Source organism: Pseudomonas sp. 300 (assembly GCF_055803035.1).
In genome coordinates this window covers 1,647,417-1,705,087 of sequence record NZ_JAVLRV010000002.1, presented here as the reverse complement: position 1 = coordinate 1,705,087, position 57,671 = coordinate 1,647,417, and the positions used below count along the sequence as shown (strand labels likewise).

General features: G+C 60.7%; 40 protein-coding genes and 1 pseudogene (1 of these 41 only partly in view). 26 read left to right on the top strand and 15 right to left on the bottom strand.

Going from position 1 to position 57,671, the window contains the following annotated elements:
- Positions 1–767, bottom strand: partial view of an AraC family transcriptional regulator gene (locus tag Q7W83_RS14325; RefSeq protein WP_473656234.1) — the 5' portion only. Its footprint begins 250 nt before the window's first position; the window shows 767 of its 1,017 coding nt (coding positions 1–767); its start codon is at positions 765–767; its stop codon lies beyond the left edge, outside the window.
- A gap of 197 nt (positions 768–964) precedes the next feature.
- Between Q7W83_RS14325 and efeU the strand changes: the two genes are divergently transcribed.
- The 5 genes from efeU (at position 965) to Q7W83_RS14300 (ending at position 6,539) form a co-directional block, all read left to right on the top strand.
- Entirely contained in the window at positions 965–1,804 is an 840-nt protein-coding gene (gene efeU / locus Q7W83_RS14320; protein WP_473656233.1) for an iron uptake transporter permease EfeU, read from the top strand.
- An 8-nt stretch (positions 1,805–1,812) separates the two neighbouring features.
- Positions 1,813–3,012: an iron uptake system protein EfeO gene (gene efeO, locus Q7W83_RS14315; RefSeq protein WP_473656232.1), complete on the top strand. Its 1,200-nt coding sequence runs from the start codon at positions 1,813–1,815 to the stop codon at positions 3,010–3,012.
- An 18-nt stretch (positions 3,013–3,030) separates the two neighbouring features.
- Positions 3,031–4,329 carry an iron uptake transporter deferrochelatase/peroxidase subunit gene (efeB, locus tag Q7W83_RS14310; RefSeq protein WP_473656231.1) on the top strand — a complete coding sequence of 433 codons (1,299 nt, stop codon included), beginning with the start codon at positions 3,031–3,033 and terminating at the stop codon, positions 4,327–4,329.
- Between the two features lie 26 nt (positions 4,330–4,355).
- Positions 4,356–5,180: an iron uptake system protein EfeO gene (gene efeO, locus Q7W83_RS14305; RefSeq protein ID WP_150653334.1), complete on the top strand. Its 825-nt coding sequence runs from the start codon at positions 4,356–4,358 to the stop codon at positions 5,178–5,180.
- 186 nt (positions 5,181–5,366) lie between these two features.
- A complete protein-coding gene (locus tag Q7W83_RS14300) occupies positions 5,367–6,539 on the top strand; it encodes an MFS transporter (RefSeq protein WP_150653333.1) in 1,173 nt (390 codons plus the stop codon).
- Here Q7W83_RS14300 and pssA read toward each other — a convergent pair.
- The gene (gene pssA / locus Q7W83_RS14295; protein WP_473656230.1) at positions 6,534–7,877 is read right to left on the bottom strand and encodes a CDP-diacylglycerol--serine O-phosphatidyltransferase; all 1,344 of its coding nucleotides are present in this window, start codon (positions 7,875–7,877) and stop codon (positions 6,534–6,536) included. The genes Q7W83_RS14300 and pssA overlap by 6 nt on opposite strands.
- 217 nt (positions 7,878–8,094) lie before the next feature.
- Here pssA and Q7W83_RS14290 point away from each other — a divergent pair, with 217 nt between their 5' ends.
- Both Q7W83_RS14290 and Q7W83_RS14285 read left to right on the top strand, forming a co-directional pair.
- The gene (locus Q7W83_RS14290) at positions 8,095–8,658 is read left to right on the top strand and encodes a TetR/AcrR family transcriptional regulator (protein ID WP_150634320.1); all 564 of its coding nucleotides are present in this window, start codon (positions 8,095–8,097) and stop codon (positions 8,656–8,658) included.
- A gap of 56 nt (positions 8,659–8,714) precedes the next feature.
- Positions 8,715–9,191 carry a nuclear transport factor 2 family protein gene (locus tag Q7W83_RS14285; protein ID WP_010460010.1) on the top strand — a complete coding sequence of 159 codons (477 nt, stop codon included), beginning with the start codon at positions 8,715–8,717 and terminating at the stop codon, positions 9,189–9,191.
- 133 nt (positions 9,192–9,324) lie between these two features.
- Here the strand turns inward: Q7W83_RS14285 and sfnG are convergent, their stop codons facing one another.
- On the bottom strand, positions 9,325–10,416 hold the full coding sequence (gene sfnG / locus Q7W83_RS14280; protein WP_473656229.1) for a dimethylsulfone monooxygenase SfnG: 1,092 nt from the start codon (positions 10,414–10,416) through the stop codon (positions 9,325–9,327).
- 344 nt (positions 10,417–10,760) lie between these two features.
- Here sfnG and Q7W83_RS14275 point away from each other — a divergent pair, with 344 nt between their 5' ends.
- Positions 10,761–11,999, top strand: a complete 1,239-nt coding sequence (locus Q7W83_RS14275; RefSeq protein ID WP_473656228.1) for an acyl-CoA dehydrogenase family protein — start codon at positions 10,761–10,763, stop codon at positions 11,997–11,999.
- 205 nt (positions 12,000–12,204) lie between these two features.
- The gene (locus Q7W83_RS14270) at positions 12,205–12,984 is read left to right on the top strand and encodes a TSUP family transporter (RefSeq protein ID WP_150633673.1); all 780 of its coding nucleotides are present in this window, start codon (positions 12,205–12,207) and stop codon (positions 12,982–12,984) included.
- Here the strand turns inward: Q7W83_RS14270 and nudC are convergent.
- Positions 12,952–13,783 (bottom strand): annotated as a pseudogene (gene nudC, locus Q7W83_RS14265) (NAD(+) diphosphatase). The gene Q7W83_RS14270 and the pseudogene nudC sit on opposite strands and share 33 nt — an antisense overlap.
- A gap of 7 nt (positions 13,784–13,790) precedes the next feature.
- On the bottom strand, positions 13,791–14,603 hold the full coding sequence (locus Q7W83_RS14260) for a crotonase/enoyl-CoA hydratase family protein (RefSeq protein ID WP_150633671.1): 813 nt from the start codon (positions 14,601–14,603) through the stop codon (positions 13,791–13,793).
- Positions 14,604–15,158: 555 nt separating this feature from the next.
- On the opposite strand from Q7W83_RS14260, the gene glgA reads away from it, so the two are divergent.
- From glgA to Q7W83_RS14195, 13 genes are all read left to right on the top strand, one after another.
- Positions 15,159–16,745: a glycogen synthase GlgA gene (gene glgA, locus Q7W83_RS14255; protein ID WP_473656227.1), complete on the top strand. Its 1,587-nt coding sequence runs from the start codon at positions 15,159–15,161 to the stop codon at positions 16,743–16,745.
- A 14-nt stretch (positions 16,746–16,759) separates the two neighbouring features.
- Positions 16,760–18,556 carry a malto-oligosyltrehalose trehalohydrolase gene (gene treZ / locus Q7W83_RS14250; RefSeq protein ID WP_473656226.1) on the top strand — a complete coding sequence of 599 codons (1,797 nt, stop codon included), beginning with the start codon at positions 16,760–16,762 and terminating at the stop codon, positions 18,554–18,556.
- Positions 18,553–20,631, top strand: coding sequence for a 4-alpha-glucanotransferase (gene malQ / locus Q7W83_RS14245; RefSeq protein WP_473656225.1), 2,079 nt, complete (start codon positions 18,553–18,555; stop codon positions 20,629–20,631). Before treZ ends, malQ begins: the two co-directional genes overlap by 4 nt.
- Positions 20,628–23,414, top strand: coding sequence for a malto-oligosyltrehalose synthase (locus Q7W83_RS14240; protein ID WP_473656224.1), 2,787 nt, complete (start codon positions 20,628–20,630; stop codon positions 23,412–23,414). The genes malQ and Q7W83_RS14240 overlap by 4 nt, the downstream gene beginning before the upstream one ends.
- A gap of 2 nt (positions 23,415–23,416) precedes the next feature.
- Positions 23,417–23,743, top strand: coding sequence for a DUF2934 domain-containing protein (locus Q7W83_RS14235; RefSeq protein WP_473656223.1), 327 nt, complete (start codon positions 23,417–23,419; stop codon positions 23,741–23,743).
- Between the two features lie 257 nt (positions 23,744–24,000).
- Positions 24,001–26,160, top strand: a complete 2,160-nt coding sequence (glgX, locus tag Q7W83_RS14230) for a glycogen debranching protein GlgX (RefSeq protein ID WP_150633665.1) — start codon at positions 24,001–24,003, stop codon at positions 26,158–26,160.
- Between the two features lies 1 nt (position 26,161).
- Entirely contained in the window at positions 26,162–27,151 is a 990-nt protein-coding gene (locus Q7W83_RS14225; RefSeq protein ID WP_473657626.1) for an acyl-CoA dehydrogenase family protein, read from the top strand.
- On the top strand, positions 27,148–27,906 hold the full coding sequence (locus Q7W83_RS14220; protein ID WP_458377465.1) for a PIG-L deacetylase family protein: 759 nt from the start codon (positions 27,148–27,150) through the stop codon (positions 27,904–27,906). Before Q7W83_RS14225 ends, Q7W83_RS14220 begins: the two co-directional genes overlap by 4 nt.
- Positions 27,903–28,502, top strand: a complete 600-nt coding sequence (locus Q7W83_RS14215) for an SAM-dependent methyltransferase (RefSeq protein ID WP_458377466.1) — start codon at positions 27,903–27,905, stop codon at positions 28,500–28,502. Before Q7W83_RS14220 ends, Q7W83_RS14215 begins: the two co-directional genes overlap by 4 nt.
- On the top strand, positions 28,499–29,158 hold the full coding sequence (locus tag Q7W83_RS14210; RefSeq protein ID WP_150633662.1) for a glycosyltransferase family 2 protein: 660 nt from the start codon (positions 28,499–28,501) through the stop codon (positions 29,156–29,158). The genes Q7W83_RS14215 and Q7W83_RS14210 overlap by 4 nt, the downstream gene beginning before the upstream one ends.
- A 122-nt stretch (positions 29,159–29,280) precedes the next feature.
- The gene (locus Q7W83_RS14205; protein WP_150633661.1) at positions 29,281–30,039 is read left to right on the top strand and encodes a PIG-L deacetylase family protein; all 759 of its coding nucleotides are present in this window, start codon (positions 29,281–29,283) and stop codon (positions 30,037–30,039) included.
- Between the two features lie 203 nt (positions 30,040–30,242).
- Complete coding sequence (locus Q7W83_RS14200; protein WP_150633659.1) at positions 30,243–31,043, top strand: endonuclease/exonuclease/phosphatase family protein; 801 nt, start codon at positions 30,243–30,245, stop codon at positions 31,041–31,043.
- A 417-nt stretch (positions 31,044–31,460) separates the two neighbouring features.
- Positions 31,461–32,528, top strand: coding sequence for an autotransporter domain-containing protein (locus Q7W83_RS14195; protein WP_150653329.1), 1,068 nt, complete (start codon positions 31,461–31,463; stop codon positions 32,526–32,528).
- Positions 32,529–32,655: 127 nt separating this feature from the next.
- On the opposite strand, the gene glgB is transcribed toward Q7W83_RS14195, so the two are convergent.
- The 3 genes from glgB to Q7W83_RS14180 form a co-directional block, all read right to left on the bottom strand.
- Positions 32,656–34,887, bottom strand: a complete 2,232-nt coding sequence (glgB, locus tag Q7W83_RS14190) for a 1,4-alpha-glucan branching protein GlgB (protein ID WP_473656222.1) — start codon at positions 34,885–34,887, stop codon at positions 32,656–32,658.
- Between the two features lie 2 nt (positions 34,888–34,889).
- Positions 34,890–38,231 carry a maltose alpha-D-glucosyltransferase gene (treS, locus tag Q7W83_RS14185; RefSeq protein ID WP_473656221.1) on the bottom strand — a complete coding sequence of 1,114 codons (3,342 nt, stop codon included), beginning with the start codon at positions 38,229–38,231 and terminating at the stop codon, positions 34,890–34,892.
- Positions 38,232–38,378: 147 nt separating this feature from the next.
- Positions 38,379–40,373 (bottom strand): alpha-1,4-glucan--maltose-1-phosphate maltosyltransferase, encoded by a 1,995-nt coding sequence (locus tag Q7W83_RS14180; protein WP_150639161.1) that lies wholly within the window; start codon positions 40,371–40,373, stop codon positions 38,379–38,381.
- Positions 40,374–40,589: 216 nt separating this feature from the next.
- On the opposite strand from Q7W83_RS14180, the gene Q7W83_RS14175 reads away from it, so the two are divergent.
- On the top strand, positions 40,590–40,757 hold the full coding sequence (locus tag Q7W83_RS14175; protein WP_473656220.1) for a hypothetical protein: 168 nt from the start codon (positions 40,590–40,592) through the stop codon (positions 40,755–40,757).
- Between the two features lie 560 nt (positions 40,758–41,317).
- Here the strand turns inward: Q7W83_RS14175 and Q7W83_RS14170 are convergent.
- Positions 41,318–41,827: an MgtC/SapB family protein gene (locus tag Q7W83_RS14170; RefSeq protein WP_150633654.1), complete on the bottom strand. Its 510-nt coding sequence runs from the start codon at positions 41,825–41,827 to the stop codon at positions 41,318–41,320.
- A 122-nt stretch (positions 41,828–41,949) separates the two neighbouring features.
- Between Q7W83_RS14170 and Q7W83_RS14165 the strand changes: the two genes are divergently transcribed.
- The 3 genes from Q7W83_RS14165 to mapR all read left to right on the top strand — a co-directional run bounded on the left by Q7W83_RS14165 (position 41,950) and on the right by mapR (position 45,339).
- The gene (locus Q7W83_RS14165; protein WP_150633653.1) at positions 41,950–42,183 is read left to right on the top strand and encodes a DUF3203 family protein; all 234 of its coding nucleotides are present in this window, start codon (positions 41,950–41,952) and stop codon (positions 42,181–42,183) included.
- Positions 42,184–42,378: 195 nt separating this feature from the next.
- Positions 42,379–43,806 (top strand): cytochrome c oxidase accessory protein CcoG, encoded by a 1,428-nt coding sequence (ccoG, locus tag Q7W83_RS14160; RefSeq protein ID WP_150633652.1) that lies wholly within the window; start codon positions 42,379–42,381, stop codon positions 43,804–43,806.
- 123 nt (positions 43,807–43,929) lie between these two features.
- Entirely contained in the window at positions 43,930–45,339 is a 1,410-nt protein-coding gene (gene mapR, locus Q7W83_RS14155; protein WP_473656219.1) for a GntR family transcriptional regulator MpaR, read from the top strand.
- 116 nt (positions 45,340–45,455) lie between these two features.
- On the opposite strand, the gene Q7W83_RS14150 is transcribed toward mapR, so the two are convergent.
- The 6 genes from Q7W83_RS14150 to Q7W83_RS14125 form a co-directional block, all read right to left on the bottom strand.
- On the bottom strand, positions 45,456–46,202 hold the full coding sequence (locus Q7W83_RS14150; RefSeq protein ID WP_150633650.1) for an SDR family oxidoreductase: 747 nt from the start codon (positions 46,200–46,202) through the stop codon (positions 45,456–45,458).
- Positions 46,203–46,355: 153 nt separating this feature from the next.
- Positions 46,356–48,437 (bottom strand): putative bifunctional diguanylate cyclase/phosphodiesterase, encoded by a 2,082-nt coding sequence (locus Q7W83_RS14145; RefSeq protein ID WP_150653324.1) that lies wholly within the window; start codon positions 48,435–48,437, stop codon positions 46,356–46,358.
- A gap of 147 nt (positions 48,438–48,584) precedes the next feature.
- Positions 48,585–50,060, bottom strand: a complete 1,476-nt coding sequence (locus Q7W83_RS14140; RefSeq protein ID WP_150639165.1) for an efflux transporter outer membrane subunit — start codon at positions 50,058–50,060, stop codon at positions 48,585–48,587.
- Positions 50,057–53,164: an efflux RND transporter permease subunit gene (locus Q7W83_RS14135; protein WP_150633647.1), complete on the bottom strand. Its 3,108-nt coding sequence runs from the start codon at positions 53,162–53,164 to the stop codon at positions 50,057–50,059. Before Q7W83_RS14135 ends, Q7W83_RS14140 begins: the two co-directional genes overlap by 4 nt.
- Entirely contained in the window at positions 53,161–56,265 is a 3,105-nt protein-coding gene (locus Q7W83_RS14130) for an MdtB/MuxB family multidrug efflux RND transporter permease subunit (RefSeq protein WP_150639166.1), read from the bottom strand. Before Q7W83_RS14130 ends, Q7W83_RS14135 begins: the two co-directional genes overlap by 4 nt.
- Complete coding sequence (locus Q7W83_RS14125; RefSeq protein WP_150633645.1) at positions 56,262–57,578, bottom strand: MdtA/MuxA family multidrug efflux RND transporter periplasmic adaptor subunit; 1,317 nt, start codon at positions 57,576–57,578, stop codon at positions 56,262–56,264. Before Q7W83_RS14125 ends, Q7W83_RS14130 begins: the two co-directional genes overlap by 4 nt.
- Positions 57,579–57,671 lie beyond the last annotated feature (93 nt).

The window sequence follows — 57,671 nt, the reverse complement described above, 5'->3', positions numbered from 1 at the left end:
TGTGCCAAGGGCTCGGTTTCCGGCCATTGCTCTGCGGGCAATTGCCGCAAATCCTGCTTGATCCGACTGGCCAGGCTTTCCGGGTCGCGATATTTCACCAGAATGTTTGCCGGCGCGTGGGCCAGGAACCGCTTGAGTTCTTCAGCACTACGCTTGATCGGCAGATCCAGGCACTCAGCCGAAAAAATCATCCGCGTGCGTGGTCGGTCAAAACGCAGGTTCTCGGAAAACATCACCTGGTAGTCGTCACAGAAATCCGGTTCCGGGCAGCGCAACTCGATGGCCAGAATCGGAATCCGCCGCCCCGCGAGCCAACAGGCAACGCCGTGAACGATCATCCAGTAAGTGAAATAAGTGAAGGCACGGCGCGGGTCCTGTTCGTCTTCCAGCAGGACGATTTCCGCGAGACTTTGCTGACGAACCAGTTGCGCAGGCAGGTGTTCTAGCATCAACGAAAGAAACCCCAGCCCCGACGTCAGGCCCGCGGCAAGGCTCTGCTGGACCATCGAGCTGCGACACAGAAACTCCAGGCTGCCGGATTTGAGTTTGCGCGGGTCCATGCCAAAAAACTCATCGTCGCGACGCCGGGCCAGTAAACGCCACAGCCTGGCGTAGGCGGTGGCCGGGACGCGGGCATCGGCAGACTCCAGCAGCGTCGGATCGATGCCAACCTTGTGCAACACCTCGTCGGTGGCGGCGCCCGGAGCGCAACTTTGCAACAGCGCTTCACGCACCAGTTGAATGGAGATGGTGTCTTTTTCCGACATTGAGCGAGGTGTGCCGTGTTGTTGTTTGAGTGGTGGGCATATTAGCGCAGCCCGCCAGAGCAAAGGAGATCCTGTGGGAGCGGGTGATGCTGAGGGTTGTTCAGCTTAGGTTCAGGTAAATGTCAATGATTGCTACTTGGGAATGAGTGTCATTATGTTACAAATTAGCACCCTATCTAATCCCGCGACGGTGCTGAATGCTTGTTCCTTTTTTGATCATGCTGCGCGAAGGCATCGAGGCCGCATTGATCGTTGGCATCATCGCCAGCTACCTCAAGCAAACCGGGCGCGGCCAGTGGATGCCTGCCGTGTGGATCGGCGTGTTTCTCGCTGCTGCGCTGGCGTTGCTGGTGGGCGGTGGCCTGGAATTGGTCAGCGCCGAATTCCCGCAAAAACAGCAAGAACTGTTTGAAGGTGTGGTCGGTCTGGTCGCGGTCGGCATCCTCAGTTCCATGGTGTTCTGGATGCGCAAGGTCGCGCAATCGATCAAACATTCGCTGCACGTCTCCCTCGATCAGGCGCTGACTGGCTCTAAACATCAGGTCACGGCACTGATCGCCATGGTGTTTTTCGCTGTCGCCCGGGAAGGCCTGGAAACGGTGTTCTTCCTGCTCGCGGTGTTCCAGCAAAGCGAAGGCCCGGCGGCTCCGATTGGCGCCCTGCTCGGCCTGATCCTCGCGATCATCGTCGGCTTCCTGATCTACACCGGCAGCATGCGCTTGAACCTTGGCGCGTTTTTCCGCTGGACCGGCCTGTTCATCCTGGTGGTGGCCGCCGGCATTCTCGCCAATTCGGTGCAGGCACTGCATGAAGCCGGGCTGTGGAATCACCTGCAGACCGTGTTGTTCGACTTCAGCGCCACGCTGCCGATGGATGGCCCGCTGGGTTCAGTACTGGCGGGGATGTTCGGCTACCAGGACGCGCCCACTGTCAGCACCCTCGGCGCTTATCTGATTTACCTGGTGGTGGCGCTGGTGCTGTTTTTTCTCCCCGCGCCTGCTCCCGCTAAACAAGCTTCTTCCGTTTCCAGTCAGTAAGGGCCTTCATGTCAACGCCTACTCCTCCCGTGGCCTCCCCTCCCCGCGCCTTGCGCTGGGCGGTGGCCGGTTCGGTGATCGTGATGATCGCCGCCGGTGGCCTGTTCTACTACGCGTCGAAAATGGCCGCAGCCAAGCGTCAGACCAACCACGACGAAGTGCTGGTAACCATTCACCCGCACAGCTGCGAGCCGAATGCGCTGACGGTTCCGGCCGGTCGCGCCAGTTTCCGCATCGTCAACCGCTCGGACCGCGCCGTTGAATGGGAAATCCTCGACGGCGTGCTGGTGGTCGAAGAGCGGGAAAACATCGCCCCCGGCCTGAGTCAGGTGATCAACGCCAACCTGTTGCCCGGCGACTACGCGATCACCTGCGGCCTGCTGAGCAACCCGCGCGGCACGCTGCATGTGACGTCTACCGCGGCGTCCGATGCCGCGGCCAAGGCCAAGCCGTCGATGGTCGCTTTCATCGGGCCGTTGTCGGAGTTTCGCGTTTACCTGAGCAGCCAGAGCACCGCACTGATCAAAGCCGTCACCGCGCTTGAGCAAGCCATCGAAGCCCGTGACCTGAGCCAGGCACAAGCCTTGTACGTCCCCGCGCGCAGCGCCTATCAACGCATTGCCCCGGCCGCACAGCGTCTCGCCGAACTGGACAACGCCATTAATGCCCAGGCCGATTACTTCGAGAAACGCGAGCAGGACCCAGGCTTCAGCGGTTTCCATCGCCTCGAATATGCGCTGTTCCAGCAACGCAACCTCGACGGACTGGCACCGCTGGCCCAGCGGCTGCTGACCGACGTCACCACGCTCAAGCAACAACTGCTCGCGCAATCGCTGCCGCCGGAACAACTGGTCGGCATCGTGGTGCGCAACCTCAACAACCTCGGTGATGTGCGCGCCAGCAGTGGTGAAGAAGAACGCTACAGTCATACCGACTTGAACGGTTTCGCCGGCAACCTCTTTGCTGCCCGCAAAGTCGTCGACTTGCTGCGTCCGCTGCTGACCAAATCCGCCGCCGAACGGCTGCCGGCCATTGACAGCGCCATCGCCAGCCTGGATGCCGAACTCAACGGCTTCAAGGTCAAGGACGGCTACGCGAGCTACGACAGGGTCAACGCCGAGCAGCGCAAACAGATCTCCGACAAGGCCAAGGCCCTGGCCGACGCACTCGACGGAATCGACCCCGCCCTTGGCCTTTCAGGCCTGTAAACAGAAGACGACTTTCAGATGAACGACTCAGAGCAATTCAACCTCCAGCGTCGCCGGGTATTGATGGGCATGGGCGCTGCCGGTGTGGCACTGGCCGGTTCGGCATTGAGCTGCCCGGCCATGGCCGCCAGCCCCGCGCAAGTCACCGAAGCGCCAAGCAGCGACAAGACCGAAGACCGCCACGCCTTCCACGGCCAGCACCAGAGCGGCATCGTCACCCCACGCCCGGCGTCGGGCATGCTGGTGTCGTTTGATGTGTTGGCCAGCGATCGCGAAGACCTCGAGCGACTGTTCCGCACCCTCAGTGAGCGCATCGCGTTCCTGATGAAGGGCGGCCCGGTGGCGCAGGTCGATCCGAAACTGCCGCCGTTGGATTCAGGGATTCTCGGCCCGCTGGTCACGCCGGACAACCTGACCATTACCGTATCGGTGGGTGAATCCTTGTTCGACGAACGCTTTGGCCTGGCCCACGCCAAACCGAAACGGCTGAGCCGCATGGTCGGTTTTCCCAACGATGCGCTGGAAGCCGATTGCTGCCACGGCGACCTGAGTGTGCAGTTCTGCGCCAACACCACCGACACCAATATCCACGCCCTGCGCGACATCGTGAAAAACCTGCCGGACTTGCTGTTGGTACGTTGGAAACAGGAAGGCAGCGTGCCGCCCCAAGCCCCGGTGAAACCCGGTATGCCGGCGCAGAGTGCGCGCAACTTTCTGGGCTTTCGCGACGGTTCGGCCAACCCCGACTCCAACGACGCCAAGGCCATGGATCGCATCGTCTGGGTCCAGCCCGGCAGCGACGAGCCGGCGTGGGCCGTCACTGGCAGTTATCAAGCGGTGCGGATCATCCGCAACTTCGTGGAGCGCTGGGACCGCACGCCGCTGCAGGAGCAGGAAAGCATTCTCGGCCGGGTCAAAAGCACCGGCGCCCCCCTGGGCGGCACCCATGAAACCGAAGTGCCGGACTATGCCAAAGACCCGGAAGGCAAGCTGACCAAGCTCGACGCCCACATCCGCCTGGCCAACCCGCGCACCGCCGCGAGCCAGGCCAACCTGATCCTGCGCCGGCCGTTCAACTACTCCAACGGCGTCAACAAAAACGGTCAGCTGGACATGGGATTGCTGTTCATCTGCTACCAGGCCGACCTGGAAAAAGGCTTCATCGCCGTGCAAACCCGCCTCAACGGCGAACCACTCGAGGAATACCTCAAGCCGGTCGGTGGAGGGTACTACTTCACCCTGCCAGGTATTACGGACGACCAGGACTTCATCGGTCGCTCACTGCTCAACGCGGCCCAAACAAAAGCCACCGCCTAACCAACCTCCCACCACGGAACCGTCTCATGAAAAAGTCGCCTCTCGCGTTACTGCTGACCCTCGGTTTGCTCAACTCCCCGCTTTCGGCTTTCGCGGCGACGGCGCCGTTGGAATTGGTGGGGCCGGTTTCGGACTACAAGATCTACGTCACCGAGCAGCTGGACGAGCTGGCCAGCCACACTCAGCAATTCACCGACGCGGTGAAAAAAGGCGACCTCGCCACCGCGCAGAAACTCTACGCGCCGACCCGGGTTTACTACGAATCAATCGAACCGATTGCCGAGTTGTTCAGTGACCTCGACGCGTCCATCGACTCCCGTGTGGACGACCACGAAAAAGGCGTGAAAGCCGAAGACTTCACCGGGTTCCACCGCATCGAGTACTCGTTGTTTTCCGAGAAGAGCACCGAGGGCCTGGGCGAGCTGGCCGATGGTTTGAACAAAGACGTCCAGGACCTGCAATCGCGCGTGGCCGGGCTGACCTTCCCGCCTGAAAAAGTGGTCGGTGGCGCGGCTTCGCTGCTCGAAGAAGTCGCCGCGACCAAGATCTCCGGTGAAGAGGATCGTTACAGCCACACCGACCTGTATGACTTCCAGGGCAACATCGACGGCGCGAAGAAAATCGTCGACCTGTTCCGTCCGCAGATCGAGAAACAAGACCCGGCGTTCATTGCCAAGGTCGACAAGAACTTTGCGACGGTGAACAAGACGCTGGCGAAATACAAAACCAGGGACGGTGGTTTCGAGACTTATGACAAGGTGAAAGAGAACGACCGTAAGGCGCTGGTCGGCCCGGTGAATACGTTGGCTGAGGATTTGTCGATGTTGCGTGGCAAGCTTGGGTTGAACTGAGTTTTGTAGCGTCTGAGCGGGCCTCATCGCGAGCAAGCCGGTAGGGGATCTGTGCCGACCACAAGTCCAATGTGGGAGCGAGCCCGCTCGCGATGGCTTTCTCACCGGCGACGCATTTTGCTGATGGATTGCACAGGCCGCGCTAACATCCCCCGCCAATAACAAAAGTTCACGGAAGACTCACCCATGTCCGCTTCAACCTTCGACCTGCGCCCGCTAATGGCCGCCAACATGGCCTGCACCATGGCGATGATGGCGTTCGTCTCTTTGATCGGGCCGATCGCCCGGGTATTGGGCCTGGCCACCTGGCAGGCCGGTGCGGCGGTGACGGTGTCGGGGGTGATCTGGATGGTGCTGGCGCGTCCCTGGGGTCAGGCCAGCGACCGTTTCGGGCGACGGCGCATTCTGTTGCTCGGCACCGCAGGCTTCACGCTCGCCTATTGGGCCTTGTGCCTGTTCATCGACACGTCTTTACGCTTCCTGCCTTCAGCAGCGCTGGCGTTTATCGGGCTCATGCTCGGACGCGGGCTGATCGGCGTGTTCTATGCGGCGATCCCGGTGGGCTGCAATGCGTTGATTGCCGACAACGTCGAACCGCAACACCGCGCCAAAGCCATGGCCGCGTTGGGCGCGGCCAACGCCTGCGGGCTAGTGATCGGTCCGGCGATCGCCGCCCTGTTGTCGCGCTACAGCCTGAGCCTGCCGTTCTACGCCATGGCGGTTTTGCCGTTGTTGGCATTCCTCGTGCTGCGTTACAAACTCAAGGGTCAGGAACTGCATCTGCGCCAGGCACCGCGCAAGGTTCATTTGAATGATCCACGGCTGCGCCGGCCCATGGCAGTCGCATTCGTAGCGATGCTCTGTGTGTCCATCGCGCAAATCACCGTTGGCTTTTTCGCCCTCGACCGACTCGGCATGAGCCCGGCCGACGCCGCGCAAACCGCCGGGATCGCCCTGACCATGGTCGGGTTCGCGTTGATCTGTTCGCAGTTGATGGTGCGTCGACTGGAATGGCCGCCGCTGCGGTTGATTCGGGTCGGCGCAATAGTGGCTGCCCTGGGCTTTTCCGGCACCATCATTGCCGGCACCGCGTGGGGCTTGTGGTTGTGCTTCTTTGTCTCGGCGGGTGGCATGGGCCTGATTTTCCCGTCCTTCGCCGCGCTTGCCGCCAATGCGGTCGAGGCCTCGGAGCAAGGCGCGACCGCCGGGTCCATCGGCGCCGCCCAAGGGTTTGGCGTAGTGATCGGGCCGTTGACTGCCACGCTGATCTACGGCATCGAGCCGCGCTTGCCGTATCTGGTGGCCGCAGCGTTGCTGCTGCTGGTGGCCCTCTGGCCAGGGCCCCGGCACGCTTTATAGAATGCGATAGAGCAAGCGTTCAATGCGCACGCGACTGACACGCTTGAGGAACTTGGCCACGCCCGCCGGATAATCCGGCAGGGTTTCCAGGTCCTGATACCGCTCGATGCGCGTGGTGTGCTGGAAGATCTCGGCCAGCTCACTGCGACGCGGCGCCAGCAACTCGCCTTTGGGGTCATCTATCAGCAGCGCGTTTTCCAGATCGAGACGGAACGCTCGCGGGTTTAGGTTGTTGCCGGTCAGCAAGGTGTAGCGCTGATCGATCCACATGCCTTTGAGGTGATAGGTGTTGTCGCCGTCCTTCCACAGGTGCAGGTTCAGCTGACCGCTGTCGACGCTGCGATGATGACGCTTGGCGAAACGGCGCAGGCTGATCTCATAGAGGTATGGCAATGCGGCGATCACTTTGAACGGCTCGCTCGGCGGGATGTAGAAATCGTTGGCGGTTTTGTCGCCGACCACAATGTCGATCTTCACACCCCGGGCCAACGCCCGGTTGATCTCCCGGGTCACCGCCAATGGCAGGTTGAAATACGGCGTGCAGATCGTCAGTTGATGCTGAGCACTGGCGATCAACTCGCAAATCACCCGGCTCAGCGGGTTGTTCTTGCCGACCCCGAGCAATGGGCTGACCGACAAACCGTCTTTCGCCGTGCTGCCCGTCGTAGTGTCGTATGTCGCGTGTTTCAGGCGGCTGCGCAGGTCGCCGATGTCATTGCGCAGGCTGCGGGTGGTCGGCAGGTTCGGCAAATCGAGGCGATGCACCGCTTTCGAGGCGACCAGGCCGTGCTGAACCAGGTGCTGCATCGAATCGGCCAGGGCGCCGTTCTGCAGCAGGTGATAACGGTCGTAGCGGCATTTGTCGAACTTGTGCAGATAAACGTTGTTCAGACTCGCGCCGCTGTAGATCACGCAGTCATCGATCACGAAGCCTTTCAAATGCAGCACGCCGAACAGCTCGCGGGTCTGCACCGGCACGCCGTACACCGGGACTACGCTTGCGTGGGTTCGGGTGGTTTCCTGATACCACGCCGAATTGCCCGGCTGCTTGCCGGCACCGATCAGGCCACGCTGGGCGCGCAGCCAGTCGACGACGACCACGACATCCAGTTCCGGACGCGCCAGTTTGGCGGCGTGCAAGGCATCGAGAATTTCCTGACCGGCTTCATCCTGTTGCAGGTACAGCGCGACGATATAGATGCGCCGGGTCGCTGTGGCGATTTTTTCCAGCAGGCAACGACGGAACTCGGCAGCGCCAGAGAGGATGGTGACGGCATCGGCGGTCAGCGGAAAACTGCGCAGTTTGGGCAGCAGAGAGCGTTTGAAAAGCGACGGCATAGGGCTCGCAAATGGGTCGAATCTGGAGAGTTTGAGAGCTTACACCATGGAGGGGTTTGGGTCTTGCTGGAGTCTGTGCCGCCCCTCATCGCTAGCAGGCTAGCTCCCACAGGGGAATGCATTTCAAATATGGGAGCTAGCCTGCTAGCGATGGCCATCCAATCAACAATAAAATATTCGCTTGACCATGGAGAACGATCGTTCTACTGTTCGTCGCATGAACGAAATCACAAGCAACGACACACGCGACATCATTCTGGATGTCACCGAAAAGTTGATCTATAAAAGTGGCATCGCTGCCACGGGCATGGATCTTCTGGTGAAAACCGCCGGCGTCTCCAGAAAAAGCATTTACCGCTACTTCGCCAACAAGGAGGAGTTGACCGTCGCCGCCCTGCAACGCCGCGACGTGCGCTGGATGCTCTGGTACAGAAATGCGGTCGACCAGGCCGAAACTCCAGCCGACCGGTTGCTCAACCTGTTTACCGTGCTCAAGGCCTGGTTTGCCTCCGAAGGCTTCCGTGGCTGCGCTTTCATCAACACCAGCGGCGAAACCGGAAACCCGCAAGATCCAGTCCGGCGGGTCGCCAAAGAACACAAACAGAAGCTGCTCGACTACGTGCGCGAGCTCTGCACCGAACATGGCGCCACCGACCCGGAGATGCTGGCCAAACAGCTGCTGATCCTGATCGACGGCGCCATTACCGTGGCGCTTGTCATGGGTGATCACAGTGCCGCCGATAATGCGCAATGCATGGCGCGAAAGTTATTGGACCTGTAACACTTTAACCAAGCCCGACAACTTGCTTGAACTTGTATTTGAGAGGGAGACTTTAAATGTCTAACGCTGAAGTTCGTCCGCCATTGCCGCCATTTACCCGTGAATCGGCCATTGAAAAAGTTCGCCTGGCCGAAGATGGCTGGAACTCCCGCGACCCGGAGCGCGTGTCGCTGGCCTACACACTGGACACGAAATGGCGCAACCGCGCCGAATTCGCCTACAACCGTGAAGAAGCCAAAGGCTTCCTGACGCGCAAGTGGGCCAAGGAACTGGACTATCGGCTGATCAAGGAACTCTGGGCGTTCACCGGCAACCGCATCGCTGTGCGTTACGCCTATGAGTGGCACGACGACTCGGGCAACTGGTTCCGTTCCTACGGCAACGAAAACTGGGAGTTCGACGAGAACGGCCTGATGGCCAATCGGTTCGCCTGCATCAACGACATGCCGATCAAGGAAAGCGACCGCAAGTTCCACTGGCCGCTTGGTCGTCGCCCGGATGATCACCCAAGTTTGTCCGACCTCGGTCTATAATTCAGATTCACAATTCACATCAAACCCTGTGGGAGCGGGCTTGCCCGCGATAGCGGAGATGTCAGTCAACGAATGTGTTGAATGTGACGCCGCCATCGCGGGCAAGCCCGCTCCCACACTGGTTTTATGGTGGTCAGGCGACTGCGGCTTGTTGTACAGCAGCCTCGGCTTCCAGCTCCCGCACCAACGGCAACACCCGCTTGCCGAAATACTCCACCTCTTCCTGAAAGTGCAGGAACCCCGCCAGCACCAGATCAACCCCCACCGCTTTCAACGCCACAATCCGCTCGGCAATTTGTTGCGGCGTGCCGATCAGATTGGTCTTGAAGCCATCGGTGTACTGCACCAGATCCTCGAACGTCGATTTGGCCCAATTGCCCTCGCCTTCCGGTGACGCCCTGCCCGCCTGTTTCGCCGCATCGCCAAAGGCATTCACCGCCTCGGGGTCGGCCTGATCGATGATCTGCGCGAGTACCGCGCGCGCCTCTTGTTCGGTGTCGCGAGCGATCACAAACGCATTCACCCCGACTTTCACCGAGTGATTATTCGCGGCAGCCTTGGTGCGGATGTCATCCACCTGGGCCTTGATACCTTCCGGTGTGTTGCCGTTAGTGAAGTACCAGTCCGATACACGTGCCGCCATGTCCCGCGCCGCACGGGAGCTGCCGCCCTGGAAGATTTCCGGCTGGCCGAGCGGTTTCGGTTTGAGGCTGTAGTTGTCGAATCGGTAGAAGTCACCACGGAAGGTGAAATTGTCCTGGCTCCAGATGCCTTTGAGCGAGCGGATGAATTCTTCGGAGCGGCGATAACGCTCGTCGTGCTCCAGCCAGTGTTCGCCGATGGCCTGGAACTCGCCCTTGAACCAGCCGCTGACGATGTTCACGGCCACCCGGCCATTGGTCAGTTGATCGATCGTCGCCAGTTGCTTGGCGGCCAGCGCCGGCTGCCAGGGACCGGGCAGGATCGCGGCGATCACTTTCAACGTTGTCGTGGCAGCCAGAAGTGCGTGACTGAAGGCGACCGACTCATGCTGGTACTCGGCGCCGTAACCGGCGGTGAAGCGAATCTGCGTCAGGGCATATTCAAACCCCGCTTCCTCGGCCAGTTGCGCCAGTTTGCGGTTGTAGTCGATGCCCCAGTGGGTGCGTTGCTCGATCTTGCTGACCACCAGCCCGCCGCTGACGTTCGGCACCCAGTAGGCAAATTTGACGGCTTGCTGACTCATTGGCATGTCCTCGGGACGTTAGGAAGTCCTTGGGTGAGAGCAGCAACCGTGCCAGCCGGGTGAAACGACTATCTTGAGCCCGGCGAGAACCCCTGTGGGAGCGGGCTTGCCCGCGATAGCGGAATGTCAGTCAATGGATGTGTTGAAAGTGACGCCGCCATCGCAGGCAAGCCCGCTCCCACAGGGTGCTGGGCGTGGCAGGGCAATTTGCTGTTGCGCTGTTGGTACGGCAACAGTTCAAGCGGCATCTGAATCCAAGCCCCTAGCAAAACCTGGCTGTTTCTACCCGGCACGGACCCTGCAATCCCCCTCGGCACTAACTGCCGATCCAAGGAGCTGCCCCCATGACCGAACACCAGGTAATCAATCCACTGTCCATTGGCACTGACGATGAAGCGCTGGCCGCGAGATTCCGCCCGATTTTCCAGCGCATCGCCGCCGGAGCGGTCGAGCGCGAACAGTCCCGCAGCCTGCCCCACGAGCCCATTCAGTGGCTGAAGGAAGCCGGCTTCGGCGCCGTGCGTGTGCCGGTTGAATACGGTGGCGGCGGCGCGTCCCTGCCGCAACTGTTTGAGTTGCTGATCGAACTGGCCGAAGCCGACTCCAACGTTCCGCAAGCCCTGCGCGGGCATTTCGCGTTTGCCGAGGACCGCTTGAACGCCACTGCGGGGCCGGCCCGGGACCTGTGGTTCAAACGTTTCGTCGACGGTGACATCGTCGGTTGCGCGTGGACGGAAATCGGCAGTGTGGCCATTGGCGATGTGATCACCAACGTCTCGCCCCATGGCGAAAAGTGGCGCCTCAACGGTGAAAAGTTCTACAGCACCGGCAGCCTGTTTTCCGACTGGATCGACGTCTACGCCCAGCGCAGCGACAACGGTGGCGACGTGATTGCCGCTGTACGCACACACCAACCGGGGATCGTGCAAAGCGATGACTGGGACGGATTCGGTCAGCGCACCACGGGCAGCGGCACGTCGCGGTTTATCGACGCCGAGGTGGACGCAGAAAACATCATCGACTTCGCCACCCGCTTCAAGTATCAGACGGCGTTCTATCAGCTCGTGCTGTTGGCCACGCTGGCCGGGATCGGTCGTGCTGCGTTGCGTGATGTGGCGCATCAGGTGCGTGAGCGCAAACGTATTTACAGCCATGGCAATGCCCAACGCGTCAGCGAGGATTCGCAAGTTCAGCAAGTGGTCGGTGAGGTGGCGGCGTGGGTGTATGCCGCTGAAGCCAGTGCCTTGAAGGCGGCGCAACCGGCACAGCGGGCGTATCTGGCACGGTTTTCTGGCGACGAGGGGCTGGAGCGGGCGGCAAATGTTGCGGCGGAGCTCGAATCGGCGAAAGCGCAGGTGGTGGTGTCGGAACTGATTCAGCGGGCGACCACCGAGCTGTTCAATGCGCTGGGGGCTTCGGATGTGCGTCAGGGGAAATCGCTGGACCGGCATTGGCGCAATGCGCGGACCGTGTCGTCGCATAATCCGGTGATCTACAAGGCGCGGATTGTCGGGGATTGGGAGATTAACGGGACTGAGCCGCCGTTTGTGTGGCAGATCGGGAATGGGCCTGTCTCGAAGTGATGTAGTGCCTGAAAGTCAGTCTTCGCGGGCAAACCCGCTTCCACAGGGTCCCGGGTGAACACACATATGTGAACACCCTCAATCCTTGTGGGAGCGGGCTTGCCCGCGATGAGGCCAGACCAGTCGCAGCAGAAGTTGGATCTAGGTAAGATATCGGCCCTTCCCCGCAGCCACTGGCTGCACCCCGCCGAATAAGCCCATTTCCATGCCTTTCGAACTCAGCGTTGACCTCACCACCCTGGCCATACTCGCCGTGGTTGCCTTCATTGCCGGTTTCATCGACGCCATTGCCGGCGGCGGCGGTCTGTTGACCACCCCGGCGCTGTTGACCGCTGGCCTGCCGCCGCACCTGGTGCTAGGCACCAACAAACTCAGTTCGACCTTCGGCTCGGCCACCGCCAGTTTCACCTTCTATCGACGCAAACTGTTCCATCCCCGGCAGTGGGTGCACGCCATTGTCGGCACCCTGGTCGGCGCGTTGACCGGTGCCGTGGTCGCGCATTACCTGCCCGCCGAGTGGCTGAACAAGATGCTGCCGGTGATCGTGTTCGCCTGCGGCCTCTACCTGTTGTTCGGTGGCACGCCGAAAGCACCGCTGGACAACGACGCGCCGATCAAGAAAAAGTGGCAATCGACCCAAGGCTTCAGCCTCGGTTTCTACGACGGCGTGGCCGGCCCCGGCACCGGTGCGTTCTGGACCGTGAGCAGCATGCTGATGTATCCCATCGACCTGGTGAAGGCCAGCGGCGTGGCGCGCAGCATGAACTTCGTCAGCAACATTGCGGCGCTGTCGGTGTTCATCTTTTCCGGGCAAGTGGACTGGATCATCGGCCTGAGCATGGGCCTGTCGGTGATGGTCGGTGCATTCTTCGGCGCGCGCTCCGCCATCAGCGGCGGAGCGAAGTTCATTCGTCCGGTGTTCATCACCGTGGTGCTGGGCCTGACTGTGCGGCTAGCCTGGCAACACTGGTTCAGCGTGGCCTAAGCGCCGGGCCACATAGACGTCGATCAGGTAACCGGGCTATCGAGCGTGACGCCGGCAACGGCGGCAGCTCGTGCACGTTGAACCACTGGGCGTCCTCGATCTCGTCTTCCTGACAGACAATCTCGCCGCCGGCGTACTCGGCGTGGAAGCCGAGCATCATCGAGTGCGGGAACGGCCAGCACTGACTGCCCATGTACTGGATGTTCTTGACTTCGATCTGCACCTCCTCACGCACCTCGCGAATCAGGCAGTCTTCGGCCGACTCGCCCGGCTCGGCGAAGCCCGCCAGCGTGCTGTAGACCCCGGTGACAAAGCGCGGTGAACGCGCCAGCAGGATTTCATCGCCACGGGTGATCAGCACAATCATGCTCGGCGAAATGCGCGGGTAGTAACGCAGACCGCACGGCTCGCAGTACATCGCCCGTTCCCGGATGACTTGCTTCGTGGCCTGTCCGCAATTGCCGCAAAACCGGTGCTCGCGGGCCCAGGTGCCGATCTGCGCGGCATAACCCAGCACCTTGTAAACGGCGTGATCGCCGTCGAGCATGAACGCCCGCAAACCTTTCCAGTTGCAGCCCGGCACTTCGCTGTGACTGCGCAGCTCCAGCAGATAGACCGGTTCGCCGTCCAGATGACCGATGCCATGTTCGGCAAGAATCGTCAGGTCCTGGCGCTTGAGCCATTCACGCGGGAACAGCGCGCCATTGTCGTCGAACAGGAAGCCTTCAGGGCTGCGCGCGACGGCCCAGCCGCCCGGTTGATCGGTGTCCAGTACTGCAGTGGTCCAGCGTGAAGTCATTTTTCAATCAATCCAGAAATTCGGGTTTCTGTTTGCTCATATGGGCGGCCATGGCCACGCGCAAGTCAGTGGATTGCAGCATGGCGGCGTTCCACGTGGCGACGTATTCGAGGCCGTCATCGATGCGATGGTCGCGCATGTAGCTGATCATCTCCTTGGTGCCGGTGATGGCAATCGGCGACTTGCCGGCAATGTCTCGGGCAAGGCCCATGACGCCGTCCAACAGGCTGGCGGCGTCGCTGTAGACGCGATTGACCAGACCGATGCTGCGCGCTTCCTCGGCACCAAACGAGCGACCAGTGTAAGCCAGTTCACGCAGCATGCCGTCACCGATGATCCGCGGCAAGCGTTGCAAGGTGCCAACATCGGCCGCCATGCCGATGTCGATTTCCTTGATCGAGAATTGCGCGTCTTCGGCGGCGTAACGCATGTCGCAGGCGGCAATCAGGTCGATCGCACCGCCCAGGCAATAACCCTGAATAGCTGCCAGTACAGGCTTGCGGCAGTTGTCGACAGCATTGAAGGACGCTTGCAGTGCGAGGATCTTGCGGCGCAGCAGACGCGCATTGCGGCCAACGTCCTTGCCCAACTCATTGGCCACTCCGGCCAGCATCATCAGGTCGATACCGGAAGAAAAATGTTTGCCGGCACCACTGAGCACAACCACCCGCACTTCGTCGGTGTCATCGATCCACTGGAAGATCTCGATGATCTCGCTCCAGAACGCGGCGTTCATCGAATTGATCTTTTCCGGACGATTGATCTGCACATGGGCAATTTTATCGGCCAGTTCGACGGTGAACGCAGTGTACTGAGACATGGCAGTGATCCTTTACCGGGCAAAAAATGAGGCCCGAACTATACCAAGGCAACCCTCGCCGCAGTAAGGCAGCGGTTCGGCCAAAAGCGGGACCTGGGAGCGCACCACAACAGTGCACCGGTGTAATCGCCCTCGCACATCCATGTGACTGCCAGGTTACTTTTTGGGGCCTGATCGCAAAAAAACATGCCCTTCGTCGGAGCGTTCGACTCTCTATTCGGCACGTCCGTACCGCTTTGAACCGATTGTCGAACAATTTTGCCATCTGGCCTTCACCGCTCTAAGTTCTGGCCTAGACTCATTTTCGCGGGGCAAAACCGGCCGGTCACAAAGTGTCAAAAAAATCGAAACTTTTGCCATTCATGGTCGGTCCTCTGAAAGGTAGGTGCGTTGCGACTGGTGCAATCCTTGCAACGGCCACTCCAGCCATTCTGCTTTAACGCATGGGCAGTGTTTGCTCGCCGATGCGTAGCGCGTTTGCGCCCGGCCACAGGATTTGGCCACGAAACACCGTTTGCCAGACCTAGAATTAGATCAACAACACGGGAGATTCATATGATCAGTGCGGCTTTAGATATTCAGGGAGAACGTGCTCATCAGCAGGTCGGTGAAACGAGCGCCGTGAGCGCCCCAAGTGCCCAATCCATCAGCGTCCCGGGCACGAAGACGCTGACACCGGTGGTCAAGCAGAATCCCAATCGAAAGAAAGTGTTATTCGTGACCTCGGAAATCGCCGACCTGGTGAAGACCGGCGGTCTGGGCGACGTTTCCGCAGCGCTGCCCCGGGCCATGGCTTTATTGCACGACGTACGTGTGCTGATCCCCGGTTACCCGCAGGTGCTGCACAGTGAAAACCCGATTCACATTATTGGCGAACTCGGTGGTCATGCCGCGCTGCCTCCCTGCAAGATCGGGCGCATGGACATGCCCGACGGCCTGGTCATTTACGTGTTGATCTGCCCTGAACTCTACGAGCGCGAAGGTTCACCCTACGGCGCCAATAACGGCCGCGACTGGCCGGACAACCATATTCGTTTCGCCCGCCTGGGCCTGGCCGCTGCCGATATCGCCGCCAACCTCGCACAAATCCACTGGTGCCCGGACCTGGTGCACGCCCATGACTGGCCTGCAGGCCTGGCCCCCGCCTACATGCACTGGCGCGGTCAGCGCACGCCGACGCTGTTCACCATTCATAACCTCGCTTACCAGGGCGTGACCAGCCTGGGGTCGTGCCCGGAGCTGGGCATTCCCAATCATGCGCTGCAACAGGAAGGCATGGAGTTTTACGGCAAGATGTCGTTCCTCAAGGCCGGCATGGCTTACTCAAGCCACATCACCACCGTCAGCGCCACCTACGCCCAGGAAATCACCACGCCGGCCTTCGGCTGCGGCCTCGACGGTTTTCTGGCCGCCAAGACCCAGCAAGGCCTGCTCAGCGGTATTCCCAATGGCATCGATGAGAGCTGGGACGCGGCGACCGATCCGCACCTGTTCTGCCCCTTCAGCATCGGTGACTGGGACGGCAAAGCGGTCAACGCGGCGCACGTGCGCGAACTGTTCGGGCTGGACGATTCCGAAGGGCCGCTGTTCGCCGTGGTCTCGCGCCTGGTCTATCAGAAAGGTCTGGACCTGACGGAGGCGGTGTCCGAATACATCGTCGAATCCGGTGGCCAGATCGCAATCATCGGGCGTGGCGAGCCCGAAGAAGAACAAGCGATGCGTGAACTGGCCCTGCGGTTTCCGGGACAGATCGGTGTGCGCATCGGCTTCAACGAAACCGACGCCCGCCGCATGTTCGCCGGCAGCGATTTCCTGCTGATGCCCTCGCGTTATGAACCTTGCGGTTTGAGCCAGATGTACGCCCAGCGCTTTGGTTCGTTGCCGGTGGCGCGCAACACCGGCGGCCTGGCCGACACCATCGAAAATGGCGTAACCGGTTTCCTGTTCGACGAATCCACGGTCGAGAGCTATCAGGAAGCCCTGAGCCGCGCCTTCAAGGTATTCGCCTTCCCCGGCCTGCTCAATGCCATGCGTTGCCGGGCCATGGCCGCACCGTTCAACTGGTGCAAAGCCGTCGAACCCTATGCCGAACTCTACGAACAACTGGTGGCTAAATCGCTGGGGAAATCGAACAAACAGTAAGAGGTTTTTGAACAATGCCGTTACGGACCCTTGAGACCTGGCCCCACGGCGCAATCATGCTGGACGCAGAGCACACGCGTTTTGCCTTGTGGGCGCCAGATGCGTTTTTTGTCAGTGTCGAACTGGAAGATGGACAATCCTTGCCGCTACTGCCTCAGGCCGATGGCTGGTTCGTGATCGAAACGCGCTGTCCTGCGGGTACGCGTTACCGCTACAACATTGATGGCGAGCTGGAGGTGCCCGACCCGGCCTCCCGCGCTCAGGCCGGTGACATTCATCGGCACAGCGTGGTGGTCGATCCCCTCGCCTACACCTGGCGACACCGCGACTGGCTGGGGCGGCCATGGAACGAGGCGGTGATCTACGAGCTGCACGTGGGTGCGCTGGGCGGTTTCGTTGAGGTCGAGCAGCACTTGGCGCGGCTTGCCGAACTGGGCATTACCGCCATCGAACTCATGCCACTGGCGCAGTTCCCAGGTGATCGCAATTGGGGCTACGACGGGGTTCTGCCCTACGCGCCCCAAGCCTCCTACGGCACGCCCGAACAACTCAAGCACCTGATCGACACCGCTCACGGCCATGGCCTCGCGGTGATGCTCGACGTGGTCTACAACCACTTCGGCCCGGACGGCAATTACCTGCACCGCTACGCCAAGGCGTTCTTCAATGAAGACAAGCACACGCCCTGGGGCGCGGCCATCGACTTCCGGCGGCGCGAGGTGCGCGACTTCTTTATCGACAATGCGTTGATGTGGTTGCTGGAATACCGCTTTGACGGGTTGCGCTTCGACGCGGTGCACGCGATCAAAAGCCCGGACTTTCTACAAGAACTGGCGCAACGCATCCGGCAGCAGACCGACCCGGCGAGGCACGTGTGGTTGACCGTCGAAAACGAACACAACCAGGCCAGCTTGCTGCAGGAAGGTTACGACGCGCAGTGGAACGACGACGGCCACAACGCCTTGCACGTGCTGCTGACCGGTGAAACCGACGCCTATTACGCCGACTACGCCGACAATCCCACCGAACAATTGGCCCGCTGCCTGAGCCAGGGTTTCGTGTTCCAGGGTCACACCGATCGGCACGGCGAAGCCCGAGGTGAGCCCAGCGGTCACTTGCCGCCCACGGCGTTCGTGCTGTTCTTGCAGAATCATGACCAGATCGGTAATCGCGCGTTCGGCGAACGGCTGCACCAACTCGCCCATCCCGACGCATTGAAAGCGGCGACAGTGTTGTTGCTGTTGTCGCCGATGATCCCGCTGATGTTCATGGGCGACGAGTTTGCCGCCGAGCAACCGTTCCTGTTTTTCACCAGCCATCACGGCGAACTGGCGGAACTCGTTCGCGAAGGTCGACGTAACGAGTTCTCCGCGTTCGCCGCATTTGCCGATCCGGACAAGCGTGAACAGATTCCCGACCCGAACGCGCAGCAAACCTTCGAAGACTCCCGACCGAACTTGACGGCGAGCGGGCAGTCGGCCATTTACGCGTTGTATCGCCAACTGTTGCAAATCCGCCATGAGCAGATCATCCCGCGCCTGCCCGGTGCGCACCCGTTGGGGGCTGAGGTACTGGCGCCGGGCGCGGTGACCGCGCGCTGGCAATTGGGCGATGGCAGTCTGCTGCGCATTGACCTGAACCTCAGCGACACGCCGGTGGTCCACTCCCCACAGGCCGACACTTCGTTGTTGTTCGAACACCCGCCGAAGTCTGCCGACCTGTTGAATCAGGGCACCCTTGCCCCGTATTGCGCGCTAGTCAGCCTCACGGCCGCAGCCCCTTTGCTACCCCCGGATGGAGAGCGCCAATGAGTGATGCGCAATTGGAAATACTGGCCAGCCGAGCTGGCCTGGCCGTCGACTGGATCGATGCCAACGGCCGCCCACAGAAAGTCGCACCATCGGTGTTACGCAATGTCCTGACCGGGCTCGGCCATCCGGCCGGCAGCGCCCAGGAAATCGATGCCAGCCTGCTCGAATTGCAGCAGGTGCAGCAAACCCGGCATCTGCCGCCACTGCTGACCGCGGACTTTGGCGTGGGCCTCAGCCTAGCGCATTATTTCGAGCCGCAAACACCCTGCGAGATCCACCTTGAAGATGGCTCGCGGCTCACGATGAAACTGGATGCCGAGGCCATGTTGCCCGGTCTGATCCCGGTCGGTTATCAGCACGTCAGTATCGACGGCCAATCGTTTACGCTGGCCGTGGCACCGACACGCTGCTACAGCGTCGGCGATGCGGTCGACAGCCCGATCCCTCGCGCCTGGGGGCTGAGCGTGCAGTTGTACTCGCTGCGCCGTCCCGGCGACGGTGGTTTTGGTGACACCCAGGCGCTGGAAGATCTCGCCCGTGTGGCCGGTGAGCGCGGTGCCGAAGCGCTGGCGATCAGCCCGCTGCACGCGATGTTCAGCAGCGACACCCAGCGCTACAGCCCTTATTCGCCGTCCAGCCGTTTGTTCCTCAACAGCCTGTACGCAGCGCCCGGCGCGATCCTTGGCGAACGCGCGATGCGCACGGCGATTGACGCCACCGGGCTCGCTGCCGAGCTCAAGCATCTGGAACAACAGACGCTGGTCGACTGGCCTGTCGCGGCCGAAGCCAAGCACCGCCTGTTGCAGGCGTTGTACGAAGGCTTTGTCCAGGGCGAACACCCGTTGCACGCTGACTTCAGCAGCTTTCGCCACGCGGCGGGCGAAGCACTGGAAAACCACTGTCGCTTCGAAGCCATTCAGGAAGCCCGCGCCGCCAAGGGTGAAAACCTCGACTGGCGCGAATGGCCCGAACAATGGCGCGACCCGCGCAGCGCTGCGCTGGCTGAATTTGCCGAAGAGAACGCCGGACGCATTGGCTTCTTTGCCTTCTGCCAGTGGCTGATTACCCGATGCCTGGAACGCGCACAAACCGCCGCCCGCAGCAGCGGCATGAGCATTGGCCTGATCGCCGATCTGGCGGTCGGTGCCGACGGTGGTGGCAGTCAGGCCTGGAGTCGCCAGGACGAATTGCTCGCCTCGCTGACGGTGGGCGCGCCGCCGGACATTCTCAATCGCACCGGCCAGGGCTGGGGCATTTCCGCGTTCTCGCCCGAGGGCCTGGTGCGCCACGGCTTTCGTGCCTTCATCGAAATGCTCCGGGCCAACTTCGCCCATGCCGGCGGCCTGCGCATCGATCACGTCATGGGCCTGCAGCGTCTGTGGGTGATCCCCAACGGCGCGTCACCCGCCGATGGCGCGTATCTGTACTACCCGGTGGACGATCTGCTGCGACTGCTGACCCTTGAGTCCCATCGGCATCAGGCCATCGTGCTCGGCGAAGACCTCGGCACGGTACCGGACGGGCTACGGGAAAAACTCATCGCCCGTTCGATTCTCGGCATGCGCGTGTTGCTGTTTGAACAGGACAACGCCCACTTCAAGCCGATCCTCGACTGGCCGGACAACGCACTGGCCACCACCAGCACCCACGATTTGCCGACGCTCAATGGCTGGTGGCATGGCCGCGATATCGACTGGAACGCCCGACTGAGCCTGGTCGACGCCACGGGTGAAATCGAGTGGCGACGTCACCGTGAGCGCGAGCGCGAAGGCCTGCGCCGGGTGTTAAGCGAGGACCCACAGAACTTCCGCGAAGAGTCCCATGAGACCGATCAGATACTCGACGCAGCCATCCGCTTCCTCGGCCATACCCGCGCGCCGCTGGTGTTGCTGCCGCTGGAGGACGCCCTGGGTGTCGAACAGCAATCCAACCTGCCCGGCACCATCGACACCCATCCGAATTGGTCGCGCCGTTTGCCCGGAGCCAGCGAAACCTTGCTCGATGTCCCGGACGCTGCCCGGCGCCTGGAATTGCTCGCCTGCGCGCGGCTTCAGGCGGCCGAGCGTGACCGATGAATCAACAACGCCTTCAACCGCTGCGGGCAACCCTGCGCCTACAGTTTCATAAAGACTTCACCCTCGACGATGCGGTGCCGCTGGTGCCGTATTTCGCCCGCCTCGGCATCAGCCATGTTTATGCCTCGCCGCTACTGAGCGCACGCGCCGGTTCAATGCACGGCTATGACGTGGTGGACCCGACCACGGTCAATCCGGAACTGGGCGGCGAAGCGGCATTACGCCGTTTGGTCAGCGCGTTGCGCGAGCAGAACATGGGGCTGATCCTCGACATTGTCTCCAACCACATGGCCGTGGGCGGGGGCGATAATCCCTGGTGGCAGGACTTGCTGGAATGGGGGCGCTTGAGCCCGTACGGCGAATTTTTCGACATCCAGTGGCATTCACCCGATCCGTTGATGGAGGGTCAGCTATTGCTGCCGTTCCTGGGCAGTGATTACGGGGTTGCACTGCAGGATGGCACCCTGACCTTGCGCTTTGATGCGCAGCACGGTGCTTTTTACGTCGAGCACTACGACCATCATTTCCCGATTTGCCCGATGAACTACGGCGAATTGCTCAAGGACGATACCGAGCGATTTAAATCACTGGCCGACCGTTTCAGCACCTTGAGTTACCAGACAGACGCCCACCGCCTGGCGAAGCCGTTGAAAGACGAACTGCGCGAACTGGCCAGCGATCCGACCCTGCTTCACCTCATTGAGCAGAATCTGCAAGCCTACGATTCGCTCACGCCCGAAGGTTTCCAGCGCCTGCACCAGTTGCTGGAACGTCAAAGCTATCGTCTCGCCAGTTGGCGCACGGCGGCGGATGACATCAACTGGCGGCGCTTTTTCGATGTCAACGAACTGGGCGGTCTGCGCGTGGAGCGCCCGGCCGTGTTCGAAGCGACTCACGCAAAGATCTTCGAACTGATCGCCGAGGGCCTGATCGATGGCCTGCGTATCGACCACATCGATGGCCTCGCCGATCCGCGCGGTTACTGCCGCAAACTGCGGCGTCGGGTCGATAGCCTGGCGCCGGGGCGACACCTGCCGATCTACGTCGAGAAAATACTGGGTGAAGGTGAAACCCTGCACCGTGACTGGTCGGTGGATGGCACCACCGGTTATGAATTCATGAATCAGTTGTCATTGCTCCAGCATGATCCCGCCGGAGCGCAAACCCTCGGCGAAGTGTGGAACCGTTACAGCGAAAGGCCCGCCGACTTCCGTCAGGAAGCACAACTGGCCCGTCAGCAAATTCTCAACGGTTCGCTTGCCGGCGATTTCGAAAGCGTCGCCCAGGCCCTGCTGCAAGTGGCCCGGGATGATCTGATGACCCGCGACCTGACTCTCGGCGCGATTCGTCGGGCGTTGCAGGAATTGATCGTGCACTTCCCGGTGTATCGCACCTACATCAGCCCTCGTGGGCGCTCCGCTGAGGACGATGTGTTTTTTCAGCAAGCCATGGACGGAGCGCGGCAAACCCTGGGCGAAGCGGATTGGCCCGTGCTCGATTGCCTGGCCCTTTGGCTCGGCGGCGAACCCTGGCGCAAACGCCCGGTGGGCCGCGCGCGCAAGATGCTCAAGCATGCTTGCGTGCGCTTTCAGCAACTGACTTCACCGGCGGCGGCGAAGGCGGTCGAGGACACCGCGTTTTATCGCTCGGCGGTATTGCTGTCGCGCAATGACGTGGGGTTCAGCACCGAGCAATTCAGCGCATCGGTGGCCGACTTTCATGCTGCGTGCCTCAATCGGCTCGACGAATTCCCCGACAACCTGCTGGCCACCGCGACACACGACCATAAACGCGGCGAAGACACTCGCGCACGGCTGGCGGTGTTGAGCGAATGCAGCACGTGGTTCGCCGAGCAGGTGGCGCTCTGGCAGACGCTGGCCCGGCCGTTGCGCGACGACGATGTGATGCCCTCGGCGGGCGATGAATTGATTCTGTATCAGGCGATTCTCGGCAGCTGGCCGCTGGAACTGCGCGGCGACGATCAGCCCGCGCTCAAGGGCTACGTCAAACGTCTGTGGCAGTGGCAGCAGAAAGCCTTGCGGGAAGCCAAGCTGCAAAGCAGCTGGAGCGCACCGAACGATGCGTATGAACGTGCCACCCAGGTGTTTATCGAACGCCTGCTACTGAGCCCTGACGGTGAATTGCTGCGCGCAGCGCTGGGCAAAGCGGTGCAGACCATTGCCATTGCCGGCGCACTGAACGGATTGGCGCAAACCTTGCTGCGCATGACTGTGCCGGGCATTCCCGACCTTTATCAAGGCAACGAATACTGGGACTTCTCGCTGGTCGATCCGGACAACCGTCGCCCGGTGGATTACCCGAGTCGCCAACAGGCCCTGCAACGTCCGCCGGAACTGCCAGACCTGCTGGCCAACTGGCGTGACGGACGCATCAAACAAACCCTGATCGCGCGCACGTTAAACCTGCGTGCCGAACAGGCCGAGCTGTTTCAGCGCGGGACGTATCAAGCGCTGGAAGTGGTCGGCAGCGAGGCACACCGGGTGCTGGCATTTGCGCGCTCGTACAACCAAAAGCGGGCCATCGTGATCGTTCCGATACGTTGTGCAGGCCTGCTGAAAAACAGTGCCAATCCCCATGTCGGCGTGCCGCAGTGGGGCGATACGCGAGTCAAATTACCGTTCACCACCCCTGCCGAAAATCTGAAGGGACTTTTTTCCAGCGTCGCAGTCACAGAACACAAGGAGCTGATGATTGGCGCCGCGCTGGGGGATTTCCCGGTCAATCTCTTTATCCAAAACTTTGAGTTCAGTTCAGGAGCATAGCGATGAGTACCGACGATAAACGCATCCGCGAATTTGCCTATCAGATCTGGGAATCGGAAGGAAAACCCGAGGGTCATGAAGCCCGGCACTGGGAGATGGCTCGCAAACTGGCGGAAGCCGAAGCTTTGGCCCCCAGTAAATCGCCCAAGGCGGCCGGCAGCAAAACGGCAGGCACCAAACCTGCCGTCAGCAAAACCGCCAACGGCAAGGCTGGCGAGCCGAAAACCAAAGCCAAGGCAAAACCCGTCGCGGCGGCAAAGGTGATCCCGCCCGGGGAGAAATCCACCGAGAAGAAACCTCGCGCAGCGCGTAAACCGCCTGCGGCCTGACACTTCCCGGCACTGTCCTGACTGAAACTCGTGGCGAGTCCCCTCTCGCCACCGTGGGCTCGCTTGCCCACGATAATCTGCTCTTGTGGGAGCGAGCCTGCTCGCGATGGACGTTAACGACAACGCGTTTTTTACTGATTGAACGCATCGCTCTTGAGTCCATCGCGAGCAGGCTCGCTCCCACAAAGTGCGAAGCAGCTATCGGATAACTGACTGGCCCTGGCCACGCAGCGTCCCCCCTTTTTGCAGGAGCATCTATGACCAGTCCCAAAAAAGCCGCGCCAGAACCTCAAGCCGAGGCATCGCGAATCCGTGAAGGTCTGCCCTTCCCGCTGGGCGCCACCTGGGATGGCCTGGGGGTCAACTTCGCTTTGTTTTCCGCCAACGCCACCAAGGTCGAACTGTGCATTTTCGATGATGCCGGCGAAGTTGAACTGGAGCGCATCGAACTGCCGGAATACACCGACGAGATCTACCACGGCTACCTGCCCGACGCCCATCCGGGGATGATTTACGGCTATCGTGTCTATGGCGCCTATGACCCGAAAAACGGTCATCGTTTCAACCACAACAAACTGCTGATCGACCCCTACGCCAAACAACTGGTCGGCCAGTTGAAATGGTCCGAAGCACTGTTCGGCTACACCATCGGCCACCCCGACGCCGACCTCAGTTTCGACGAACGCGACAGTGCGCCGTTCGTGCCCAAATGCAAGGTGATCGACCCGGCACACACCTGGGGCCACGACCATCGCGTCAGCGTGCCGTGGGACAAGACGATCATTTACGAAACGCATGTGCGCGGAATCAGCATGCGTCACCCGTCCGTCCCCGAGAACGTGCGTGGCACCTTCGCCGGGTTAATGGTCGATGACGTGCTGGAACACATCCGCAAGCTCGGTGTGTCGAGTGTGGAGTTGCTGCCGATTCACGCGTTTGTGAATGACCAGCACTTGCTGCACAAAGGCATGACCAATTACTGGGGTTACAACAGCATTGCGTTTTTCGCGCCGGACCCGCGCTACCTGGCCAGCGGCAAGATCGCCGAGTTCAAGGAGATGGTCGCGCACCTGCACGAGGCCAATCTGGAAGTGATCCTCGACGTGGTCTACAACCACACCGCCGAGGGCAACGAACAAGGCCCGACGCTGTCCATGCGCGGCATCGACAACGCCTCTTACTACCGCTTGATGCCCGACGACAAGCGTTTCTACATCAACGATTCCGGCACCGGCAACACCCTGGACCTGAGTCACCCGTGCGTGCTGCAAATGGTCACTGACTCCCTGCGCTACTGGGCCACGGAAATGCATGTCGACGGTTTCCGCTTTGACCTGGCGACCATTCTCGGGCGCTACCACGACGGGTTCGACGAACGTCACAGTTTCCTCGTTGCCTGCCGCCAGGACCCGGTGCTGCGCCAGGTAAAAATGATTGCCGAGCCATGGGACTGCGGTCCCGGTGGTTATCAGGTCGGTGGCTTTCCGCCGGGCTGGGTCGAGTGGAACGACAAGTTCCGCGACACGGTCCGCGCGTTCTGGAAAGGCGATGACGGCCAACTCGCCGACTTCGCCAGCCGCATGACCGCTTCCGGCGAGATGTTCAACCAGCGCGGTCGGCGCCCGTATGCGTCGATGAACTTCATCACCGCCCACGACGGTTTCACCCTCAATGACCTGGTGTCGTACAACGACAAACACAACGAAGCCAACGACGAGAACAACCAGGACGGCAGCAACAACAACCTGTCCTGGAATCACGGCGTCGAAGGCCCGACCGACGACCCTGAGATCAACGCGCTACGCCAGCGGCAGATGCGCAACTTCTTCGCCACGCTGCTGCTGTCCCAGGGCACGCCAATGCTGGTGGCCGGTGACGAGTTTGCCCGCACTCAGGAGGGCAACAACAACGCCTATTGCCAGGACAGCGAAATCGGCTGGGTCAATTGGGACCTGAGCGAGGACGGCAAGGCCTTGCTGAAGTTCGTCAAGCGCCTGATCAAGTTGCGCCTGGCCTACCCGATACTGCGCCGCGGACGCTTCCTGGTGGGCAATTACAACGAGGACATCGGGGTCAAGGACGTCACCTGGCTGGCGCCGGACGGCAGCGAAATGAGCATCGAACAATGGGAGGAAGCACACGGCAAATGCCTCGGCATGTTGCTCGATGGCCGCGCCCAGGAAACCGGGATTCGTCGCAAGGGCGGTGATGCCACCTTATTGTTGGTGGTCAACGCGCACCACGACATCGTCAACTTCACCCTGCCGGAAGTGCCGGATGGCGGGTTCTGGACCTGCATGATCGACACCAATCAACCGTCGATCCGCGGCCAGGAACGTTTTGAGTTCGGCCACGAATATTCGGTCACAGGCCGGTCGCTGCTGCTGTTCGAATTGCAGCATGAGGAAGAAGAGTGAAATGGACCTCGAGGCGTTTCTTCATCACCGGGCACCGGACTACACCGACACTCAGGCATTAGGTCGGTGCCTGCGGTCGTTGGTTGACGCAGGTCTCGATCAGCTGCCACTGCCTGGCAGCGGTCGGACGCTGGAACGGTTCCAGCGATTGGCCGACGTCGGCGGGCATGATCTGGGGTTGTGCAAGTTGTACGAAGGGCATACCGATGCCTTGGCGATCATTCAACAACTTGGCGGCTCGCCCACGCCTTCCAGCACGTGGGGGATGTGGGCCGCCGAACCGCCGGATGCGCGGGTGCGGGTCAGTTCTCAAGGTCAGAGGGTTGAACTCAATGGCCGCAAGGCCTGGTGCTCCGGCGCGGCGGTGCTGAGCCACGCCTTGCTCACCGCGTGGGATGACCGGGATCGTCAGCAATTGGTGGCAGTGGCGCTGGATCAGCCGGGCGTGATCGTCACTGGTCACGGTTGGCAAGCCGTGGGTATGGGCGCGACCGGCAGCGTCGAGGTGCTGTTTGAAGGCGCCGAAGCACAGGCCATCGGCAATCCCGGCGACTACCTGCACCGCCCCGGTTTCTGGCAAGGCGGGATCGGCATTGCGGCGTGCTGGTATGGCGCGGCACAAAGCCTCGCAGAGCGATTGCGCGGTCACTGCGCGCATCACCAGGAACCGCATGCCCTCGCCCACTTGGGCGCCGTTGACAGCGCGTTACAGGCCGCTGCGGCAGTTTTGCGCATCAGCGCGTTGACCCTTGATGCCGCGCCACTCGACGATGCCGAACTGCTGGCTCGCCGCGCCCGCGCGGTGGTCGAAAACAGCGTCGAACAGGTGATTCAGCATGTGGGCCACGCCCTCGGTGCCGGCGCTTATTGCAAGGATCGGCAGTTCGCCCGACTGATCGCCGACCTGCCGGTGTTTCTGCGCCAGAGCCACGCCGAACGCGACCTCGCGGCCCTCGGCGAACAGGTCATTAACGGAACATGGACGTTATGAAAACCAACCCCATCGTCGGCCAGGGCACGCCGTTGCATCTGTGGCAAACCTCCAGGCATCTGGCGCAATTACCGGCGATCGACATTCTTGATCTGGTGCCTGAGGGCTCCCGAGCGGTGATCATCGCCCCTCACCCGGACGACGAAGTGCTCGGCTGCGGCGGTTTTCTGCAATTGCTCGCCGCTGCTGGCCGCCCGCTGCAACTGATCTCGGTCACCGACGGCAGCGCCAGCCATCCCGGCTCTCGACGCTGGCCGGTCGAGCGCCTGAGCGCGGTCCGTCCGCAGGAGTCGGTCGAAGCGCTGCGTCGCCTCGGTATGCCCTTGCACAGCCTGAAATGGCTGCGCGGCGGGTTCGCCGACAGTCGCGTCGCGGCGCGGGAAAGCGCATTGATCGAATTCATAGAACGTCATCTGCGCGCCAACGATGTGGTCTTCACCACGTGGCGCGAAGACGGTCATTGCGACCATGAGGCGGTCGGTCGTGCCAGCGCCGAGGCGGCGAAACGCGTCGGCGCGCGCGTGCATGAGCTACCGGTCTGGACGTGGCACTGGGCAACCCCTGAAGACAGTTCCGTGCCCTGGCACCGGGCGGGGAAGGTTCTGTTGAGTCCGCCACTGGTCGCGCGCAAGCGGCACGCGATTCACGCCTTCGCCAGCCAGTTGGAAGGCGACCCGCGCATTGGCTTGCCGCCGGTGCTGGCGCCGTATGTGCTGGAACGTTTGCTGCAACCCTTCGAAGTGGTGTTTCTATGAGTGTCGAGGATCGTTATTTCGACGGATTGTTTGCCGGGAATGATGACCCCTGGGCCTTTCGTCAGCGCTGGTACGAACAACGCAAACGCGCAATCACCCTCGCCGCGTTACCCCGGCCTCGCTATCGTGCGATCTTCGAGCCCGGTTGCGCCAACGGCGAACTCAGCGCCGAGCTCGCCACCCGCTGCGATCGTCTGTTGTGTTGCGACACCGCAATGGCTGCCGTATCGCTGGCGCGCACGCGCCTGAACCTGTTCGAGCACGCAGAAGTCCGCCAAAGCCGCTTGCCGGACGATTGGCCAAACGAACAGTTCGACCTGATTGTGCTCAGCGAGGTCGGCTATTACCTGGATGCTGACGACCTCAAACACCTGATCGAGCACATCACACAATCACTGACCGCTGACGGCCAATTGCTCTCCTGCCACTGGCGCCCGCCGATCGAAGGCTGTCCGCTGAATGCCCGTCAGGTCCATGACTTGCTCCACGAGCATTTGCACCTGCCGCGCCTGGTCCTGCATCAGGAAGCCGATTTTCTGCTGGAGCTGTGGAGCCGCGAACCGCGCTCCGTGGCGGCTCTGGAGGGTTTGCGATGATTGGCATTCTGATCCCGGCGCACAACGAAGAAGCCTTGCTCGAAGACTGCCTGCAAGCCGCCCTGCGCGCCGCGCAACATGAGCTGTTGGGCGGTGAAACGGTCGAGGTGCTGGTGGTGCTCGACAGTTGCACCGATCGATCGTCAGACATCGTTGGCCGTTACCCGGTCCACTGCCTGCACATCGACGCGCGCAATGTCGGTCAGGCCCGCGCCGCCGGGGCGCGATTTCTGCTGGATCGCGGGGTGCGCTGGATATCCTGCTCCGACGCCGACAGCCGGGTGGCCCACGACTGGCTGGTGGCGCAACTGTCGCTCGATGCCGACGCGGTGTGCGGCACTGTCACCGTGGACGCGTGGCATGAGTCGTTCGATGAGTCGGCGCAGATTCGCTATCACCAACACTATCAGGCCCGTGACGGCCATCGGCATGTGCACGGCGCCAATCTGGGCATCAGCGCCGAGGCCTATAGGCGTGCCGGTGGTTTTAATCCGTTGGCGTGCAATGAAGACGTGCAACTGGTGCGGCAACTGGAACGTTGCGGCGCGACGATCGCCTGGAGTCACCGACCACAGGTGCTGACCAGCGCCAGGCTCGACAGTCGGGCGCGAGGCGGTTTCGGTGACTATTTGCGCGATTTGGCTCAACCTGGATAAAAATGCGCACCGGTGGGAACATCGACGCGACGAATAGCGTGACTTGAGCAATACTCTGTTCGCGGCAATCCAGGGTTCGGAGAGCGGCACATTGCTATCAACCAGAACAAGGACGTAGCCCGATGAAACCTGTTTCCATCAGCGACAACAGCCTGGCAGCGCAGATCTGGAACAACGCGCCTCAGCTGGACAACATTCCCGTCATCAACACCCAGACCCTGGTCCCGCCCGGCGCGCGCGCCGTGGTGATCGCGCCGCATCCCGGCGATGAAGTCGTGACCTGCGGCGGACTCCTGCAATTACTCAGCACGCTGGGCCATCCCCTGCAATTGATCTCGATCACCGACGGCAGCGCCAGCCATCCGGGGTCGCAGCAGTGGTCGGAGAAACGCCTCAGTGTGTTTCGTCCCCAGGAAAGCGTTGAAGCCTTGCGCCGCCTCGGTTTGCCGATGCACAGCCTGAAGTGGATTCGCGGAGGTTTCACCGACAACGCCTTGGCCGAGCGCGAGCTTCAAGTGACTCAATTCATCGCACGGTACTTGCGGCCCGGTGACGTGGTGTTCAGCACCTGGTGCGAGGACGGCAATGTCGACCACGACGCTGTCGGCCGCGCCAGTGCCAAAGCCGCCGCCTCGGTCGGTGTGGCATTTAACGAAGTGCCCGTCTGGGCATGGCACTGGCCCGCGCGTGATCGAGGACTGATCCCGTGGCATCGCGCCCGCAAGATCCGCCTCGACACCTGGACCGTCGCACGCAAAAGCCACGCCACCCACGCCTACGCCAGCCAGCTCGACGGCGAACCCGCCATCGGCATCGCCCCGCTGCTACCCCGAGTGCTGCTGGAGCGCATGCGGTTGCCGTATGAAATCGTCTTCGTCTGAACCAACCCCTCCTGTATGGGCCGGCTTGCCGGCGATGAGACCCTTGAGCCTTGCGCTATTCTTGAGTACACCATCGCCGGCAAGTCGGATCGCCGCACCGTAGCGTCTGTGGATGGCAATGCCGAGGGCACTGTCGCTCAAACTGAACTGCCCGCCCCCACATCAGTCGCATACCTAAGCAAGCCTGATTCAGAGGAGTGAAAGTGACCAGTGATTCCAAGCGCCAGACCGTCGAATCGACGCCATTGAACACGCCGCCGGCGATTCATCGACTCAGAGTGCTGACGGTCAACACCCACAAGGGTTTCACCGCGCTCAACCGGCGCTTCATTCTCCCGGAGCTGCGTGAAGCGGTGCGCAGTACGTCCGCCGACCTGGTGTTCCTGCAGGAAGTCGTCGGCGAACACGAACGTCATTCTTCCCGTCTCAACAACTGGCCGCAGACCTCTCAATACGAGTTCCTGGCCGACAGCATGTGGAGCGATTTCGCCTACGGCCGCAATGCGGTCTACCCCAACGGTCACCACGGCAATGCGCTGCTGTCGAAATACCCGATCCGTGAATACCGCAACCTCGACGTCTCGATCACCGGCCCCGAACGCCGTGGCCTGCTGCATTGCATTCTCGACGTACCCGGACACGCTGAAGTCCACGCGATTTGCGTGCACCTGAGTCTGCTGGAAAGTCATCGCCAGTTGCAGCTTCAGTTACTCTGCCAACTGCTCGAATCACTGCCCGACGATGCACCGGTGATCATCGCCGGCGACTTCAACGACTGGCAGTTGCAAGGCAACGCCGCCCTCGCCCGTCACGACTATCTGCACGAAGCCTTCGAGCGCCACCATGGTCGTCCGGCAAAAACCTACCCTGCACGGTTTCCATTACTGCGCCTGGACCGGATTTATCTGCGCAATGCCAGCAGCCATGAACCGCGGATATTGGGCAGCAGGCCGTGGACGCATCTATCGGATCATTTGCCGTTGGCGGTGGAAGTGCATCTTTAAGGTTTCAGGGTTGATCCGTTGAGCATCATTGATATTGACAGTAATGTTCAACGAGATGTTATCGGCAATCTCGCCGCTCACATCGTTTTTTGGACCGACTGTCGGCTGCTTGAACACTTCTGGGGCAGTGCTTCCACGATGATTTTTCGTACAAACAAGAACTTATATAACCGCGAAAAAACAATCAGTTGCATAGGCTAAATTAGTCATACCGCTTATCGTTCATTTTCTTGACGCAACGCCATCAGTCTTCTTAGCTTCACCTTACTACCCCCGGAAGTAACACCTGAGGCAAACCATCAGACACCCGTGAAAACGGGCGGGTCAAGGCTTGCCCCACGCCATTCGGTCGCCCCTCATTCGGGGTAGGAGAGACGCCAGAGCGAGATACCGCATGCGACAGCAAGGTAGACCTCCATGAAAACTTCATTCACCCAACAAGAGATCAAAGTTACTTTTTGCACTGTCTCGAGTTCGCTCCTGCTGTGCTCATCCATGGAAGTGCAGGCCTCGCCTGCCGAGGAAGAAACAACCCCCTGGTATGACCAGGAGGTCCCGGTGCTTACCTTGCCCGCTCTCGCTACCACCTATCCCGGCCGCTTCAACGCCAATCCTGATTTGCGAAGTTCACGCCTGACCATCGAAGACGCTGCGCCGTCAGCCTGGGATCAGCTTTATGGACAGGCATCGCGTCAGGCACAATCCGATTATCTGTCCCAGGGATTCAGCATTCCTGGCGCCCACGAATTCAAAGGCCCGGCGATCCTCACCCTGCAAAGCGGCAGCGGCCATACCCAGCAGGTCGGGCTGATCGGCGGCGTGAGCCAGTTTCAAGGCAACAGCAACGGCCTGCTGACCAATCGCGCCCTTGCCGCCCCTGCCACCGACACCCTCAACCTGCAAGGCCAGAGCCTCGGCGCCTATTGGAGCCTGACCGGCCCACAGGGCTGGCACGTGGATTTGACGGCCAGTGGGGGGCGGGTCAACGGCTTCAGCCGCAATGAACAGGGCGCCCGACAAGCCACCGAAGGCAGCGCGGTCACCTTCTCGGTGGAAGGTGGCTTCCCGATTGGTCTGGGCGACAACTGGGTGGTCGAACCCCAGGCGCAGTTGATCAATCAGCGCATCACCCTTGACACCCCGTCCGCCGGCTCCGGCAATGCATCGTCCAGCGACCTGACGTCCTGGAGCGGCCGGGTCGGTGCGCGGTTGAAAGGTAGTTACGACATCAACGGCCTCGGGGTCGAGCCGTACGTGCGGACCAACTTGTGGCACACGGTGTACACCGGCAATACCGTCACCCTGGATCAAGTCGACAAGATCAGCAGCAGCCGCAACTCATCGACAGTCGAAGTGGGTTTGGGTCTGGTGGCCAGAGTGACTCCCGCCGTGAGTCTGTACGTCAGCGCCGATTACAGCAGCGATGTGGATGAAAATGACTTGAATGGGCTGATTGGCAGCCTTGGCGTGCGGATGCGCTGGTGAGCGTCAACTGTCAAGAAATGCGTTGCCCGGGCTGACGCTATCGCGAGCAAATCGGGTCGCCACACCGCCGCTCCCACAGGTACAGCGTGATCCCTGTGGGAGCGCATGGCAGCGACGCGGTTTCAGATCAACCCTCCGGCCTCAACATCAACACCGCCAACGGTGGCAAATTCAACACCAGTGATAGCGCCTGACCATGGCTCGCCTCTTCCTCGGTAAACGCCCCGCCGCTATTCCCATAATTCGACCCGGCATACGTCGCCGCGTCGCTGTTGATTACCTCAGTCCAGCGCCCCGCAAACGGCACGCCGATGCGATAGGCCTGGCGCGGCACCGGGGTGAAGTTCGCGACAACCAGCACCGGACGCCCGTCCTTGCTCCAGCGCAGGAACGCATAAACGCTGTTGATGGCGTCATCGCCGATCAGCCACTGGAACCCTTGCGGCGCGTCGTCCTGGTCATGCAGCGCCGGTTCTTCGCGGTACAGCCGATTCAGGTCGCCCACCAACGCCTTCACACCCTGGTGTTCCGAATATTGCAGCAAGTACCAATCCAGCTGCTGATCGTGATTCCACTCGCGCCACTGGCCAAACTCGCAGCCCATGAACAACAGTTTCTTGCCCGGATGCGCCCACATGAAGCTCAGGTACGCGCGCAGGTTGGCGAATTTCTGCCAGCGGTCGCCGGGCATCTTGTCGATCAGCGAGTGTTTGCCATGGACCACTTCGTCGTGGGAAATCGGCAGGATGAAGCGCTCGGACCAGGCATACACCAGACCGAAACTCAGTTCGTTGTGGTGATGCGCGCGGTACACCGGATCCTGCTGGATGTAATGCAGCGAATCGTGCATCCAGCCCATGTTCCATTTGTAATCGAACCCCAGACCGCCCTGTTGCGTGCTTTGGCTCACGCCCGGCCACGCGGTGGATTCTTCGGCAATCACCAGCGCGCCGGGCGCTTCAAGGTTGACCACATCGTTGAGGTGACGCAGGAAGTCGATCGCTTCGAGGTTTTCCCGGCCGCCGTGACGGTTCGGCACCCATTCATCTGCCTTGCGCGAGTAATCGCGATACAGCATCGACGCCACCGCATCGACACGCAGGCCATCGACATGGAAATGCTTGAGCCAGTGCAATCCCGACGCCAGCATGTAGCCGTGCACTTCGGTGCGGCCGAGGTTGTAGATCAGCGTGTCCCAATCCTGATGGAAGCCTTCCAGCGGGTTGCCGTACTCGTACAACGCGGTGCCGTCGAATTGCGCCAGACCGTGAGTATCGGTCGGGAAATGCGCCGGGACCCAATCGAGGATGACGCCGATGTCGGCCAGGTGACAGGCGTTGACGAACGCGGCGAAATCATCCGGCGAACCGTAGCGTGCGCTCGGTGCGAATTGCGAAAGCAGTTGATAGCCCCACGAACCGCCGAACGGGTGCTCCATGATCGGCATCAGTTCGATGTGGGTGAAACCCAGCTCTTTCACGTACGGGATCAACCGTTCACCCAGTTCGTGCCAGGTGTACTGGCGCGCGACTTCGCCCAGATCGTCCAGCTCGCACTGCCAGGAGCCGGCGTGCAACTCGTAGATCGACAGCGGTGCGCTCGGTTGTGAACGCTCGACGCGTGCCTGCATCCACTCGTGATCCTGCCATTCAATGCTCAATGGAGAGGCGACTTTCGACGCCGTGTCCGGCGGCAACGTGGTGGCCAGCGCCATCGGGTCGGCCTTGAGCGGCAGAATGCCGTGGGTACCGAGGATCTCGTATTTATAAGCCTCGCCTGCCTGCAGGCGCGGGATGAACAGCTCCCAGACGCCGGTCGGGTGACGCAGGCGCATCGGGTGCCGACGGCCGTCCCAGTTATTGAAGTCGCCGACCACCGACACCCGTTTGGCGTTGGGTGCCCACACGGCGAAACGCACGCCGTCGACGCCCTCGACGGTTGTCAGCTGCGCACCGAGGCAACTGCTCAAGTCGCGGTGATTGCCCTCGGCGAACAGGTACAAGTCCATTTCACCCAACAAAGGACCAAAGCTGTAAGGGTCCTCGGAAACCTGTTCGCCGCCTGCCCAACGGGTGCGCAGCACATAGGGCTGCGCGCGCTCGAAATGCCCGACAAACAACCCCGGCGTCTGGGTGGCTTCCAGGCTGCCAAGTTCCTCGCCGGAGTCCTTGGACAGCACCTGCACGCTCAGCGCGTCTGGCAGATAAGCCCGAATAAATTGCCCGCCGGCGCCATCGCCATGGGGGCCGAGGATTGCAAAGGGGTCGTGATGTTCGGCGCGCACCAGGGCGTCGATGTCCCGCGATCTGGGCAGTAACGCCTCTTTAGCGTGACCCTGTTCCTTGTTCGAGAAACTCATGACTACTCTCCACCAAGATCGGAAAAGGGTTTAAGCCCACTCAATAGTCCATATAAACCGTGCAACGGCACAGGCAGCCAAGTGGGCCGATTCTCTGCCTCATAGGCCACCTCATACGCCGCTTTCTCCAGACCGAACAACGCCAGCGCGGCGTCCTCGCCTTCCGGATCTTGCCATGCATGAGCAAGACTAGCTGCCGCCAGCCGATAAGCGTCGACAAATGCCTGTTTCGCCTCATTTAAATAGCGATCCGAGACCCGTAACCGTGCTGCCTGGGCCTCGGCGGTGTTATCGACGTTGTGCACGTTGATCGCCATGGCGGCCGCGTAATCGAACGAGCGCAAGACACCGCTGACGTCCTTGTAAGGACTGTGCTTGCCGCGTCGCTCAGCCAGTGGACGTGCCGGCTCACCTTCAAAGTCGATCAGGTAAGCGTCGCCCTTGATCACCAGCACTTGCCCGAGGTGCAAGTCGCCATGGACACGAATGCGCAAACCACCGATCGCTTTTTTGCCCAGTTCCTGGACGTGGCCGAGGATGGCTTTTCTGTTGTCCAGTAAACGAGTGACCAGGGTTTTGTCCGCCGGGTTCAGTTGGTTTTGATGCTCTTTGAGCAACTTCAGCGCGTGCTCCAGTTGCGCGGCGACATCCTTGGCCGAAGCCAGGGCCTCTTTTTGCGTAGTGACTTGCGGAGCGAAGTCCGGATTGTCCGTCGGCGCTGCCAGTACCTGATGCATTTCCCCCAAGCGCTGACCAAGCATGCCGGCGAAGTCACGCAGTTCGCCGAGGGCGTTGTAGTGCTGTTCCTGCTCCGACATGGCATCGGCGAGTTCATCGCGCAATGCCCGTTCGAGGTTGTTCTGCGTCCACTCCCACGCATCGCCCTGATTGCTCAGATAGCCTTGGGCGATCATCAGCAGGTTGTCTTCGCCCTTGGCATCGCGGCGCACCACCGACCCCAGCAACGGCGAGATATTGGCGAAGCCTGCACCGGTCAGGTACGCACTCATTTCCAGTTCCGGATGCACGCCCGAGGCGACCTTGCGGATCAGCTTGAGCACCAGGCTGCTGCCGATCACCACCGAGCTGTTGGACTGTTCGGCCGACAGGTAACGCACTTCCGATTCAACCGTCAGGCCCAGTTTGCCCAGCTCGGCAGTCGGCTCGAAACGAATCTCGCCGCCATCGGAAGGCAACACGGTGTTGTCCTGCATGCCTTGCAGGACAGCGCGAATGAAGTGTTCAAGACTGAATGCATCGGTGATCAAACCCACTTGAGGCCCGCGCCGAACCCGAGACAGCGCCAGTTGCTGCGGCAACGCGGGGCCCACCTGATCGTCCGCAATGAAGCCGAACGGCAGCTGATAACGGCTGGTCTGTCCGCCGCTGGTGACTTCGATTTCACTCAACAGCACCGGATGCAGCGCATCACCGAAGCGCACGCCGTAGGCCAGGTTGACCTTGTCGATGGACTTGTCTTTGCCGGCGAACCAGCGGCGGTTTTGCAACCAGTTCGGCAAGATGCCCTGCTCCAGCGTGTCGCGGGACGGCGCTTCAAGCAGTTCCTCCATGCGTTTCTTCAGTACCAGGGTAGTGAAGTCCGGCAGGCTTTGCGCCGGCTCGACATGCCAGCTAGGCATCTGGTTTTCTGCGGCCAGCGCAAACCAATAGAAACCATACGGTGCCAGGGTCAGGAGAAAATTCAGCTGACCAATCGGTGGGAACGCATTACCGCCGAGCATCTCAACCGGCACCATGCCAACGTAGGCCGACAGGTCCAGCTCTGCCGCTTGCGCGCTACGGGACACGTTGGCCACGCACAGGATGATCTCGTTCTTGCCGTCGGCCCCGGTAAATTCACGGGTGTAGGCCAGAATTCGACGATTGCTCGGCGACAGCATTTTCAGCGTGCCACGGCCGAAGGCCTTGGACTGCTTGCGCACCGCGAGCATGCGGCGGGTCCAGTTCAATAACGAATGCGGGTCGCCGGCCTGGGTTTCGACGTTGACCGACAGGTAACCGTATTGCGGGTCCATGATCGGTGGCAACACCAGGCTCGCCGGGTCGGCGCGGGAGAATCCGCCGTTACGGTCGATCGACCACTGCATCGGCGTACGCACGCCGTCGCGGTCGCCGAGGTAGATGTTGTCGCCCATGCCGATTTCATCGCCGTAATACATCGTCGGCGTACCAGGCATAGACAGCAGCAGGCTGTTGAGCAATTCGACGCGACGACGGTCACGCTCCATCAGCGGCGCGAGGCGACGGCGAATCCCCAGGTTGATCCGCGCTCGACGGTCGGCGGCGTAGTAATTCCACAGGTAATCGCGCTCCTTGTCGGTGACCATTTCCAGGGTCAGCTCATCGTGGTTGCGCAGGAAAATCGCCCACTGGCAGTTGGCCGGAATTTCCGGGGTCTGACGCAGAATGTCGGTGATCGGGAAGCGGTCTTCCTGGGCCAGCGCCATGTACATCCGTGGCATCAGCGGGAAGTGAAAGGCCATGTGGCATTCGTCGCCATTCAGGCCTTTTTTATCGGTGTCACCGAAGTACAGCTGCGTGTCTTCCGGCCACTGATTGGCCTCGGCGAGCAGCATGCGATCGGGGTAATTGGCGTCGATTTCGGCCCGAATCTGCTTGAGGACGTCGTGGGTCTCGGGCAGGTTTTCGTTGTTGGTGCCATCGCGTTCGATGAGATACGGAATCGCATCCAGACGCAAACCGTCGATGCCCATGTCCAGCCAATAGCGCATCACCGACAGCACGGCTTTCATGACTTGCGGGTTATCGAAGTTCAGGTCCGGCTGGTGGGAATAGAAACGGTGCCAGAAGTACTGGCCGGCGACCGGGTCCCAGGTCCAGTTGGACTTTTCAGTGTCAAGAAAGATGATGCGGGTGCCATCGTATTTTTGATCGTCATCGGACCACACGTAAAAGTCCCGCGCCGCCGAACCGGGTTTGGCTTTACGCGCACGCTGGAACCACGCGTGCTGGTCCGAGGTGTGGTTGATGACAAGTTCGGTAATCACCCGCAAGCCGCGTTTGTGCGCTTCAGAGATAAAGCGCCGGGCATCGGCCATGGTCCCGTAATCGGGATGCACGCCGCGATATTCGGCGATGTCGTAACCGTCATCGCGCCGTGGCGACGGATAGAACGGCAACAGCCAGATGGTATTGACGCCGAGGTCGGCAATGTAATCGAGTTTGGCGATAAGGCCAGGAAAGTCGCCGATCCCGTCATTGTTGGAGTCGAAAAAAGACTTAACGTGAACCTGGTAGATCACCGCATCCTTGTACCAGAGCGGGTCCTTGATAAAGGTGGCAGCCTTGGGTTTCTTCGCCATTTGGAACTCCTGTTGAATTCGAAAAATCCGCCGGGCCTAGCCCCTCCCTGTGGGAGCGAGCCTGCTCGCGAAGACGATGTAGCAGGCGACATGGATGTTGGATGTGCTGACCCCTTGGCGAGCAGGCAGCTCCCACAGGTGCCGGGGCTAAGCCGTGATGCGCCAAATCCCGAACGGCTGATGTGCCGGGTCGATCCGCATGAACTGGTACTTGCCGTGCCAGGTCCAGCGATGACCACTCATCAAATCCTCGCCCTGGGTGCTGGCGTCGTCAGGCAAACCCATTTCCCACAGCGGCAATTCGAAATTCGCTTCCTGAACGTTATGCGGATCGAGGCTGACGGCCACCAGAATGAAATTGCTGCCATCCGCGCTGCGTTTGCCGAAATACAGAATGTTGTCATTCCAGGCGTTGTAGACCGTAAGCCCTAAATGCGTGTGCAACGCCGGGTTTTGCCGACGAATACGATTGAGTTGCGCGATTTCGGCGATGATGTTGCCAGGCGCATTGAAGTCTCTTGGACGAATCTCGTACTTCTCGGAATTGAGGTATTCCTCCTTCCCCGGCACGGGTGCGGCTTCACAGAGCTCAAACCCGGAATACATGCCCCACAACCCGGAGCCCATGGTCGCCAACGCTGCGCGGATGAGAAAACCGGCGCGTCCCGACTCATGCAAAAACGCCGGGTTTATGTCGGGGGTGTTGACGAAGAAATTCGGCCGGTAGCATTCGCGCCACGGCGACTCGTTCAACTCGGTGAAGTACGTCGACAGTTCGTACTTGGTGTTGCGCCAGGTGAAGTAGGTGTAGCTCTGCGAGTAACCGACCTTGCCCAGACGCGCCATCATTGCCGGCGTGGTAAAGGCTTCGGCGAGGAAGATCACTTCCGGGTACAGCGCCCGTACATCGGCGATCAGCCATTGCCAGAACGGCAGCGGCTTGGTGTGGGGGTTATCGACGCGAAAGATCTTCACGCCCTCCTCGACCCAGCCGACCACGATGTCGCGCAATTCGACCCAGAGGCTAGGAATCGCGTCAGCGGCATAGAAGTCGACGTTGACGATGTCCTGATACTTCTTCGGCGGGTTCTCGGCGTATTTGATCGTGCCGTCCGGACGCCAGTTGAACCAGCCGGGATGCTGTTTGAGCCACGGATGATCCTGGGAACACTGGATGGCGAAGTCGAGTGCGATTTCCAGGCCATGGTCGGCGGCTGCGGCAACCAGCCGACGAAAGTCTTCGCGGGTGCCCAGTTCCGAGTGGATCGCCTCATGCCCGCCCTCTTCGCTGCCAATGGCATACGGGCTGCCCGGATCGTCAGGGCCGGCGGTGAGGGAGTTGTTCGGGCCTTTACGGTAGCTGCGTCCGATCGGGTGGATCGGCGGAAAGTACAGCACGTCAAAACCCATGTCCTGAATCATCGGCAGCCGCGAATGCACGTCGTTAAAAGTGCCATGACGGGCCGGATCGTCGGTGATCGAACGCGGAAACAATTCATACCAACTGGCGAACTGCGCGATCTCACGTTCGACGTCCAGCGGATACTCGGGGCTGAGGCTCAAATAGGCGCGGTGATCGGCCTGAGCCATCAGATCAGCGCTGCGATGGTGCAGAAACAGCGCCACCTGCTCGATTTCGAGTAACCCGGCCAGTTCGTGGTGCAGCGCTGCCAACGCTTCACTCAGTTGACCTTCGGAGCGTTCGGCTGCCTGTTGAACCAGGGTGCGACCTTCCTGCAACTCAAGACTGACGGGCACCCGGGCCGAGTGCTTCTTCTCCAGCTCATAGCAGAAGCTGGCGAACTGATCGATCCAGGCCTCAATGCAGAACACATAACGGCCCTGACGCGCGACGCGGAATTGGCCTTGATACCCGTTATTGCCCAGCTCACCCATGACTTCGCTTTGCCAGGCGTCATCATCGGCAGCACGCCAGCGAACCCGAACGGCCAGTTTGTCGTGCCCGTCGGCGAAGACTTTACTCGTGACCACCACGTCTTGTCCGATCACGGCCTTAACGGCGAATTGCCCGCCATCAAGGGTCGGCATGGTGTTTTCAATGGCGATGCGCGGCAGCAACAAGGCCTGCGACAGCGGCATATGAGGGTTGTAGTTCAGCTCTGTCGGTTTTTCTGCAGTCATCGAGCATCTCTCCTTTACGCCCCATGGACGCTCTTGTACCTGATCGTCGTTCGCGCAAGGCCAGCGGCCCCGGAATGAACTCACTTAGGTTCCGAGCGACAGGCCTCGGTAAAGTTCACGTGGATTTGCCCGGATCTTCGGTGGAATCAATTCCTGTGCGCGGTGGTCAATCCACTTAAGCACGACTTGCGCCATCTGCCACTGGAGGCTTCAACGATGAGTATCCCAATCCCGGCCGAAACGCCTGATCCGAATATCGATAGCCCGACGATTCCACCGACTGAACCTGCGCCGGTGCCCGAGCAGGAACCGCCAGGGACCACCCCGCCACCAAGGGAAGATCCGCCGGATACGATGCCGCCGGTGATTGTTGTGCCGGAGTGATGATGGCTCTGATGCGCCCTCGCCGCATTGTAGGAGCGAGCTTGCTCGCGAAGATCGTCAACGATAACGCCGCAAGCTTGAACCCCAACGCGAGGTCGGGCGTTTCGCGAGCACGTTCCTACAAGGTTTTTTCCCAGAACGGTGTAGTACCGATCCTGTAGTGACATTTCCCGCTATCGAATGCTTTACGAAATCCCCTTGCATGCTCTTAGATACCCCAGTCCCTTAAGCCAGAGCATCCAGCCATGTCATCAATATTTTTCAGTGTCAGCAGCTTTACAGAAAGCGTGAGCGCACAACGATCTGCGCTCAACCGTGAATCACTGAGCGACGGCTGGCCTGAAAGTGAAACTATTCAACTACGAGCTACTTTATTTCATGATCGATCGCGAGCAACCGGAAAAGGCCGTCAAGAGCTCACTCGCTCACGACATTGACCTGCGTTATCGGAGCTTCGATTTCTCCCAAAACGAGTTGGCAAATGAAAACCATTGGGACGTCCAATCGGCATTGAATATGACCGAACCTGAACCGGCATCTGAACGGGCACCTAATAGTCGCTAAGGTTTATCTTCCGAATCGCTTTTTTCGAGCATCCTCACAATCCTCGGCATCACACTAAAGATCACCAACGCCAGCAACGTACTGAACACCGCCGTCGCCTCACGCCCCAGCCCGGCGGAAACACCAATGGCTGCGGTCATCCACAACCCGGCGGCGGTGGTCAGGCCTTTCACGTGGCCCTCATCGCCTTCCTGGTTTTTCAGGATGGTCCCGGCGCCGAGGAAGCCGATCCCGGCGATCACCCCTTGCACCACGCGGCTCATCGCATCGGCCTGAGAGCCGGACATCTGCGGCACCAGCACAAACAGCGCGGCCCCCAGCGCCACCAGCATGTGCGTACGCACACCGGCGGCCTTGCCTTTGTGCTCGCGTTCAAAACCGAGAATCCCGCCCAACACGGCGGCTATCAACAGTCTTACCGTGATACGTGTCAGTTGCGAGGCGTCGCCGATGTCGGCGAACTCCGCTTGCAGCGTCACCCAAACCTCATGCCACCAGGCGTCCATGGTGCAATCCCTGTAAATGTTCGATAGAGGATGGACCGCGCCGACCATTAATCGGTTGCACAGAACGATGGCGGCGGGATGTGCCCTAACAGTTAAGACTCCGCAGAAAAAAGGACCTCTCCATGACTGTGCGCATCGAAAACCAGACTTGCTTCTTTACCACGGAGAACGGCGAAGAAATTCGTCTGTGTCCCGACGTCACCATCGTCACCGACGGCGCCAAAGCCATGTCAGCGGTGGACATCAACGGCCAGCGCATCTACATCACCGAAGCAGAAGCCGATGCATTGACCGTAGCAGGCGCCGTGGACGGTCGCCGGCATTTGAAGGCCACCGACAGTGATTCGGTGATTTGACTGACCCCGATCAACATCGCGCGCGGGCGTCTGATATAGGCGTCCGCGCCCCGTTTTGACGGGTGCATCAACTTGTCGCAGGGTGTGGTTCAACATTCATCTGATCCGCTTTTTATTGCGATACCTGAGTCTGTTATGCAAACAGATCGCCGCTCATAGTGCTCATGCCTGATGGAGGCTGAAGAGCGAAAGACCATGAGCGAGAGAATCCCCGTCCGAACCGTAGAACCCGACTCATTTGTAAAAATCGAGCCTTCGCGTCCAAAGATGAAGGCCAAATCCAGCGACAACCTGATCCACACCCGTAGCTTCACCGGCCTGTACCGCACCCTGCGCATGAGCGGTGCGGGTTTTCTGTTTCTGCTGTTTTTCGGCACCGTGTGGTTGAACTGGGGCGGCCGTCAGGCAGTGCTCTGGGACCTTTCTGAAAGCAAATTCCACATCTTCGGTGCTACTTTTTGGCCGCAGGATTTCATCCTGTTGTCGGCGCTGCTGATCATTGCGGCGTTTGGCCTGTTTGCGATCACCGTGTTTGCCGGCCGTGTCTGGTGCGGCTACACCTGCCCGCAGAGCTCCTGGACCTGGATCTTCATGTGGTGCGAGAAGATCACCGAAGGTGAGCGCAACCAGCGGATCAAGCTGCAAGCCGCGCCCTGGGGTCTGAACAAACTGATGCGCCGCGCCGCCAAGCACACATTATGGCTGGCGATCAGCTTGCTGACCGGCCTGACCTTTGTTGGCTACTTCACGCCGATCCGGCCGCTGGCCGAAGAACTGCTGACCTTGCAGATCGGCGGTGTCAGCCTGTTCTGGGTGCTGTTCTTCACCGGTGCGACCTACATCAACGCCGGTTGGCTGCGCGAAGCGGTGTGCATGCACATGTGCCCGTATGCGCGGTTCCAGAGTGTGATGTTCGACAAAGACACCCTGACCATTTCCTACGACGTCGCCCGGGGCGAAAACCGTGGCCCGCGCAAACGTGACGTGAAACCTGCCGACGCCGGCCTCGGCGACTGCATCGATTGCCAACTGTGTGTGCAGGTCTGCCCGACCGGCATCGACATTCGCGATGGCTTGCAGATGGAATGCATCGGGTGCGCCGCGTGTATCGACGCCTGCGATTCGATCATGGACAAAATGGGCTATGCCCGCGGGCTGATCAGCTACACCTCGGAGCACGAGTTGCAGGGTGGCAAGACGCATCTGCTGCGGCCACGGCTGATCGGCTACACCGCGGTGTTGCTGGTGATGATCGGCGCCCTCGCCCTCGCGCTGGTGGAACGGCCGATGGTGTCGCTGGACGTCAGCAAGGACCGTGGGCTGTTCCGCGAGAACAGCCAGGGGCAGATCGAAAACATCTACAGCCTGAAAGTCATCAACAAGACCCAGCAACGTCAAGACTACCGATTGACCCTGGTCGATGGCGACGGCTTCCAGCTGCAAGGCAGGACCGAACTGAGCCTGGCCCCGGGGGAAATTGTCGACGTGCCGGTGTCCGTCGCCATGACCACGGAACGGCCGAGCAGCAGCTCGCAGAGCATCAGCTTCCAGATCGTCGACAGCGATGAGCCTGATGTTTACAGCGTGGCCAAAAGCCGGTTTGTTGCGCCGATGAACCGTTGATCCCTTAGACTGCATCGCCAGCAAGCCGGCTCCTACAGAATTGCGCAGACCTGTAGGGGCTGGTTTGCTGGCGAAGAAGGCCCCCCCCCAATTTCTCTGCATACCGCAACGCCAGGGCACTCGATGAAACGCTACGAAAAATTCGCCGACGACATCGCTGAACTGATCCGCTCCGGCGTCCTCGGCCCTGGCCAGCGCGTGCCGTCGGTGCGCTACGCCAGCCAGACCTACGGCGTCAGCCCGTCCACGGTGTTTCAGGCTTATTACCTTCTGGAGCGCCGCGGCCTGATCCGCGCCCGCCCGCGTTCCGGCTACTTCGTCAACACACACGCGCCGAGCCCGTTTTCAGAACCGGTGATCAGCAGCCAAGTCAACGAATCCACCGAAGTCGACGTCAGCGAACTGGTGTTCTCGGTCCTCGACTCGATCAAAGACCCCAACACCGTCCCCTTCGGCTCGGCGTTCCCCAGCCCCACCCTGTTTCCCCTGCAACGGCTGTCCCGTTCATTGGCCAGCGCCGCCCGGGACATGGATCCGCGCATGGTCGTCACCGACATGTCGCCGGGCAACCCGCAACTGCGCCGACAAATCGCCCTGCGCTACATGGTCGGCGGCCTGATGCTGCCCATGGATGAATTGCTGATCACCAACGGCGCCCTCGAAGCGCTGAACCTGTGTCTGCAAGCCGTCACCGAACCCGGCGACCTGGTGGCCATCGAAGCTCCGGCGTTCTATGCCTGCCTGCAAATCCTCGAACGGCTGAAACTCAAAGCCGTGGAAATCCCCGTGCATCCGCGCGACGGCATCGACCTCGGCGTGCTCGCGCAAACCCTGGAACGCTACCCGATCAAGGCCTGCTGGTGCATGACCAGTTTTCAGAACCCCATGGGCGCGACCATGCCCGAGGCAAAGAAACAGGAACTGGTGGAGTTGTTGCGCAGCCATCAGGTGCCACTGATCGAAGATGACGTTTACGCCGAACTGTATTACGGGCAACAGGCGCCGAAACCGGCGAAAGCGTTCGACACAGAGGGGTTGGTGATGCATTGCGGCTCGTTCGCCAAGAGCCTCGCCCCTGGCTATCGCATTGGCTGGGTGGCTGCCGGGCGCTTTGCGCAAAAAATTGAACGGCTGAAACTCATGACCTCGCTGTGCGCCTCGATGCCGGCGCAGGCGGCCATTGCCGATTACCTGCAACATGGCGGCTATGACCGGCATCTGCGCAAACTGCGTTATGCGCTGGAAGAACAGCAGAGTGCGATGCTGGCGGCGATTGCCCGCTATTTCCCGGCGCAGACTCGCGTGAGTCAACCGGCTGGCGGCTATTTCTTGTGGCTGGAATTGCCCGTGCAGATGGATTCGTTGAAGTTGTTTCAGATGGCGTTGGCGCAAGGCATCAGCATCGCGCCGGGGCCGATCTTTTCGCCGGCGCAACGGTTCAGGAATTGTATTCGGCTGAATTATGGCAGCCCCTGGGATGAGGCTTCGGAGAAGGCGATGGAGACGCTGGGACGGATTGTGCGGTCATTCTGAGGGTTTGAGGTTGACTGTTCCGACCCCATCGCGGGCAAGCCCCCACAGTTGACCGCGCAACCCTGTGGGGGGCTTGCCCGCGATGGGGCCCGAGCCGAGACCGCACCTTTCAGAGATTAACGCCCGCCCCCAAGATCGACAAAAGTCCCGGTCGCATACGACGCCTTGTCCGACAACAACCACACAATCGCTTCCGCCACTTCATCCGGCCGGCCACCGCGCGCCATCGGTATCGCCGATTCCAGTTTGCTGACCCGGTCCGGATCGCCGCTCAGCGCGTGGAAATCGGTGTAGATGTAGCCAGGTCGCACGGCGTTGACGCGGATACCTTCGCCGGCCACTTCCTTGGACAGGCCGATGGTAAAGGTGTCGAGTGCGCCTTTGGAGGCCGCGTAGTCGACGTATTCACTGGGGGCGCCCAAGCGTGAGGCCACCGAGGAGACGTTGACGATGCTGCCACCCTGGCCGCCATGTTTGGGCGACATGCGCAGGATCGCGTGCTTGGCGCAGAGAATCGGCGCCAGGACGTTGGTTTTGAGGATTTTCAGAATGCGAAATTCGGACATTTCGTCGACCCGGGATTTGTGCCCCACAGTGCCGGCGTTGTTGACCAGTGCGGTAACCCGGCCCAGTTCGGTGTCTACCCGGTGAAACAAGGCAATCACTTCGTCTTCGATGCTGACGTCCGCACGGACCGCGATGGCTTGGGCGCCGAGGGCGCGGACTTGCTCGAGTACCCGGTGCGCGGCTTCTTCATCGGATTGATAGTTGATGCAGATCCGATAGCCCTGTTCGGCGGCCAACAAGGCAGTGGCGGCGCCGATGCCGCGGCTTCCACCAGTGATGACGATGACTTTGTCCATGCGAGCTGTTCCCCATTCAAGCGTAAGCAGTCGGGGGCAAGAATAACCGCCATCGGCGTTTTTTGCATGGGGTGTTGTGATGTCAGCGGGGACGCCACCGCTGGCAAGCCAGCTCCTGCATGGGACTACGCGGACCGATAACGCGATCTTGCTTCAGGCCAGCGCCAGTTCCTCTGCCCGAACTATATCGATCATGAAGCGCTCTGCCGGCAGCGGGTGCCCCAGCAGGTAACCCTGCAACGAATCGCAGCCCAGTTGGGTAAGGAAATCCTGCTGCACGTCGGTTTCCACCCCTTCGGCGACGATCCGCAAACCCAATGCCTGGCCCAGCGCGACGATGGCGGAAACGATGGCGGCGTCGTCGCTGTCCCGTTCCAGGTCGCGGACAAAACCACGGTCGATCTTCAATTCGTTGGCCGGCAAACGCTTGAGGTACATCAAACTCGAATAGCCGGTACCAAAGTCATCGATGGACAGGTCGACGCCCATCTCCGAGAGCTCATTGAGCACCATCATGCTCGCATCGGCGTCACTCATTGCGGTGGTTTCGGTGATTTCCAGGGTCAGGCTGTTGGCGGGCAAACGGTGCGTGGCCAAGGCTTTGGCGACACTCTGAACCAGGCCTGCATGGCAGAACTGCAGGGCCGAAAGGTTTACCGCGATACGCCAGTCGGTGTAGCCGAGCACATACCATTCGCGCATCTGGCGGCAGGCTTCGTTGAGCACCCATTCGCCAATCGGAATGATCAGCCCGGTCTTCTCCGCCAGTTCAATGAACTTGTCCGGCAGCATCATGCCCTGAGTCGGGTGCACCCAGCGCAACAACGCTTCGGCGCCGACCGGCCGGCCATTGCTGGCGTCGAACTTGGGTTGGTAGTAGAGGCTGAATTGTTGCTGATCCACGGCATTACGCAGGTCTTGCAGCAATTGCAGCTGTTTGCGCGCGTTGCTGTTCATCGAGGCGTCGAAGAAGCTGTAGCCGTTTTTACCCACGCCCTTGGCGTGATACATCGCCGCGTCGGCATTCATCAGCAGCTCTTCAGCCGTCTGGCCGTTGCCCGGATAGAGGGCGATGCCGACACTGGCTGAAATCTGCAAATCATGTTCGGCGACGCGGAACGAGCGCGCGATCATTGCGACCTGACGTGCCGCCAGGTTCAAGGCGTCATGTTCATCGCGCAATTGCACCAGCAAGACGAATTCGTCACCGCCGATCCGCGCCAGGGTGTCCTGGCTGCGCAGATCCTCGCGCAAGCGCAAGCCGACTTCTCGTAAGAGCAGGTCACCCATGTGGTGGCCGAAAGCATCATTGACCGGTTTGAAACCGTCCAGATCGATGAACATCAATGCAAAACAACCGCCCTGCTCCTGCACCCTCGATGTGGCCTGGTCGATGCGATCCGCCAGCAACACCCGATTCGGCAGACCGGTCAGGGGGTCGTGCAGCGCCAGTTGGGTGAGTTCGCGATTAGCTTCTGTCAGCGAGCGGGCCAATTCGGCGGTGCGAGCCTCCAGACGTGCATCGAGAATCGAGGTGAGCAAGGCAATGCTCAGCACCGCCATCGTGGTGATCAGCACCAGGCTGTCCAGGCCCTTGCCGTTCAAACCGCTGATCGCCGCGCCACAAAAACTGCCGTCGGGAAAACGCGCAGCGGCCATGGCGGTGTAGTGCATTCCAACAATGGCAATGCCCATGATCACCGCCGCGCCGCCTCGAAGCAGGCTGACATGAGGCGTGTGCCGGCGCAGGCGAAAGGCGATCCATAACGCAGCGCCCGACGCCCCGACGGCGATGAGCAGAGAGGCACTAAACAGTGTCGGGTCGTAATCGATACCCGGCTGCATGCGCATGGCGGCCATGCCGGTGTAGTGCATGGCGCTGATACCAGCGCCCATCGCCAGCGCTCCAAACCCCAGTTGCCAGCCCGGCAGTTGTGGCTGGCTGACCAGCCACAAGGCAAAGCCGCAGGACAGAATCGCGGTCAGCAGCGACAGGGCCGTCAGGGTGATGTCGTAGCCGAGGTCAATAGGCAGTTCAAACGCGAGCATGCCGATGAAATGCATCGACCACACGCCGATGCCCATCGCAAAAGCCCCGCCCACCGTCCACAAATGCACGGCCCGACCTCTGGCGGTAGCAATGCGCCCGGTCATGTCGAGCGCGGTATAGGACGCGAGAATCGCTACACAGAGCGAAATGATAACCAGCGTGGGTGAATAGCTACCGATAAGCATTGGATTTCTCGCGACTACCCCGCCGTACTGCTTCCGTTCTCGGGGGGTAAATCGGGCGATTGTACTGACTGCGCGAAAGAACGCACTGAGAAAATTAGCAAAGGGCCATCAAGCCGATGAAACGCTTGTTTGACTACCCGAAACAGGTCAATTATTGAGCTCGAGCTGGCCATCCCATCCACCGCCCAACGCCGCGATCAATTGAACGCTGGCGATCAGCCGGCTCTGTAACAAGTCCAGCATATTGCGTTCATTGTTCAGCGCCGTGGCCTGCACCACTACCACATCCAGATAGGCAATCAGCCCGGCCTTGTACTGATTCTGGGTCAGGCGCAGGGACTCACGCGCCGCATCCAGTGCCTGTTGACGCACGGCGGATTCGTTTTCCAGGACCTTGAGCTGAACCAGGTAGTTTTCCACTTCACGGAAACCGTCGAGTACGGTCTGGCGGTACTTGGCCACTGTCTCGTCATAGGCCGCTTCGCTGCGGTCGACTTCCGCCGAGCGCTGACCGCCGTCGAACAAGGTCATCGCCAGTTGCGGGCCGACCGACCAGAAGCGGTTCGGCACACTGATCCAGTTCGAAGAGGTGCTGCTGCTGTAACCGCCGTTCAAACTCAACGTCAGGTCCGGGTAGTACGCGGCCTTGGCCACGCCGATGTTAGCGTTGGCGGCCATGACCGAGCGCTCGGCCGAGGCGATGTCAGGACGGCGTTCCAATAATTGCGAAGGCAGGTTCAGCGGCACCTCGGGCAACAGCGGGATGTCCGTGGTTTCCGCGAGGTTGAACTCGGCGGGCGGCAGTCCGATCAGTACGGCAATGGCGTTCTCGAACTGCGCGCGCTGCCAGATCAGATCGACCAACTCGGCTTCGGTACTCTTGAGCTGAGTGGTGGCCTGTGCCACCGCGTCCTTGCCGGAAACACCTGCGCGGTACTGGTTTTCGGTCATTTTCAGCGAGCGCTGATAGGCCTCGACTGTCGCTTGCAGCAGGCGCTTTTGCTCATCGATCACGCGCAATTGCAGGTAGTTCTGCACCAGTTCCGACTGCTGGCTCAGGCGCATCGCTGCCAGATCGGCAAAACTCGCCTCGGCGTTGGCCGTGTCGGCCTCAAGGCCTCGGCGCAGTTTGCCCCAGACGTCGGCCTCCCAACTGACACCGGCCTGGGCCGTGTAGGTATTGCGAATGCCGCTGGACGTACTGCTCAGGCTCGAACTGCTGCTGCCAGTGCCCTGGCTCGAGCGGTTTTTGCCGACGGTCAGGTCCACCGTCGGGAAAAACGCGCCGCGGGCACTGCGCACCAGGGCTTGGGCTTGACGGTACTGGGCTTCGGACTGGGCAACGGTCTGGTTGGCGCTGTTGAGTGTGTCGATCAGGCCGTTGAGTTGTTGATCGCCATACAGTTCCCACCAGGCACCGCGGGCCAGGGAATCGCTCGGGTTGGCCTGACGCCAACCGGCCGCTTCCTTGTACTGTACCGGCGCGGCGGCTTGCGGGCGCTGGTAATCCGGGCCGATGGCGCAGGCACTGAGCAGCGCCACGCACAGCGACAGGCTCAACAGACGCGAGCCTCGGGCCGTGATCAGCAGTGCAGACAGGTTGATAAGCGAACGGTCAGTCATAGCGGAGTTTCCAGAGCAGCGTCGGTACGCACCCCACGCCATTTATTGAAACGATGGCGCAGTTTGTCGAGATAGAGGTAAACCACCGGGGTGGTGTAAAGGGTCAGCACCTGACTGAAGATCAGCCCGCCGATGATGGTCAAACCCAGCGGCTGGCGCATTTCCGCACCTTCGGCACGGCCCAGCAGCAGCGGCAACGCGCCGAGGATCGCAGCCAGCGTGGTCATCAGAATCGGGCGCAGACGTTGCAGACAGGCGCTGCGAATCGACTCCAGCGGTTCCAGGCCCTTTTGCCGCTCCAATTGCAGCGCGAGGTCGATCATCAGAATGGCGTTCTTCTTCACCACGCCGATCAGCAAAAACAACCCGAGCAACGAGATCAGGCTGAATTCTCCGCCCAATGCATAGATCGACAGCAATGCGCCGACCCCGGCCGACGGCAAGGTCGAGAGAATGGTCAGCGGATGGATGTAGCTCTCATACAGCACGCCCAGCACTAGATACACCGCCACCAGCGCACCCAGTATCATCCACGGCTGGCTCTTTTGCGTAGCGGCGAAGGCGTCGGCGGTGCCGGCCATTTTCACGATGACGTCTTCCGGCATGCCGAGCCTGGCAATCGCCCGTTCGATGGCCGCAGTACCCTGCTCCACCGTCACGCCTTCGGCCATGTCGAAGGAAATGCTCTCAGAGGCAAACTGTCCTTCGTGGCTGACGCGGTCATCTTCCAGGCTGTTTTCGTAATGGGCGATGGTCGACAGTGGAATTCTCGCGCCGTCGGCGGTGATGACTTGAACCTGCTTGAGGGTGATCGGGTCCTGGGCGTATTTCGGATTTACCTCCATCACCACCTGATACTGGTTGAGGCTGTCGTAGATCGTCGAAATCTGCCGCTGGCTGTAGGCGTTGTTCAACACGGCGGTGACCATGTCCATGTCGACCCCCAGGCGTTTGGCCTGATCGCGATCGACGATCAAGGTCACTTGTTGCGCGCCACGTCCTTCCCGGGCATCAATCGCGGTCAACTCCGGTAAGGCCTTGAGCGCAGTCACCACTTTCGGGTACCACTGGCGCAACTCGCCAAGGTCGGCGCTTTGCAGGATGTAGGAATACTGCGAGGTGGTCTGTTCACGACCACCGCCAAACTGCAGGTCCTGATCCGCCATCAGCATCAATTGTGCGCCGGCGACTTTGGGCATTTCCTTGCGCAGGCGTTCGATGACTTTTTGCGCGGACACGCCCCGTTCCTTGATCGGCTTCAGACGTACCAGCATGAAGGCGTTGTTGGTGCCGTTGGTGCCGCCGATAAACCCGGCGACGCTTTCCACTGCTTCATCCTTGAGTACCGCGCGGCGGAATGTTTCCATTTTCGGTTGCATGACGCTGAACGACAGACCGTCGTCACCCCGCACGAATCCAATCAATTGGCCGGTGTCCTGTTGGGGCATGAATGTTTTAGGAACAACGACATACAGCGCAATGTTAACGCCAACTGTCACGATCAGGCTGAGCAAGGTCAGGCGACGGTGACGAAGTACCCAGTCGAGGCTGGTGGCGTATTTGTCGACCATCCACTCGTTGGCGCGCTGACTCCAGCGCTGCAAACGGTTTTCCTGGCCCGGCGTATGTGGCTTGAGCCAACGGGCGCACAGCATCGGCGTCAGGGTCAGCGAGACGACCAGCGAGACCACGATGGACGCGGCCAGCGTGATGGAAAACTCACGAAACAGGCTTTCGATGATGCCGCCCATGAACAGGATCGAGAGAAACACCGCCACCAGCGAGACGTTCATCGATAGCAGCGTAAAGCCGACTTCCTGGGCTCCGAGGTAAGCGGCCTTCATCGGTGGCACGCCTTCGTCGATGTGCCGGGTGATGTTCTCCAGCACTACGATGGCGTCATCCACCACCAGCCCGGTGGCCAGGATCAGCGCCATCAGCGACAGGTTGTTCAGCGAGAACCCATAGAGGTACATCACCGCGAAGGTGCCGACCAGCGACACCGGCACCGCGAGCGTCGGAATCAGCGAGGCGCGGAAGTTACCGAGGAACAGGAACACCACCAGAATCACCAATGCCACGGCGATCAGCAGGGTCATTTCCGCTTCGTGCAGGGTCGCCTTGATCACCGGCGAGCGGTCCATGGCCAGGTTCAGTTTGACGCTGGCCGGCAGCACGGCTTGCAACGCCGGGAGCTGGGCCTTGATTTCGTTGACTGTCTCGATGATGTTGGCGCCCGCCTGACGGTTGATCACCAGCAGCACCGCCGCATCGTTGTTGAAAAAGCCGCTGTTGTAGCGGTCTTCGACGCCATCACTGACCTTGGCCACGTCCTTCAGGCGCAGTGCCGCACCGCCGTTGTAGTGAATGATCAGTGACTCGTAATCCTTGGCCTTTTCCAGTTGATCGTTGGCCTGGACCTGCCACAAGCGCTGGCCGTCTTCGACCGAGCCCTTGGGCCGACGCACGTTGGCGTTAGCGATAGTGTTGCGCACATCATCCAGCGCCACGCCGTACTGGTTGAGCGCTTGCGGTTCGAGTTCGATACGCACCGCCGGCAAGGAGCTGCCACCGATCTGCACTTCACCCACCCCCTGCACCTGAGACAGGCTCTGCGACAGGATCGTCGAGGCCAAATCGTAGAGCTGGCCCTTTTCCAGCACATCCGAGGTCAGCGACAGCACCATGATCGGTGCCTGGGACGGGTTGACCTTCTTGTACGTCGGCATGCTGCGCATCCCGCTTGGCAGCAGGTTGCGCGAGGCGTTGATCGCCGCTTGCACTTCCCGAGCCGCGCCGTTGATGTCGCGATCGAGGTCGAATTGCAGAATCACCCGGGTCGAGCCCTGGCTGGAGCGGCTACTCATGGTGTTGACCCCGGCGATGGCGCCGAAGGAACGTTCGAGCGGCGTGGCCACGGTCGAGGCCATCACCTCCGGGCTCGCACCGGGGAGACTGGCCTGGACCACGATCACCGGGAAGTCCATTTGCGGCAGCGGCGACACCGGCAGCAAACCGAAGCTCACCCCGCCCAGCAGCATGATCGCCAGGCTCAGCAACAGGGTGGCAACCGGGCGCTTGATGAAAGGTCCGGAGAGGTTCATGGCTGCTCGACCACGTCCACGGACTCGGATGTACGGCCCCAGCGTCGACCGAGGCGATCGAAGTATAGGTAAATCACTGGTGTGGTGAACAGCGTCAGCACTTGACTCACCAACAAACCACCGACCATCACCAGACCCAGTGGCTGACGCAATTCAGCGCCGGAACCGGTGGCGAGCATCAATGGCACCGCGCCAAACAACGCCGCCAATGTAGTCATCAAAATCGGCCGGAACCGCAGCAACGCGGCTTGATAAATCGCCGTCTCCGGGTCCATGCCCTGATTGCGTTCGGCGTCGAGGGCGAAGTCGATCATCATGATCGCGTTCTTCTTCACGATACCGATCAGCAGGATGATGCCGATGATCGCGATCATCCCCAGGTCATTGCCACTCAACAGCAGCGCCAGCAAGGCGCCGACCGCCGCCGAGGGCAAGGTCGAGAGAATGGTGATCGGGTGGATGTAGCTCTCGTAGAGCACGCCGAGCACGATGTACATGGTCACCACCGCCGCCAGAATCAGCAGCAAGGTGCTCGACAACGACGCCTGGAACGCTTCGGCCGCACCCTGGAACTGGGTCTGCACGCCAATCGGCATGCCGATGTCCTTTTGCACTTGCTCGATGATTTCTACCGCATGCCCCAACGCCACGCCGGGTGCGAGATTGAAGGACATCATCACCGCCGGGAACTGGCCTATGTGGGTGATCGCCAGTTGCGCCTGACGTTCCTCGATGTGCGCCAGGCTGGACAGGCGCACTTGCCCGCCATCGGTGGTCTTGACGTGAATCTGGTTCAGCGCGTCCGGGCCGATTTTCTCGCCGGATTGCGACTGCAGCACCACGCGGTATTGACTGGCCTGGGTGTAAATGGTCGAAATCTGCCGCTGACCGAAGGCGTCGTACAGCGCATCGGTGATGTTCGACACCGATACGCCGACCCGGGACGCGGCATCGCGGTCGATCACCAGATAGACCTGCAAGCCCTTGTCCTGAAGGTCGCTGGCGACGTCGGTCAACTCCGGCCGCTGGACCAGCGCTTCGACCAGGCGACTGCTCCACAGGCTGAGCAGCTCGGAATCCGGTGAGGACATGCTGAATTGGTACTGCGTGCGGCTGACCCGGTCTTCAATGGTCAAGTCCTGAACCGGCTGCATGAACAGACGGATACCGACCAGTTTGTCCAGTTCCGGTTGCAGGCGCGCAATCACTTCGGTGGCGCTCAAATCGCGGTTGCTGTGGGACTTGAGATTGATCAGCAAACGACCGCTGTTCAACGTCGAGTTATCGCCATCGACACCAATATAGGAAGACAGACTCTCTACGGCCGGATCCGCCAGAATCACCTTGGCCAGTTGCTGTTGCCGCTCACTCATCGCCGCAAAGGAAATCGACTGCGGGGCCTCGGAAATGCCCTGAATCACCCCGGTGTCCTGTACCGGAAAGAAGCCCTTGGGCACGACCATGTAAAGGAACACAGTCAGCGCCAAAGTGCCGATGGCCACCAGCAACGTCAGCGACTGATGCTTGAGAACCCACTTTAACTTGCGCCCGTAAGCCGCGATCATCCAATCAATTGTGGCGCCACTGGCCCGGTAGAAACGGCCCTGTTCTTCTTCCTTGGGTTCGCGCTTGAGCAGTCGTGCGCACATCATCGGCGTCAGGGTCAACGACACGACCAGCGAAATCAGAATGGCCACCGCCAGGGTGATGGCAAATTCCCGGAACAAGCGCCCCACCACATCGGCCATGAACAGCAGCGGAATCAGTACCGCGATCAGCGACAGCGTCAGGGAAATCAGGGTGAAGCCGATCTGCTTGGCGCCCTTGAGCGCCGCATTCAATGGGCTGTCACCCTCCTCGATGAACCGGGAAATGTTCTCCAGCATGACGATCGCATCGTCCACCACGAAACCGGTGGCGATGGTCAGGGCCATCAGGGTCAGGTTGTTCACCGAGAAACCGGCGAGGTACATCACGCCGAAGGTGCCGATCAGCGACAACGGCACGGCCACCGAAGGAATGATCGTGGCGCTGGCCCGGCGCAGGAACAGGAACGTCACCATCACCACCAGCGCAATGGCAATCAGCAGTTCGTGTTGCACATCGGTGACGGACGCGCGGATGGTCTGGGTGCGGTCGGTCAGCACAGTGACTTCGAGACCGGCCGGCAGGTTGTCGGTGATGCTCGGCAGCAAGGCCTTGATCCGGTCGACCACTTCGATGACGTTGGCACCCGGCTGGCGCTGAATATTCAGCAACACCGCCTGGTTTTCATTGGCCCAGGCCGCGAGGCGTTCGTTCTCCGCTCCATCGACGATTTCAGCCACGTCCTTGAGCCGCAACGGCGCTCCGTTGGCATAGGCAAGGATGAGGTTGGCGTAGTCCTTGGGTGAAGTCAGTTGATCGTTTGCATCCAGCATCGAGACCCGGGTCGGGCCGTCGAAGTTACCCTTGGGCTGGTTGACGTTCGACGCACCGATCAGGGTGCGCACGTCCGACAGGTTCAAACCGTTGGCCGCCAGGGCTTCGGGGTTGACCTTGATCCGTACGGCCTGACGTTGACCGCCGGCAATGCTGACCATGCCGACGCCGCTGATCTGGGCGATTTTCTGCGCCATGCGCGTATCGACCAGGTCATTGAGCTTGGGCAACAGCATGGTCTTGGAGGTGATCGCCAGGGTCAATACCGGGGTGTCCGCCGGGTTGACCTTGTTGTACACCGGTGGCGCCGGCAGGTCCTTGGGCAGCAGATTGGTCGCGGCGTTGATCGCGGCTTGTACCTGCTGCTCGGCCACGTCCATGTTGATGTCGAGGCTGAACCGCAGAGTCAGCACCGAAGCACCTCCAGAACTGGTCGATGCCATCTGGGTGAGGCCGGGCATCTGCCCGAACTGACGTTCGAGCGGCGCGGTGACTGCGCTGGTCATGACGTCCGGGCTGGCGCCGGGATAAAGAGTCATCACGCGAATGGTCGGGTAATCGACCTGCGGCAACGCCGACACCGGCAACAGCCGATAGGCGATCACGCCGGCCAGAATAATGGCCAGCATGCTCAGGGTCGTGGCGACCGGGCGAAGAATGAACAGCCGCGAGATGTTCATGCGCCGCCCTTTTTCGCCTTGTCGGTGATCGCCGGCTCAATCGCGTTGGCCGCCGATTTGCCTTGCAGGTGCCCGGTCGGGGTGGTCGGTACATCCTTGGTGTCGTTGACCACTTCCACTTCGCTACCTTCCTTCAGGCGGTCGGTGCCTTCCAGGACAACACGATCGCCGGCGGCCAGGCCTTCGGTGATCACGGTGTTGTCACCGTCGCTGGCGCCGACTTTCAACTGGCGGATCGTGACTTTCCTGTCGCCATCCATCGCATAGACGAAGGTGCCGTTGGTGCCGAATTGAATCGCTGCCGAAGGTGCGAGTATCACGCCCTTGAGGGTGTCGGCCAGCAGATGGACGTTGACGAACTGATTGGGGAACAGCGCCTGATCACGGTTATCGTAGCGCGCCTTGAACTTCAGGGTGCCGGTGGTGACGTCGATCTGGTTGTCGAGGCTCTGCAATACACCGGTGGCCTGCATTTTGGTGTCGCTACGGTCCCACGCTTCGGCGGGCAATTTGGCGCCGCTGCGATAGCGGGCCAGCACCACATCAAGACTATTTTCCGGCAAGGTGAAAGCGACGCTGATCGGTTGGGTCTGGGTGATGATCGCCAGCGCCGTGGTGTCGTTGGCGGCAACCAGGTTGCCGACGTCGAGCTGACGCAGGCCCACTCGCCCGGCTATCGGCGCGCGTATCTTGGTGAATTCGAGATTGAGCTTGGCGTCGTTGACCGCTGCCTGATTGGTCTTGACCGTGCCTTGGTACTGGCCGACCAGCGCTTCGGCGGTGTCCAGGGTTTGCTTGGCGATGCTGTCTTCGCGGTACAGGCCGCGATAACGTTCGACATCGACCTGCGCGTTTTTCAGTTGTGCCTGATTTTGCAGGAGGGTGCCTTCGGCTTGCAGCAAGGCATTCTGGTAAGGGCGCGGATCGATTTCCGCCAGTAAGTCACCGGCCTTGACCATCTGCCCTTCTTCGAACGACACCTTGATCAGCTCGCCGCCCACCCGACTGCGCACATTGATGGTGTTCAGCGCCGTCACGGTGCCCAGCGCCTTGTAATACAGCGGGAAATCCCCCTTGACCGCTGGCGCCACACGCACCGGAACCGGCCCGGTCGCCCCGCCGAAACCGGGACGCATCCCCCCTGCCTTGCCGGTGTGCCCGGCCACGGCTTTTTGTCCGGCGCCTTCTTTTGGCACAGCGCTGCCAGGCCAGAATTTCCAGCACAGGCCAGCGATGACCAACAGGACAAGCAGGCCGAACAGCCAGCGACGAGGACTACGGGAAGCGGAGGATTGCATGGAATGATCAACCATTGGGCGCGTGGGCTTCTTCTACGGGAGGCTGAACGATAAGCACTGGCGGGTATTTAGCAAAGCGCCTTTACCGGCAATTTACCTTCGGCTTAC

Coding starts and splice junctions, on each gene's coding strand:
- Q7W83_RS14235 (WP_473656223.1), top strand. CDS start 23,417: ATGAGTACCGACGATAAACGCATCCGCGAATTTGCCTATCAGATCTGG.
- treS (WP_473656221.1), bottom strand. CDS start 38,231: ATGGCGAAGAAACCCAAGGCTGCCACCTTTATCAAGGACCCGCTCTGG.
- pssA (WP_473656230.1), bottom strand. CDS start 7,877: ATGCCGTCGCTTTTCAAACGCTCTCTGCTGCCCAAACTGCGCAGTTTT.
- glgA (WP_473656227.1), top strand. CDS start 15,159: ATGATCAGTGCGGCTTTAGATATTCAGGGAGAACGTGCTCATCAGCAG.
- Q7W83_RS14300 (WP_150653333.1), top strand. CDS start 5,367: ATGTCCGCTTCAACCTTCGACCTGCGCCCGCTAATGGCCGCCAACATG.
- sfnG (WP_473656229.1), bottom strand. CDS start 10,416: ATGAGTCAGCAAGCCGTCAAATTTGCCTACTGGGTGCCGAACGTCAGC.
- Q7W83_RS14140 (WP_150639165.1), bottom strand. CDS start 50,060: ATGACTGACCGTTCGCTTATCAACCTGTCTGCACTGCTGATCACGGCC.
- glgB (WP_473656222.1), bottom strand. CDS start 34,887: ATGAGTTTCTCGAACAAGGAACAGGGTCACGCTAAAGAGGCGTTACTG.
- Q7W83_RS14275 (WP_473656228.1), top strand. CDS start 10,761: ATGACCGAACACCAGGTAATCAATCCACTGTCCATTGGCACTGACGAT.
- efeB (WP_473656231.1), top strand. CDS start 3,031: ATGAACGACTCAGAGCAATTCAACCTCCAGCGTCGCCGGGTATTGATG.
- malQ (WP_473656225.1), top strand. CDS start 18,553: ATGAGTGATGCGCAATTGGAAATACTGGCCAGCCGAGCTGGCCTGGCC.
- Q7W83_RS14125 (WP_150633645.1), bottom strand. CDS start 57,578: ATGGTTGATCATTCCATGCAATCCTCCGCTTCCCGTAGTCCTCGTCGC.
- Q7W83_RS14285 (WP_010460010.1), top strand. CDS start 8,715: ATGTCTAACGCTGAAGTTCGTCCGCCATTGCCGCCATTTACCCGTGAA.
- Q7W83_RS14290 (WP_150634320.1), top strand. CDS start 8,095: ATGAACGAAATCACAAGCAACGACACACGCGACATCATTCTGGATGTC.
- Q7W83_RS14215 (WP_458377466.1), top strand. CDS start 27,903: ATGAGTGTCGAGGATCGTTATTTCGACGGATTGTTTGCCGGGAATGAT.
- Q7W83_RS14220 (WP_458377465.1), top strand. CDS start 27,148: ATGAAAACCAACCCCATCGTCGGCCAGGGCACGCCGTTGCATCTGTGG.
- efeU (WP_473656233.1), top strand. CDS start 965: ATGCTTGTTCCTTTTTTGATCATGCTGCGCGAAGGCATCGAGGCCGCA.
- treZ (WP_473656226.1), top strand. CDS start 16,760: ATGCCGTTACGGACCCTTGAGACCTGGCCCCACGGCGCAATCATGCTG.
- Q7W83_RS14180 (WP_150639161.1), bottom strand. CDS start 40,373: ATGACTGCAGAAAAACCGACAGAGCTGAACTACAACCCTCATATGCCG.
- glgX (WP_150633665.1), top strand. CDS start 24,001: ATGACCAGTCCCAAAAAAGCCGCGCCAGAACCTCAAGCCGAGGCATCG.
- efeO (WP_473656232.1), top strand. CDS start 1,813: ATGTCAACGCCTACTCCTCCCGTGGCCTCCCCTCCCCGCGCCTTGCGC.
- Q7W83_RS14260 (WP_150633671.1), bottom strand. CDS start 14,603: ATGTCTCAGTACACTGCGTTCACCGTCGAACTGGCCGATAAAATTGCC.
- Q7W83_RS14145 (WP_150653324.1), bottom strand. CDS start 48,437: ATGCTTATCGGTAGCTATTCACCCACGCTGGTTATCATTTCGCTCTGT.
- Q7W83_RS14225 (WP_473657626.1), top strand. CDS start 26,162: ATGGACCTCGAGGCGTTTCTTCATCACCGGGCACCGGACTACACCGAC.
- Q7W83_RS14130 (WP_150639166.1), bottom strand. CDS start 56,265: ATGAACATCTCGCGGCTGTTCATTCTTCGCCCGGTCGCCACGACCCTG.
- Q7W83_RS14195 (WP_150653329.1), top strand. CDS start 31,461: ATGAAAACTTCATTCACCCAACAAGAGATCAAAGTTACTTTTTGCACT.
- Q7W83_RS14270 (WP_150633673.1), top strand. CDS start 12,205: ATGCCTTTCGAACTCAGCGTTGACCTCACCACCCTGGCCATACTCGCC.
- Q7W83_RS14210 (WP_150633662.1), top strand. CDS start 28,499: ATGATTGGCATTCTGATCCCGGCGCACAACGAAGAAGCCTTGCTCGAA.
- Q7W83_RS14170 (WP_150633654.1), bottom strand. CDS start 41,827: ATGGACGCCTGGTGGCATGAGGTTTGGGTGACGCTGCAAGCGGAGTTC.
- Q7W83_RS14135 (WP_150633647.1), bottom strand. CDS start 53,164: ATGAACCTCTCCGGACCTTTCATCAAGCGCCCGGTTGCCACCCTGTTG.
- efeO (WP_150653334.1), top strand. CDS start 4,356: ATGAAAAAGTCGCCTCTCGCGTTACTGCTGACCCTCGGTTTGCTCAAC.
- Q7W83_RS14150 (WP_150633650.1), bottom strand. CDS start 46,202: ATGGACAAAGTCATCGTCATCACTGGTGGAAGCCGCGGCATCGGCGCC.
- ccoG (WP_150633652.1), top strand. CDS start 42,379: ATGAGCGAGAGAATCCCCGTCCGAACCGTAGAACCCGACTCATTTGTA.
- Q7W83_RS14175 (WP_473656220.1), top strand. CDS start 40,590: ATGAGTATCCCAATCCCGGCCGAAACGCCTGATCCGAATATCGATAGC.
- Q7W83_RS14240 (WP_473656224.1), top strand. CDS start 20,628: ATGAATCAACAACGCCTTCAACCGCTGCGGGCAACCCTGCGCCTACAG.
- mapR (WP_473656219.1), top strand. CDS start 43,930: ATGAAACGCTACGAAAAATTCGCCGACGACATCGCTGAACTGATCCGC.
- Q7W83_RS14165 (WP_150633653.1), top strand. CDS start 41,950: ATGACTGTGCGCATCGAAAACCAGACTTGCTTCTTTACCACGGAGAAC.
- Q7W83_RS14205 (WP_150633661.1), top strand. CDS start 29,281: ATGAAACCTGTTTCCATCAGCGACAACAGCCTGGCAGCGCAGATCTGG.